This window comes from Microcoleus sp. Pol12B4 (assembly GCF_036701385.1).
Lineage (GTDB): Bacteria > Cyanobacteriota > Cyanobacteriia > Cyanobacteriales > Microcoleaceae > Microcoleus.
On the sequence record NZ_JAUBQR010000006.1, the window covers coordinates 1 to 49,201 of the forward strand.

General features: G+C 45.6%; 44 protein-coding genes. 21 read left to right on the forward strand and 23 right to left on the reverse strand.

The genetic code is table 11. The annotated features are described in order from the left end of the window. Window positions 1-208: 208 nt before the first annotated feature. The 4 genes from QUA38_RS01845 to QUA38_RS01860 form a co-directional block, all read right to left on the reverse strand. Window positions 209-1,480: a bifunctional sterol desaturase/short chain dehydrogenase gene (locus tag QUA38_RS01845; protein WP_333158701.1), complete on the reverse strand. Its 1,272-nt coding sequence runs from the start codon at window positions 1,478-1,480 to the stop codon at window positions 209-211. A 73-nt stretch (window positions 1,481-1,553) separates the two neighbouring features. Next, window positions 1,554-2,177, reverse strand: a complete 624-nt coding sequence (locus QUA38_RS01850) for a restriction endonuclease subunit R (RefSeq protein ID WP_333158704.1) — start codon at window positions 2,175-2,177, stop codon at window positions 1,554-1,556. Window positions 2,178-2,303: 126 nt separating this feature from the next. After that, a complete protein-coding gene (locus QUA38_RS01855) occupies window positions 2,304-2,564 on the reverse strand; it encodes a hypothetical protein (protein ID WP_333158705.1) in 261 nt (86 codons plus the stop codon). 163 nt (window positions 2,565-2,727) lie between these two features. Then, entirely contained in the window at window positions 2,728-2,862 is a 135-nt protein-coding gene (locus QUA38_RS01860; protein ID WP_333158707.1) for a polysaccharide deacetylase family protein, read from the reverse strand. 59 nt (window positions 2,863-2,921) lie between these two features. On the opposite strand from QUA38_RS01860, the gene QUA38_RS01865 reads away from it, so the two are divergent. Together QUA38_RS01865 and QUA38_RS01870 are read left to right on the forward strand one after the other, a co-directional pair. Then, complete coding sequence (locus QUA38_RS01865; protein ID WP_333158709.1) at window positions 2,922-3,128, forward strand: hypothetical protein; 207 nt, start codon at window positions 2,922-2,924, stop codon at window positions 3,126-3,128. A 174-nt stretch (window positions 3,129-3,302) separates the two neighbouring features. Next, entirely contained in the window at window positions 3,303-3,974 is a 672-nt protein-coding gene (locus tag QUA38_RS01870) for a Uma2 family endonuclease (RefSeq protein WP_333158711.1), read from the forward strand. Window positions 3,975-4,045: 71 nt separating this feature from the next. Here QUA38_RS01870 and QUA38_RS01875 read toward each other — a convergent pair whose 3' ends face one another. The 4 genes from QUA38_RS01875 to QUA38_RS01890 form a co-directional block, all read right to left on the reverse strand. Continuing rightward, on the reverse strand, window positions 4,046-5,689 hold the full coding sequence (locus QUA38_RS01875; protein WP_333158713.1) for a family 10 glycosylhydrolase: 1,644 nt from the start codon (window positions 5,687-5,689) through the stop codon (window positions 4,046-4,048). Window positions 5,690-6,162: 473 nt separating this feature from the next. After that, on the reverse strand, window positions 6,163-6,561 hold the full coding sequence (psb27, locus tag QUA38_RS01880; protein WP_190659832.1) for a photosystem II protein Psb27: 399 nt from the start codon (window positions 6,559-6,561) through the stop codon (window positions 6,163-6,165). Window positions 6,562-6,709: 148 nt separating this feature from the next. Next, entirely contained in the window at window positions 6,710-7,963 is a 1,254-nt protein-coding gene (locus QUA38_RS01885; RefSeq protein WP_333158716.1) for a DNA replication/repair protein RecF, read from the reverse strand. A 293-nt stretch (window positions 7,964-8,256) separates the two neighbouring features. Then, entirely contained in the window at window positions 8,257-11,079 is a 2,823-nt protein-coding gene (locus QUA38_RS01890; protein WP_333158718.1) for a cation-transporting P-type ATPase, read from the reverse strand. A 1,370-nt stretch (window positions 11,080-12,449) separates the two neighbouring features. Here QUA38_RS01890 and QUA38_RS01895 point away from each other — a divergent pair. From QUA38_RS01895 to QUA38_RS01925, 7 genes are all read left to right on the forward strand, one after another. Next, window positions 12,450-12,968, forward strand: a complete 519-nt coding sequence (locus QUA38_RS01895) for a phycocyanin subunit beta (RefSeq protein ID WP_332948147.1) — start codon at window positions 12,450-12,452, stop codon at window positions 12,966-12,968. A 102-nt stretch (window positions 12,969-13,070) separates the two neighbouring features. Continuing rightward, window positions 13,071-13,559: a phycocyanin subunit alpha gene (gene cpcA / locus QUA38_RS01900; protein WP_015175793.1), complete on the forward strand. Its 489-nt coding sequence runs from the start codon at window positions 13,071-13,073 to the stop codon at window positions 13,557-13,559. 148 nt (window positions 13,560-13,707) lie between these two features. Continuing rightward, window positions 13,708-14,523, forward strand: a complete 816-nt coding sequence (locus QUA38_RS01905; RefSeq protein ID WP_333066253.1) for a phycobilisome linker polypeptide — start codon at window positions 13,708-13,710, stop codon at window positions 14,521-14,523. 192 nt (window positions 14,524-14,715) lie between these two features. Further along, on the forward strand, window positions 14,716-15,585 hold the full coding sequence (locus tag QUA38_RS01910) for a phycobilisome linker polypeptide (protein WP_333158720.1): 870 nt from the start codon (window positions 14,716-14,718) through the stop codon (window positions 15,583-15,585). Between the two features lie 101 nt (window positions 15,586-15,686). Then, complete coding sequence (locus QUA38_RS01915; RefSeq protein WP_333066256.1) at window positions 15,687-15,959, forward strand: phycobilisome linker polypeptide; 273 nt, start codon at window positions 15,687-15,689, stop codon at window positions 15,957-15,959. A gap of 242 nt (window positions 15,960-16,201) precedes the next feature. Next, complete coding sequence (locus QUA38_RS01920) at window positions 16,202-17,035, forward strand: HEAT repeat domain-containing protein (RefSeq protein ID WP_333158722.1); 834 nt, start codon at window positions 16,202-16,204, stop codon at window positions 17,033-17,035. Window positions 17,036-17,280: 245 nt separating this feature from the next. Further along, the gene (locus QUA38_RS01925; protein ID WP_333158724.1) at window positions 17,281-17,907 is read left to right on the forward strand and encodes a HEAT repeat domain-containing protein; all 627 of its coding nucleotides are present in this window, start codon (window positions 17,281-17,283) and stop codon (window positions 17,905-17,907) included. Here the strand turns inward: QUA38_RS01925 and QUA38_RS01930 are convergent. Both QUA38_RS01930 and QUA38_RS01935 read right to left on the reverse strand, forming a co-directional pair. Beyond that, a complete protein-coding gene (locus tag QUA38_RS01930) occupies window positions 17,896-18,189 on the reverse strand; it encodes a DUF2103 domain-containing protein (protein WP_333158726.1) in 294 nt (97 codons plus the stop codon). The genes QUA38_RS01925 and QUA38_RS01930 overlap by 12 nt on opposite strands. Before the next feature lie 100 nt (window positions 18,190-18,289). Next, the gene (locus tag QUA38_RS01935) at window positions 18,290-18,757 is read right to left on the reverse strand and encodes a response regulator (RefSeq protein WP_333158728.1); all 468 of its coding nucleotides are present in this window, start codon (window positions 18,755-18,757) and stop codon (window positions 18,290-18,292) included. A gap of 427 nt (window positions 18,758-19,184) precedes the next feature. On the opposite strand from QUA38_RS01935, the gene QUA38_RS01940 reads away from it, so the two are divergent. Further along, window positions 19,185-19,511 carry an antibiotic biosynthesis monooxygenase gene (locus QUA38_RS01940; RefSeq protein WP_006631248.1) on the forward strand — a complete coding sequence of 109 codons (327 nt, stop codon included), beginning with the start codon at window positions 19,185-19,187 and terminating at the stop codon, window positions 19,509-19,511. On the opposite strand, the gene cas6 is transcribed toward QUA38_RS01940, so the two are convergent. Next, entirely contained in the window at window positions 19,512-20,393 is an 882-nt protein-coding gene (gene cas6, locus QUA38_RS01945) for a CRISPR-associated endoribonuclease Cas6 (RefSeq protein WP_333158730.1), read from the reverse strand. A 191-nt stretch (window positions 20,394-20,584) separates the two neighbouring features. Then, entirely contained in the window at window positions 20,585-21,667 is a 1,083-nt protein-coding gene (locus QUA38_RS01950) for a class I fructose-bisphosphate aldolase (RefSeq protein ID WP_333158732.1), read from the reverse strand. Between the two features lie 224 nt (window positions 21,668-21,891). Between QUA38_RS01950 and QUA38_RS01955 the strand changes: the two genes are divergently transcribed. The 4 genes from QUA38_RS01955 (at window position 21,892) to QUA38_RS01970 (ending at window position 26,282) form a co-directional block, all read left to right on the forward strand. Further along, the gene (locus QUA38_RS01955; RefSeq protein ID WP_333158734.1) at window positions 21,892-24,522 is read left to right on the forward strand and encodes a M1 family metallopeptidase; all 2,631 of its coding nucleotides are present in this window, start codon (window positions 21,892-21,894) and stop codon (window positions 24,520-24,522) included. A gap of 300 nt (window positions 24,523-24,822) precedes the next feature. Further along, the gene (locus tag QUA38_RS01960; protein ID WP_333158736.1) at window positions 24,823-25,239 is read left to right on the forward strand and encodes an NUDIX hydrolase; all 417 of its coding nucleotides are present in this window, start codon (window positions 24,823-24,825) and stop codon (window positions 25,237-25,239) included. A gap of 140 nt (window positions 25,240-25,379) precedes the next feature. Then, window positions 25,380-25,901 (forward strand): hypothetical protein, encoded by a 522-nt coding sequence (locus QUA38_RS01965; protein ID WP_333158737.1) that lies wholly within the window; start codon window positions 25,380-25,382, stop codon window positions 25,899-25,901. Between the two features lie 33 nt (window positions 25,902-25,934). Then, entirely contained in the window at window positions 25,935-26,282 is a 348-nt protein-coding gene (locus QUA38_RS01970; protein WP_333158739.1) for a hypothetical protein, read from the forward strand. Window positions 26,283-26,287: 5 nt separating this feature from the next. Here the strand turns inward: QUA38_RS01970 and QUA38_RS01975 are convergent, their stop codons facing one another. The 6 genes from QUA38_RS01975 to petC all read right to left on the reverse strand — a co-directional run bounded on the left by QUA38_RS01975 (window position 26,288) and on the right by petC (window position 31,419). Beyond that, window positions 26,288-26,770 (reverse strand): hypothetical protein, encoded by a 483-nt coding sequence (locus tag QUA38_RS01975; protein ID WP_333158741.1) that lies wholly within the window; start codon window positions 26,768-26,770, stop codon window positions 26,288-26,290. Window positions 26,771-26,821: 51 nt separating this feature from the next. Then, on the reverse strand, window positions 26,822-27,874 hold the full coding sequence (locus QUA38_RS01980) for an FAD-dependent oxidoreductase (RefSeq protein WP_333158743.1): 1,053 nt from the start codon (window positions 27,872-27,874) through the stop codon (window positions 26,822-26,824). 335 nt (window positions 27,875-28,209) lie between these two features. Continuing rightward, window positions 28,210-28,653, reverse strand: coding sequence for a photosystem II protein PsbQ (gene psbQ, locus QUA38_RS01985; protein ID WP_333158745.1), 444 nt, complete (start codon window positions 28,651-28,653; stop codon window positions 28,210-28,212). A gap of 111 nt (window positions 28,654-28,764) precedes the next feature. Further along, window positions 28,765-29,616, reverse strand: coding sequence for an alpha/beta fold hydrolase (locus QUA38_RS01990; RefSeq protein WP_333158747.1), 852 nt, complete (start codon window positions 29,614-29,616; stop codon window positions 28,765-28,767). Between the two features lie 105 nt (window positions 29,617-29,721). After that, a complete protein-coding gene (petA, locus tag QUA38_RS01995; protein ID WP_333158749.1) occupies window positions 29,722-30,711 on the reverse strand; it encodes a cytochrome f in 990 nt (329 codons plus the stop codon). 165 nt (window positions 30,712-30,876) lie between these two features. Beyond that, window positions 30,877-31,419, reverse strand: coding sequence for a cytochrome b6-f complex iron-sulfur subunit (gene petC / locus QUA38_RS02000; protein WP_333066278.1), 543 nt, complete (start codon window positions 31,417-31,419; stop codon window positions 30,877-30,879). Window positions 31,420-31,637: 218 nt separating this feature from the next. On the opposite strand from petC, the gene QUA38_RS02005 reads away from it, so the two are divergent. Both QUA38_RS02005 and QUA38_RS02010 read left to right on the forward strand, forming a co-directional pair. After that, on the forward strand, window positions 31,638-31,955 hold the full coding sequence (locus tag QUA38_RS02005) for a DUF3067 family protein (protein ID WP_190661639.1): 318 nt from the start codon (window positions 31,638-31,640) through the stop codon (window positions 31,953-31,955). Window positions 31,956-32,366: 411 nt separating this feature from the next. After that, window positions 32,367-32,675, forward strand: a complete 309-nt coding sequence (locus QUA38_RS02010) for a carbon dioxide-concentrating mechanism protein CcmK (RefSeq protein WP_006631236.1) — start codon at window positions 32,367-32,369, stop codon at window positions 32,673-32,675. 204 nt (window positions 32,676-32,879) lie between these two features. On the opposite strand, the gene QUA38_RS02015 is transcribed toward QUA38_RS02010, so the two are convergent. From QUA38_RS02015 to QUA38_RS02030, 4 genes are all read right to left on the reverse strand, one after another. Further along, window positions 32,880-34,199: a calcium-binding protein gene (locus QUA38_RS02015; RefSeq protein ID WP_333158751.1), complete on the reverse strand. Its 1,320-nt coding sequence runs from the start codon at window positions 34,197-34,199 to the stop codon at window positions 32,880-32,882. Window positions 34,200-34,870: 671 nt separating this feature from the next. Continuing rightward, complete coding sequence (gene tatC / locus QUA38_RS02020; RefSeq protein WP_333158753.1) at window positions 34,871-35,716, reverse strand: twin-arginine translocase subunit TatC; 846 nt, start codon at window positions 35,714-35,716, stop codon at window positions 34,871-34,873. Between the two features lie 200 nt (window positions 35,717-35,916). Further along, a complete protein-coding gene (locus tag QUA38_RS02025; RefSeq protein ID WP_333158755.1) occupies window positions 35,917-36,861 on the reverse strand; it encodes an NAD(P)-dependent alcohol dehydrogenase in 945 nt (314 codons plus the stop codon). Window positions 36,862-37,037: 176 nt separating this feature from the next. Continuing rightward, entirely contained in the window at window positions 37,038-39,212 is a 2,175-nt protein-coding gene (locus QUA38_RS02030; protein WP_333158757.1) for an EAL domain-containing protein, read from the reverse strand. A gap of 244 nt (window positions 39,213-39,456) precedes the next feature. On the opposite strand from QUA38_RS02030, the gene QUA38_RS02035 reads away from it, so the two are divergent. The 4 genes from QUA38_RS02035 to QUA38_RS02050 all read left to right on the forward strand — a co-directional run bounded on the left by QUA38_RS02035 (window position 39,457) and on the right by QUA38_RS02050 (window position 47,252). Then, window positions 39,457-43,704 (forward strand): PAS domain S-box protein, encoded by a 4,248-nt coding sequence (locus tag QUA38_RS02035; protein ID WP_333099185.1) that lies wholly within the window; start codon window positions 39,457-39,459, stop codon window positions 43,702-43,704. Between the two features lie 258 nt (window positions 43,705-43,962). Next, window positions 43,963-44,721, forward strand: coding sequence for an SDR family oxidoreductase (locus QUA38_RS02040; protein WP_333099186.1), 759 nt, complete (start codon window positions 43,963-43,965; stop codon window positions 44,719-44,721). A gap of 136 nt (window positions 44,722-44,857) precedes the next feature. Then, on the forward strand, window positions 44,858-45,955 hold the full coding sequence (locus tag QUA38_RS02045; RefSeq protein ID WP_333099187.1) for a DJ-1/PfpI/YhbO family deglycase/protease: 1,098 nt from the start codon (window positions 44,858-44,860) through the stop codon (window positions 45,953-45,955). Between the two features lie 592 nt (window positions 45,956-46,547). Further along, a complete protein-coding gene (locus QUA38_RS02050; RefSeq protein WP_333099188.1) occupies window positions 46,548-47,252 on the forward strand; it encodes a rhomboid family intramembrane serine protease in 705 nt (234 codons plus the stop codon). Window positions 47,253-47,507: 255 nt separating this feature from the next. Here the strand turns inward: QUA38_RS02050 and QUA38_RS02055 are convergent, their stop codons facing one another. Further along, window positions 47,508-48,671: an Ig-like domain-containing protein gene (locus QUA38_RS02055; protein WP_333099189.1), complete on the reverse strand. Its 1,164-nt coding sequence runs from the start codon at window positions 48,669-48,671 to the stop codon at window positions 47,508-47,510. Between QUA38_RS02055 and QUA38_RS02060 the strand changes: the two genes are divergently transcribed. Then, the coding region (locus tag QUA38_RS02060; RefSeq protein ID WP_333099190.1) for a hypothetical protein at window positions 48,643-49,201 on the forward strand (559 nt) is incomplete at its 3' end. The two genes, QUA38_RS02055 and QUA38_RS02060, sit on opposite strands and share 29 nt — an antisense overlap.

A 49,201-nucleotide genomic window follows, 5' to 3' on the forward strand; every position in this document is an offset into this window, starting at 1 on the left:
ATTTGAAATACCTTGGTTATCGCTGGGATCTCAATCAACTGTTGCCAAGCAGGCTGAAACTACTTCTAAAGAAAGCACAGTTGCTAGGAAAGAAGTAATACCAATTCTCAATGTACGTTCACTAGGTGAAGCCCGAATGTACTGCGTAAGTCATGCGTACTTCACCTAGAAGCCTAGAAGCATTAGGTTTATTTAACGGGATTTGATATTACTTAGTTCTTACTTCAAGGTCCGATCGCTCTAATTCTATATCTGCCAAAGAGACTGCTTTCCGGCTGAAGATTTGGAAGTAGAGAGAAACAAAAAACTCTTTGACTGGAAAAACGATAAAAGTCAAAGGATTAATTGTCACGATGATATTGCGGGCATCAGCTTTAGCTTTTTTGACAATTTGCTGTGCTACCCAGTCAGGAGACATGATGCCGATCGGGTTTAAGTTGCTTTTAAACGGTCCTAAAATCAGTTTGCGAACGATGCAGGGTGCGTCTAACCGGCGCAGGGTGACTAAATCTCCTAGGGCGCGCTTGCTGAGTTCGTACAGGGGACTGACAGCGGGAATTACTTCTGCTTCGGAAGTGTTGATCCAGACTTCTTTGCAAGCAATGTTTTCGTTAGTGCGGACAGTTAAGAAAAAGAGTTCCATCAGCCGCCATGCGGAAAAAGTGTTAATTTCGTAGGAGTTTGCGATCGCCTCTCCTGTTCTTTCTCCGTGTACATTAATCCCGTGATTGATGACGAGAATATCGATTTTTTCTAAAAATAAGGCTAAGTCTGCCTCTTGGCCAGCTTGCCAAGTTATGGTTTTTATAGGTAAACTTTCGCCGTCTAAATTCAAAGTAATTTCCTCATTTCCCGAGGTGAGGGCGATCGCTTTTGCACCAGCTTTGTGCAGGTGTTTGAGTAGGGAACGACCTAAAGTTCCCGATGCACCTGTGACGGCTACAGTTTTGCCTTTGAGAGAAAGTGCTGTACCCATAAGTTTATCTATTAAGGTGAAAGTACCGCAATAGTAAGCATTTTGATTGTCGAAGTGATGCCGCCAGTGATAAGGTTTATTAACTAACCACTTGCCAGGGGGAGTCAGAAAGTCTCCCGGTTGGTGGGTGATGTCGGTTAATTCGTCTGCGCCTTTGATGCCACACCCGCGGGCGATCGCGCTCAACAAAAAGCCTAAAGTATAAATACAACCCGCTGCTGCACCCCAATGATATTCCGGCAACCAAAAATAAGCTACAACCCAGAGCAACAAGCCTAAAACCATCATCGCCGCAGCTTCGGGTACGTCATGACGCCAGTGTGCTTGCTTGTAAATTGTCTCGTTGACGGGGGTCAAATTCGGGCGGAAAACGCGGTGATGCCAAGTGTGCAGCTTTTGCAGGGGTGCCCAATAATGGGACACAACGTGATAAAAGTCTCGTATTATTTCTGCCCAGCAGACAGAAGCTATTGCCACAGCGCCGACTATCCAGTAATTTACCATGCTCGCACCAGTTTGAAATTTGAGATATTAGATATTGTCTGCTTTGAAAGATAACTCAAAATGGCTTTTATTGCTAGTCTGACAGTTGACTCAGCCGTTTTAAAATCTGCAAAACCCGGTACAATTCATTGTCGGGATTGGAAATAACAAATTCAGCAGATCGCGCATACTGGGGAGTTTCGCCTCTAACTAACTTGACAAAATTGAAGTTAGCACCTGTAGAAATCATTCCAAAAGTAGGAGTTTCAGGATTGGGATCGGCCAGCATATATGTAAGGAGTTGGGCAAGTGCTTCGTCAGTTGAAAACGAAAGTTGTTTGGATTCTATTACTGTCACCCACAAGTTTGCTTTCATAATTAGGATATCTATTCTGCCTTCGATGATTCTGCCTTCGTCTTTCTCTTGAATGGCGATCGACTTTTCGGCTTTGACTGGAAAAGGAGACTCATACAGACCTGCAATAAACAAAATGGGGCTGATAATTGTTAGCTTGACTGCATTTTCCAATACAAGCGGGGTGTCTACCAAGTTGAAGTATATGTCTTGGACGCGATCGAGCAATTGTTTTTCTGAGTCTGTTACTTCGGGTAAGTTTTCTTGCCATTCTCGGAAAAATTCGCTGTTGCGAACTCGCTGCAAGCCGAAGTTATCAATTAGATAGCGGAGGTTGATGTCTCTTGATAGAAGTTTTTGCATTATTATGATTAATAAATGCTTTTATGGTTATTAATAAGTTTAGCATAATTGGGATTTTTAACCGTAGATGAACGCAAATGAACGCCGATGAAATTCCGAGTAAGTTAATTTGGACCAGATGTCTGTTCATTGGGATTTACGCTCTGCAATTCGCTGTTTTTGTCCAGCTTGCATTTGCAGCAATTGTGGTACGGTAACAAAACGATATCCCTGCTGTTTGAGTTTGGGAATAATTGCAGATAGCGCCTCGACTGTTTGCTGGCGATTTCCGCCGCCGTAGTGCAACAATACGATCGCCCCCGTTGAAGCTTGGGATAGCACGCTACGGGCGATCGCAGCGGCCGGAGGTTGCAGAAAGTCTTTAGGGTCGATCGACCACACCACCACTACATAATTTTTTTTTAGCGTAATTTGCCAAACCGTTATTTAAGCGGCCGCAGGGAGGGTGAAACAAGAAACTTTTTGCCCCAGTCGATCGATAAATATGAACACCAGTATTATCTATTTCATCCGATGCTGTTTTTTCGGTAACATTGTGAGAATAGTGATGTCAAGTATGATTGCCGATCGCATTTCCCGCTTGCACAACTCGCTTCGCAATTTCTGGATACTGCCGCAAATTGGCACCCAAGCAGAAAAATGTACCCACAACTTGATGTTTCTGCAAAACTTCTAATATTTTCAAAGTTTCAGGCGAAGGGCCATCGTCAAATGTCAGGGCGATAACTTTTGAGTTGTTAATACTTGCTTGATAAACAATTTGGCTGCGAAATTGCGTCGGCGGTGCGAATACTAAAGGTTGCTCGGGAGGCTTGGGAGAGGGAGTTGCGGGGGGAGAATGGGGTGTTTTTAGTTTTGGGGGTTTCAGGAGGTTTGGCGGGGGATTTTATCGGGGTGGGATGGGTTGGGCGATTGAATGTGAGTTTGCAGTTTGTCGCGTTTCAGAAATAAGGGAAATTAGGGCGATCGATCCGATTAAAAACAAGATTTTTAGCGCCCCTTGAGTTGCCAATTTGGTACTCATTTGCCACAGCATTTATTTCTGATAATATAACTCTGGCTTACAGCTATGCCGAAAATTAGATAAAATTCAAGATACCGACGCATAACAACAGGAGAAAAGCCATGATTGCTCCCGCAAATCTCAGCCGCATCAGCATCCCTCCTTTGGAAAATGGCGATTTGCTCACCCGTGCCGAATTCGAGCGACGCTATACAGCCATGCCGGGACTCAAAAAAGCAGAATTGATCGAAGGAATTGTTTATATGGCTTCACCCTTACGCTTTGAACCTCACACCGAGCCCCATGCGGATTTAATGGGCTGGCTGTGGAGTTACAAAATTGCTACTCCAGGCGTGCGTCTTGGCGATAACCCCACCGTCCGTCTCGACGTAGATAACGAACCCCAGCCCGATGCTGTACTGCTAATTGATTCCCGACGCGGCGGTGCAACTAGCCTCAGTGATGACGGCTACATCGTAGGCGCGCCGGAATTTGTTGCCGAAATTGCTGTTAGTACCGCTACGATCGATCTGCGGGACAAAAAGCGAGTTTACCGCCGCAGCATGGTGAGAGAATATCTCGTTTGGCAAGTAATCGATCGCCGGATTGATTGGTTTTCTTTGCAGGAAGAAGAATATATTTCTCTGCTACCCGATGCAGAAGGAATTATCCGCAGCCGAGTTTTTCCGGGGTTGTGGCTGGCTGTTTCAGCACTCTTAGACGGGGATATGCCAAGTACGATCGCAACTCTTCAAACGGGATTAAACAGTGCCACGCACCAAGAGTTTGTCTAACAGTTAGCTGCTTTCCCAAATGCAGTTTTGTAGAGACGCTACAAATCGCATCTCTACAACAACGAATCCCCCTACAACCGGCAAGTTTGCCGCGCCCTTTCATCCTCCGGTTCTTGCCACCCAAAAGCAAAATGACTCACCGCATTAATTTGCGGCGTCGCCGAGCGAATTGCCCGCATTTGAATCTCCAAAGACGGCCGATTTCTGAGAGGTTTTCCCCAATCTCCAGCAATGGCAGGAATAATTTTTGCTCCCGCAGGTGCTAAACTCACTGTTCGCTGCACCTGTGGCACAATGCAGCTTACATCGCCGCAATTTCCGTAAGACATGGCGTGGAATTCTACAGCAGCCGGAAATGTGTCCCAAGGCTGCAATCTCGAATCATATCCCCCTTGATTTATCGCTTGATTTGCAGTGGGGAAAAATACTGCTCCTACAGGAATTCCAATCCTTTGAGCTGGTTGAATTGCTATCCCCAAAAAATCTAAAATCCCTTGGACTGCGTGAGCAACGCTGAGTTTCCACAGGTCTTTTTGCAGAATGCCGATATCGGGAAGCGGCGATGTCGGTTTTGATGTTGGAGTTGCAGGGTTTGGCTTGTTAGCGGCGGGAGTTTTTGAGGCCGATCTCGATCCGGCATTCTGCTTTCTAGAAGGTGGAGTTGCTACTGACATCGCCTGTGGAATTCGCCCCTGCCAAAGAGGTTCTCGCTCAGTTGGATACTGTTTGACTACTGCTTGAACGTCATTAGTATTGATAAATCCCTTAGTCAAATACCGCTGAATTAAATCTCGCCCTTGCTGATTGTTAGCCCGCTGCAAAAGAACTTGCTGCGATGCAGGGCCGTAAATCCACAAGTCTTGAACTTTGGTAGCAACTGAAGCGGGTCCGACGCCCCGTAGATAGCGAATGTAGTCGAATAACATTCCTTGCGGCTTGCGCTTGACTATTTGATTTACTAACAAAGTATAGTCTTGCCTGGCTTGCGGGTTGTACGGATCTATAAAGGCTTGATTGCCCGGAACTTCTCCGAAGTCCTCGTTAATTCCTGCGTCTTGAACTACTGTTAAAGTAGTCTGATTTTTACCGTTGATAGCGAGGGTTTGCTGTCTGTCGGAACGCTGAGAATAAGTATAGCCAAAGTTCATGGTAAACAACCAAGCGTATACTTTTAAACCTCGCTGTTTGCCTTTGGCGATCGCCTTTTCTAACAAGTCGTATTTCTCGTAGCCGCGATTTCTCAAAACAGAAGGCCAAGCCGTAGGATTGTCTGCGACTGGTAGCAGCACTTGACCGTCATAAAATGTTTCTATATAGACTTGGTTGTAGCCTTTATTCACAACTTTGTCTAATACTCGATCGATTTCTCCGGGTCTGACATCGCAGGGATACAAACGCAGCCAAACTGCTTGGGTTTCGGGCCAAGTTTTTTGGCGGCATTCTGCTATTTCCCGCGCGTGTTTGTTCAAAACCGCAAAATATGCTTGCTGAGATTCCCGTTTTCCCGAGAGCGCGGCGCGGCGCAAGTCTTCTTTTTGATTGACCTGTTCTTGGGATAATTGGCAGTAGGCTGATGTTTGGGCAAAAGCTGGTTGATTTCCGATAAACGACCAAACAAGCTGGCTGATGAAGCTACTGGTTAAAACAGCAGTTACCGCACTTAAAAAGCGTCGCTGGTGTTGAAAATTCGCGATGCGAGTTGGTGCAATTTTCATGGGAGAATGGAATGGGGTTTTCTGGTTTAAATTGGGTGGCGATCGCATTTTTGCGATCGCGCTCAACAAGCAGCTACAAATTTTCTACTTTTTTCGGTTGACTTAGTTATGGCACAAGTCGATCGCACAATGCAAATTCTATCTGGCGGCTATTTAAATTCAATAAGGGCGATCGGGTAAGATAAGACTCCGCGATTAAACCGCTGCTATGTTATACAAACTTTCCTCTGCCTAAGTTTTGGTGCGTAGGCACGCACCTTCGCTAACTCAAAAATAAAGAGGGTAAAAAGCCCGGATTTGATATCATATCCAGTTCGATTTTTATGTATTTTTTCACTAAATGCTGCATAAAAAAGCGCCTGGATACAGTGGGCGCTAAAAGCAGTTGATATTTCTACTAAAAATTGTTAACACTCAAATATCAAGGATGAAGATGAATTGTTAAAATTTATCCTTGCTCCTAAATTTTGAGATTAAGCTCCTCTGTTAAGAGCAGCTTCAATTTGCTGAAATTCTGACTCAAGACGCTTTTTCAATTTTTCAGGAACCGGACGGTTGGGATAGGAACTGTAATGTCCTGCCAAAGAGTTTAATGCCGTCCGCATTGTCGTGAAAGAGGCCAGCTTGGTAAGAGCGGGATCGCGGCGGTATTCAGCAAAAAAATCGTTGATACTTGTGCGAGCCTTGGCTTGAGCGGCTGCTTTTTCCGGCGTGCCCTCTGGCAAAGTGAGCGCTGTTCTCAAGCTGTTCACTAATGCTAATGTGTCTTGACCATAATCTCCACTCAGAGTGGCCGGAACATTGGTACAGCCCGCTATGCCGATGACAACAACTAATACCAAGGCTAACAGACGGGAAATGTAATGCTTCATAAGGTTTAGAAAAATGGAAGCGAAAGCGGCAATCAAAATTAACCTTTATCCTATCTCGAATTGAGCTAATAATGCCAATTTTTCAAAAATTTTTGCAGTAATACCATGAAACAGAAAATTTGTCAATCTAAAATCTAAAATCTAAAATCTAAAATTGATTGATTTGTCCAGCAACGACGGAGAGAATTTGGGTTTGTCGCAGCCACTGAGCATCAAAAGCGCCTAAGTGAGTTGTAGTAATCAGAGTTTGAAATCGTTCTTGAATTGTTTCTAAAAGTTGATTTTGGCGGCTCAGATCGAGTTCTGCAAGTACGTCGTCGAGCAACAGTAAAGGCGCTTCGCCGACGACTTCTTCAATAAGCTGCAGTTCGGCTAATTTTAATGCTAATACCAGAGTTCGCTGCTGACCTTGGGATGCGTATTGACGAGCTGGGGTATTGTTAATGGTAAATATAATGTCGTCGCGGTGGGGGCCGACTAAAGTGGTTCCTTGAAACTGTTCTGCGATCGCCCTTTTTTGAATTTTCTCTAAAAATGCTTGCCGCACTCCTTCGAGATTATCTTTAGCGATTAATTCCGAACTTACTTCAATATTAGCATCGTATTTTACATCTAAAACTTCTGCTGAACCGCTAATTGAACGGTGCCAATTTCGAGCTAAAGGCATCAAACGCTCCAAAATTCGATCGCGCCTGCGGATGACACGAGCGCCCGCTGTCGCCAACTGTGCGTCCCACAAAGCTAATTCTGAACTGGGAATTGGGAATTGGGAATTGGGAATTGGGAATTGGGCATTGGGAATGGGGCATTCTGCGATATTTCGGTCTTCGGGAGTTTCATATCCGATAAATCGCATCTTGTCAAAACTGTCTGAAAATTCCGCTTTCCTGATTTCTTTAGAACGTTTCAACAGAGCGTTTCGCTGGCGCAAAATTTGGTTGTACTGCTGCAAAATGTGAGCGTAAATCGGTTCTAACTGGATAACTAGGCGATCGATCCAATTGCGCCTTCCTTCGGGCCCGCCGCGCACTAAGTCCAAATCCAAACAAGAAAATTGAACTACATTTAAGACGCTCAAAAAGTCTAAATGGCGGCGCAGCGGTTCACCGTTGAGCTTCAGTGTCCGACGCGCCTGAGAGCGAAGAGTTAAAGCTAAGTCGATGGCTCCGGTTTGACGTTCTAGTGTAGCATCAATTTGCCCGATCGGCTTTGAGTCGAGTATTAAATCGCGATCGCGCCCTACCCGGTGGCTTTTTAATGTAGAAAGCAACTCTACTGCTTCTAACAAGTTAGATTTTCCTTGAGCGTTATTTCCTACTAAAATGGTTTTGGGAGCGTCAAACGCTACCTTTTGATCGAAGTAGTTCCGAAACTGCCGTAGGTGCAGCGTTTTCAAATACATAATATTAGTAAGTGGTAATTGGTAATTGGTAATACACTCATCGTAGAACGCACCTTACGGGTTGGTAACCGCGAGCCTTGGCTCTGGCGGTTTTCGCCCAGCGTTACGCTCGCAATGACATTATAACGAAGTAATAAATGTTTAATCGTGAGACAATCTATTTAATCTTCATAGGGATAAATTTCGCTGTGAGCCAGGGGCTGAAACCCCTGGCGGACATTCTTGAAAATAGTACCCAATCGAGCGTTATAGCTAATAATGAAACATCGCTCAGCCTTCGTCAGCCGTTAACACTATTTTCTAGATTTGTAAAAGCGCAAGAACAGTTTTTCCATTTCGATCCAGACAAACATTAGAGCGCTGAAACCGAAGCAAACTAGCAACTCAAACCCCGTTAAATAATGAGTGCCAAAAAATGCTCTCAGTGGCGGAACATAAATCAGCATCAATTGCAGAATAGTAGTCACAATTACAGCCCCCCACACAAAAACATTAGTGAAGGGATTTAACTCGATAGTTAGCTGAGTGTTAGACCGAATTGCGATCGCGTGACCCATTTGTGCCAAACAAAGAGTTGTAAACACCATTGTTTTCCAAGCCTCGGGATCCCCAACATGGTTAGGGTTGGTGGTATATCCGTAAGCCCAGGACATCATCGCGATCGTCAAAATTGCAAAAATAATCCCGATCCGAATCATGTAAGAACCCAAACCCCGCGCAAAAATACTTTCTCGCGGACTGAAAGGAGGTCTTTTCATCACGTTCGGTTCCCCCGGTTCTACAGCCAAGGCCAAAGCGGGAACCCCGTCTGTTACTAAGTTCATCCACAAAATTTGCAGCGGCGTCAGCGGCACTCCTCCCAAACCCATTAAAGGTGCGGCCGCAATTGTCAAAACTTCGCCGATGTTGCTGCCCAAAATGTATTTAATAAAGCGGCGAATATTGCTATAAACCACTCGCCCTTCTTCAGCGGCGGCGACAATAGTTGCGAAGTTGTCGTCGAGGAGCACCATATCGCTAGCTTCTTTGCTGACATCGGTGCCGGTAATCCCCATGGCGATGCCGATATCGGCTTGTTTCAAGGCGGGGGCGTCGTTAACGCCGTCGCCGGTCATCGCGACAAATTTGCCCCAACTTTGCAAAGCTTGGACAATGCGCAATTTGTGTTCGGGGGAGACGCGGGCGTAAACGCTAACCTGTTCGACTTGCTGTTTGAGTTCTTCTTGGCTGAGCTTTTCTAATTCTTGACCGGTGAGAACTCGATCGCCTTCTGTTGCAATACCTAAATCGTAGGCGATGGCTTTGGCTGTCAACTGGTGGTCTCCTGTAATCATCACCACCCGAATGCCTGCATCGCGGCACTTCACCACAGCTTCCCGCACTTCCGGGCGCGGGGCGTCCAGCATACTGACGAGTCCCAGCCAAATCATGTCTTGTTCGCTGGTTTCCTCAGAACCTTCGGGCGGTATGTTTTCCCAGAGTTTGTACGCAAACCCGAGCACTCGCAAACCGCCGCTTGCCATGTTGTTGTTTTCCACGAGGATGCGATCGCGCATTTCCTGGGTTAAAGGTTGTACTCGATCGCCGACTATAATCCCTTTGCAGCGCTCCAAAGTCAACTCTGGAGAACCTTTGGTCAGCATCAAATAATTCGACTGCTGTCCTGCTTCTGCGGGAAATCCCGAATTTCCCGATCGACCCGGCACTTCGCAAATCACACTCATCCGTTTGCGTTCGGAAGAAAAAGGAAATTCCGCCGTCCGCGGCAGCAATTGAGACTGTTTTTCCTTATAAATGCCTGCTTTTCCCGCTACGCACAGCAGAGCTCCTTCTGTGGGGTCGCCTAAAATCTGCCATTCTTGCTGTTCTTGTTGCAATACTGCGTCGTTGCAAACTGCACAGGCAATTAATAAAGATTCGAGTTCTGGATATTCCTCTAAATTATTAATTTTGGTCGCTGTCAGGCGATCGGTAAAATCTCCGATCGGGGCATAGCCGTCGCCTGCCACGGCGACTGTGCAGTCGCCGGTAGACACTAGCTGAACTACCATTTTATTTTGAGTCAGAGTACCTGTTTTGTCAGAACAAATGGTAGTTACCGAGCCCAAAGTTTCTACTGCAGGCAGTTTGCGAATCAGGGCGTTTCGCTTCACCATCCGCCTAGTTCCGAGTGCCAGAGTAACTGTCACGACTGCTGCGAGTCCTTCGGGGACCACAGCCACAGCCATGCTCAGAGAAACTTCTAACAAATCTTCCCACCTGCTGGTATCGAACCCGAGGCTGCCGTTTTGGAAGGTAATCATGCCACCGATGACGACAATTGCGACTAAGGTTAGGGCACCGGAGACTAGAACCTTTCCCAACTGATCCATCCGCTGTTGCAGGGGAGTCGGTTCGTTTTCTACTGACTGAAGCATGGTGGCAATTTTGCCCAGTTCAGTTTGCATTGCGGTGTTGGTGACGATCGCCTTTGCTCGTCCCTGAACAACTTCTGTGCCCTGAAAAATCAGGTTTAGTCGATCGCCCAAGGAAGCATCTTCTGGAAGTTCTAGCTCTGCTTGCTTGGTGACTGCTAGAGCTTCTCCTGTCAAAGCAGATTCTCTGACTTGCAGATTTGATGTTTCGATCAAGCGTGCGTCTGCTGCTATTTTTACCCCAGCCTCCAACAGCATCACGTCTCCGGGTACAAGTTCCTTGGCTGCTATTTCCGAAGTTTTGCCGTCCCGCACGACTCGGACTAGGGGGGAAGCGAGGTTTTTGAGTGCTGCGAGGGCTTTTTCGGCACTTTGCTCTTGGAAATAGCCGAGAATGCCGTTGAGTATGACGATCGCAAAAATGGCGATCGCATCTTTGGGAAAAGTATTCGACCTGATGTCCAAAAAAGCCGAAATCACGGCCACACCCATCAGCATCAACAACATGATGTTGGTGAACTGATCGACAAAAATCGACCACGGACTGCGGCCTCCTGTTTCTTCGAGTTCGTTGGGGCCGTATTGCTGCAAGCGTTCTGACACCTGTTGGCTGCTCAAGCCAGCGTCTTTGTTGCTGCTTAGCTGCTGGAGAGTTTGGTCAATTGCTACGGTGTGCCAAGAAGAGGGAGAATTTGAAGACATAAATTACGATCGATCGTGGGGCATAAAGGTGGTTGCGGCCGGACAGCTACAGCCGATCCATCTGGCTGATTACAGTAAGAGAGTTTTAAGTTTTGAGTACTGAATAAAAAACTGTTTAACTTGGGACTGGTTTTGGGCGGTTCGATGCCGGGGAAGCAAAAAGCTTTTAACTTCAATGCGTCTGGCTGCTCGATCGCGCCGTTTGTATGCCTACGGCTGATAGCACCTATCCACCTTACTACTAAAAATTAGCAATTCCTTCGGCTTTTACACAGAAAAGAAGCTGAAAGCAAGAGTGACTTTAGTCCGGGGATGCAAGCGTGCGCTGCAGGTCAAAACCTACCTTAAAACAAACCTAATAAAAGGCGAATATCCTAACTCATCTATTTCGCTGAGTTTTAATGTTAAAAGAAAAATGGCCCTGCCTCGACAGGTCTCGATCGCCTATGTTGGTTTTCTCACCATCAACAATGCTCAGCTTGCCACACCCTTCCGTGCGACTAGCCTGTGGGAAGCAGAACATAGAACAGATAGATGAAGACAGTTTTTTTGCAACCACTGCGGGGACAAACAGTATATAGCTGGCTCTGGGGTCAAGTTCAATGACTCCCCAGAGCCAGCATCCCCGCGTTATGAAAGACCGGGGCCGGTCTTTCAACTTCCAAAAGCTGAGTTTTGTCGCTAAATGCTGATATTTCCGGCAAAAGCTGAGGCTGTGGCGATCGGGATCACAATCTTTTAGATTTTGCCCACACTCAATTCTGCTGCCATCCTGACATGGGGCAGAATTTTTGCTTTTTTCCCTATTCCCCCAGCCTTTTTTTACCAAAACTTTAATTTACTTAATACTTCTTAACAATTTGGCTTTTCCAGAGAAAGCCAACAAAAGCGATCGGCCCCTGAGATGGTTCGGGGCGGTTGAACCGCAACTGCAGGGGCGAAAAAAGCAAACTCTTCTTTTCTTTGTACGACCCCGCATCTACCGCAGGAAGGAGATTAGCCCGAACTTGCCCACCCAGACATTTACCTTCTTAGAGAGATAACTTTCTGTAATAATTTGTAATAAACAAAGACGGGCGAGCGTTGTATAAAGATTATCAGAGGGTTGAAACGACAGGCCAAAGTTAACAAAAACACTGATTGACAAGGTTTGTCGCATCTCATAAAAGATGTAAAAAATTCTAAGGTTTCTTAAACGTCCGTTACGATGTAACAATAGTGCAGGTAGCGGAAAGGGAAAACTCGATCGGACCAGCAGATTAGCTGGCATCAAATTTCAACCCTTGCAGGCACTCGTAGCCTGAACAAATTTAACTTAACGGTTTTATACCGCAACCAAACTCAATTAACTCAAGTAGGAGAGTTCTTTCATGTTTGACGCATTTACAAAAGTGGTTTCCCAATCTGACGCTCGGGGCGAATTTCTAGCTCAGGGTCAACTCGATGCTCTCAGCAGCATGGTTTCCGACGCCAACAAGCGGATTGACGCAGTAAACCGCATCACCGGCAACGCATCCAGCATCGTAGCCAATGCAGCTCGCACCTTGTTCGCTGAACAGCCACAACTGATCGCTCCTGGTGGCAATGCATACACCAACCGCCGCATGGCAGCTTGCTTGCGCGATATGGAAATCATCTTGCGCTACGTCACCTATGCAACATTTGCAGGCGACGCCAGCGTTTTGGACGACCGCTGCTTGAACGGTCTGCGTGAAACATACCAAGCTTTGGGAGTTCCCGGTGGCTCAGTTGCAGCCGGCGTGCAAAAAATGAAGGAAGCAGCAATTGCGATCGCTAACGACCCCAACGGTGTTACCCGTGGTGATTGCAGCTCGCTAATGTCTGAAATCGGCAGCTACTTCGACCGCGCAGCTAGTGCAGTCGGCTAAAAATAGCCAAGCGAACCTTTCTTGTAAAGAAGCGAGCATCGCATTTTTGCAAACAATCATTTTTGTACAAAAACAACACAACATTAGGGAGAAACCAGAACAATGAAAACCCCTTTGACTGAAGCAGTAACAGCAGCCGATTCTCAAGGTCGTTTCCTGAGCAGCACTGAACTACAAGTTGCCTTCGGCCGTTTCCGCCAAGCAGCAGCAGGTTTGGAAGCAGCCAAGGCTTTGACCGCCAACTCTCAGCGCTTGATCGACGGTGCAGCTCAAGCTGTGTACAACAAATTTCCGTACACCCAACAAATGCAAGGCCCGAACTACGCTTCTACCCCAACAGGTAAAGCTAAGTGCGCTCGCGACATCGGCTACTACCTCCGCATGGTAACCTACTGCTTAGTTGCAGGCGGCACCGGTCCCATGGACGAGTACCTGATTGCAGGTGTTGACGAAATCAACCGGACATTTGAATTGTCTCCTAGCTGGTACGTTGAAGCCCTCAAGTACATCAAAGGCAACCACGGTCTCAGTGGCGACGCTGCAACTGAAGCGAATTCCTACATCGACTACGCAATCAACGCTCTGAGCTAGATTTGCGTGATGCCCGGGATTGTAAGCTGCTGTTAGCTTAAGTGTTAGCGGTTGTTTACAATTCCGGGCATCTGCGATCCAAGCCTAGTTTTGCAAATACTTTTTTAAGCAGTTTTCAATTTTTACAGCAAAAAAGGAAGAAGCGAAGATGGCGGGACTAGCTGCAGCAGAACGGTTGGGAATAAAAGCATTTGAAGAAGCGGGACGGGTAGAACTGCGCCCCCACTGGACGCAAGAGGATGCGAAAGCAGTAATTCGCGCTGCTTACAGTCAAGTTTTCGGCAACGAGTATTTAATGTCGAGCGAACGACTTACCAGTGCTGAATCTCTGCTGCTGCAAGGGCAGATTTCAGTGAAAGATTTTGTGCGGTCAATTGCACATTCCGAAACCTATCGGAAAAAGTTTTTTTATCCGAACTCGCAAACGCGGTTAATTGAGCTTAATTATAAGCATTTGTTGGGCCGCGCTCCTTACGACGAGTCGGAAATTGCTTTCCACGTTGATTTGTACAATGCAGAAGGCTACGAAGCTGAAATCAATTCTTACATTGACTCAGTTGAGTATCAAGAAAATTTTGGCGAAAGTGTAGTGCCTTACTATCGCGGTTTCGCGACTCAAAGAGGTCAAAAAACCGTCGGTTTTAACCGGATGTTTCAACTGTACCGGGGTTTTGCTTCTAGCGATCGATCGCAAAACCAAACCCAAGCCCGGCTGACTTGGGAAGTAGCGAGAAATATGGCCTCGCCGATATACACGGCCTCCACCGGAAAAGCCCTTGGCGGCACCTCCGGCGGTTCTCGCGACCAACTCTACCGAGTCACCGCAATGCAAGGTTCCGCTAATTTTTTGCCTCAAGTGCGGCGGACTACTACCGAATATCTCGTGCCTTACGAGCAACTTTCGAGCCGCTTGCAGCAAATCAACAAACGTGGCGGCAAAGTGGTAAGTATTACCACAGCTTAAAGTTTGTAAAGACGGTTTTTTGGAAACGTCTTTAGCAAATTAGGACTAAGGCTAAAAAATTCTTCAATTTTATGTGTATAGGTAAGGTGTGCAGTGCACACCCTACTTTGAGGCATATTATCCTTAGTCCTAAAAATTTCAAGTGCAACCAAGCATTAAACTTTTGTCATTAATAATTTAGGAGAAAATCTGGTGGCGATTACAACAGCAGCGTCCAGACTAGGAACATCCGCATTGAGCGATGCGCCGAAGGTAGAATTGCGCCCGAACTACACCAAAGACGACGTTGAAACTGTGATTCGTGCGGTTTACCGTCAGGTGTTGGGCAACGACTATTTAATGAAATCCGAGCGACTCATAAGTTCCGAGTCTTTGCTGCGAGACGGCAGTTTGAGTGTACGAGAATTTGTACGCGCTGTAGCTAAGTCAGAACTGTACAAAACCAAGTTTTTCTACAACAGTTTCCAAACTCGGACGATCGAACTAAATTACAAACACTTGCTCGGTCGCGCTACCTACGACGAATCTGAAGTAGTTTATCACTTAGATTTGTACCAAACACAAGGCTACGACGCTGATATTGATTCTTACATCGATTCAGTAGAGTATCAAGAAAACTTCGGCGACAGTATCGTGCCTTACTACCGCGGCTTTAACACCCAGCGTGGTCAAAAAACCGTCGGTTTTACCCGGATGTTCCGGTTGTATCGTGGCTATGCAAACAGCGATACATCTCAACTAGAAGGCAATAGCTCTCGCTTAGCTGTCGAACTCGGCACTAACACCGCTACTGCTGTAGTTGGGCCTTCTGGCGGTAACGAAGGTTGGGCATATCGGCCTTCTGCCAGAAACGTAACTCCCGCCAGCACTTTCGGCGGTGCGGCAGCTTACGGTAAAGAAGGGCGGCTGGTGCGCGTGGAAGTTTCCGGCATTCGCACGGGTGGCTATCCCAGCGTGCGCCGCAGCAGCAAGGCTTTCATCGTACCTGTTGAGGAGTTGTCCTCGCAAATGCAGAAATTTCAACGCATGGGCGCGAAAATCGCCAGCATTACTCCAATTTAGTCAGTTGGCAGTTGGCAGTTGGCAGTTACTAGCTTTTAGTCAACCGTCAACTGTCAAAAGTCAATAGTCAACATTCAGAATCACCAATTACCAAGAAGCTTATGCTGGGTCAAATTGTAGCTGGAAAAAGTGGCAATACAGCTTCGGCTGGTCGCTGCTTTCGGTATGAAGTTGTGGGCTTGCGCCAAAGCGATGAAACAAATAATGTGGATTATTCGATTCGATCAAGCGCAAGTACATTTATCAACGTGCCTTACAATCGGATGAATCAAGAAATGCAGCGGATTACTCGCATGGGCGGGAAAATTGTCAGCATTCATCCTTTAAGCGCGAGTGCAGAATCATCCCATGAATCATCGGGTGATCACCAATAGTTTGGTTGCGGGGGCGATTAAAATCGCTCCTACAAAAGCTAGAAGGGGCGATGAAAATCGCTGCTAGACAAATAAAGTCCACTCCCAGCGGACTAAAAGTTAATTTAACCCGCCCAGGCGGGTTTTGTCTGTTTAGTAGCGATTTGAATCGGCGAGTTTCCCTAACCCTTGCAGGTTGTGTCTGGGTAGCAGCGATTTCAATAGCCGAATAACTAATAACTAATAACTAATAACTAATAACTATGGATTATTACGAATCTGACTCACCGCCGGCGGGTGTAGCTGAGGGCGAATCTTTAACTGTTGAACAGGCGATCGCAAATTTGCACTCCCAAGATTACAGTCTCCGGTATTATGCTGCTTGGTGGGTGGGCAGATTTCGCGTCAAGGAACCGGCAGCTATTGCAGCTTTAATTGCCGCATTGGAAGAAGAGTCAGAACAAACAAAAATCGGCGACTATTCCCTATTACGAAATGCGGCGCGGGCTCTGGGTAAATTGGGCGACAAACAAGCCTTGCCAGCTCTGATTCGCTGTTTGGAATGCGCCGATTATTACGTGCGGGAAGCGGCGGCTCAAGCTCTAGAAATGCTGGGCGATCGCGATTCTATTGAGCCGCTAATGAAGCTATTGGATGGGGGCGTAGTTGTTGCTGTGCGAGTACCAGGAAAATCGCACCTCGTGCAACCTTACGACTCGGTAATTGAAGCTTTGGGAACGCTGCAAGCGACAGAAGCAATACCCCTCATTTCACCCTTTTTAGAACACTCTGTGGAGCGGGTGCAGTACGCTGCGGCGCGGGCGATGTATCAGTTAACTGGAGAGCGGGTTTACGGAGAGCGGTTGGTAAGTGCTTTGAATGGGGATAATTTGCAGTTGAGGCGATCGGCTTTGATGGACTTGGGAGCGATCGGCTATTTGCCGGGAGCGCAAGCTATTTCTGAAACTTTAGCAGAAAATAGCCTGAAATTGATTGCCCTCAAAGGAGTTTTGGAGCATCACCTCAATCAACAAGAATCTCTATCTTTGTCAGATGAAGCTATCCAAGTTATGAACTTAATGGATAGTTTACTTTAAAAAATTAGTTCACAACTAAAATAGGATGGCTGTAGAGACTATTAATTGTCTCCTGTATATTTAGGACACAGTATCTGATGACACAGCAGTGCTGTTTCCCTACAGCATATCTGTATTTTAGGCAGGACACAGCAGTGCTGTTTTCCTACCTATTTTGATGAGAATGTTGGTGGGTGAGGTGGCAAAAAGTTCGATCGCGCGACCCAATCTACAATTACAATAGTCACAGTAAAGCTTATAAATAAATGGCATTAGAACTAATTCAGGCTGTCGAACAAGCAGATTCTTCCGAAGGCTTGTTAAACGCAGTCAAAGCACTGGCGGCGACTCCCTCAAAACAAGCAATTCCTACCTTAATTACAGTGCTCGGTTACAACAACCCAGGCGCCGCTGTTGCCGCCGTTGATGGGCTGATTCAACTCGGAGAAGCTGCCGTGCTGCCGCTTCTAGAACAGCTTGACGGCTACAATTACGGGGCGAGAGCTTGGGCTGTTCGGGCTTTGGCGGGAATTGGCGACCCCAGGGGTTTGGAGATTTTGCTCGATGCAGCGGCGAATGACTTTGCTTTGAGTGTGCGGCGGGCAGCCGCTAGGGGTTTGGGGACGATTTGTTGGCAACTAATGCCGGCAGAACAAATTGGAGATGCTCAACTTCGCGCTGTGAAAACGCTACTGCAAGCGTCCCGAGATCCAGAATGGGTGGTTCGCTACGCAGCAGCGGGGGGTTTGCAAGCTTTGGCGGGTGCTGCGACTGGTAAACCGGATTGGTTAGCGGAAGTTTCGGCCAGACTTGAGGAAATCACCCAAAGCGATCAAACTACTTCAGTTAGGGCTCGGGCTTTGCTTGCTAAGAAAATATTGTCACTTGGCTAGGGTTTGGGCGATGGTCTCTTCCAAGTCCCCTTGACTGAGAGTGGTTAATATAAAGACTTCTTGTACAGTTTTGCCCTGTCTGGCGATGACTTTAAATCCCCCGCGGATGGGTACTGACACTCTTAATGTCATGCGGGGGATGTGTCCTTTAACTTTGTTGATGACGCCCGGAGTGACTGTTTGAATGCCGATTTTTAGGGTGAGGCGCTCTAAAATTGGTATCAAACCGGGAAGGTGGGTAGAGTGATTCCAAACTAGGCGGCCTTTGGGTTGTGCGTTCATAAATATTTAACCAAATTCAACATACCCAGTCTAAGCCACCCCTGGCGGGAACCATTTTGAAATTCCCTCAACTTGTGTATCAATAACGTTACTGTGAGTGTCATTGCCAGCAAACCGAGGCAATCTCAAACCGAGACTTTTGATTCCTGGCGCGCAAGCTAAGATTTGATGCCGCAGAATTGTCCTGTACTTTTTGATGTTGTGGGTTGGTAACTGTCGGTTTTTCTAGTTGAGTGGCGATCGCCCCGAGCATTTCTGCTACGCTGCAAGGTTTTTTGAGATAGCCGTCCGCTTTGAGTTCCAGGGCTTTTTCTAGTTCGGAGGCTGTCATAAAAATAAACGGAATGCTGGCGGTTGCAGGGTGCGATCGCACGGCAGCAAATACTTCAAAACCATCGAGTTCCGGCATCATGACATCAGACAAAATTAAATCGGGAATTTGGGCAGCTAACTGGATACCAACTTTTCCATTCTCGGCGCCTATAGCTTCAAAACCGCGCGATTCCAGAAGTTCTAATACCGTTTCTCGAATTAAGTGATCGTCTTCAATTACTAATATTTTTTTCATTGGTTTGAGCTGGCTCTTTACTTTGTTTTTAGGGCTGTGTTATAATTGTTACAGGTCAGTTTTAAAGAATTCAATAGGGTTATTGCAAAAAACCGCTTTTGACTCGCACTTTTTACATTTTTGTGTATGCTCGCAGTTACACACAAGACTTGAGTTATCAGCAGCTTTACCTGGTGTACTAGCGGTAGAAGTCGCTCCGGCGTACCTAGGATTGTGAACGTATAAAATCAGCGATTCAATAGTTTATTTAATAAAGATTCCAGCCGCCTGACTCAAAAAGTTTCTATTTAAGTGGCGATCGCAGTTACGTGTAATTAATAAATCCGCCGATGAGCTAAGCGCGAAACTCCAACCTCTGCAGTTCACAAATTTCTGGCGATCGGGTAAAATATAACTTGCTGTATCGCTATTAAGTGAGGAAAAAGATATGTCAGAATTTCTAGACTTTCTCAGACATCAGTTTGCCTACGTTGCCATTGGCGAATTTAAACCCGGAAAATTTGAAGCGGCAGAACAACTTTTTGAAAAAGCCGTTGCAACTTATGCCACAGGTTTTAAGGGAGCATACCTGCTGCAATTGCCCAATACAGACAAAGGTATTGCCATCATTTTTTGGGAAAGCGTAGAAGATATGGCAGCCAATCAAAGCGAAGCTTATCAGGAAATATTGAAGCAGATGACGCCTTTGTTTGCCAAAATACCAGATACAAATGTTTATGAAATCGTCAGTGAAATTCAGCCCAAAAGTGAATGATTAAAAATTCTGCAACCTGCGCGTCATTCCCATACCCATCGGCGTTTTTCGCCCGACTCCACTGTAAAGTGCAAAATCTGCTAAAGTGTTAATTTGCTTGATAGTAGCAGGAGCTATATCCCCCATAATTCGGTAACTAATATCGCCGACGCAGCCAATAAATTTACTGCGAGAATCAGTACAAACTTCGGTTCGGATATCGAAGAAACTGGGAAAAATAGCTTCTGTGAAAGTAGGTTCGATCGCAATCCTGCTGTACTTGTTCCAGCGATTCGCTAAACTGCCGAAAATACTTTCTCTAGTCGGCATAGCACTATCGTATACACCTTGCCGAAAATTAGTAGGAGTGCAAAAAGTAAAAGCAATTTGGCGCTCAGTTTCCGAAGCTCTATCGAACAATTCGGCGTAAGTACAAAAGTTTACCCAAGGCTGGCTTGATTGCGGTTCGCTCAAAATATTAGTAATGTATATATTTGTAGGACCGAGATGACAAGGGATCTCGAAATTCAGTTGCTGCCAAAGTTGAGCTAGGCGATCGAACAAACCGTCATCCAGCAGAGAAATTCGCCACCAAATCGGCGTATTTTCCTGAATTGCTTGCTTGTGTTCCCACTGTACAGTCTGCGGAATAGTGCTGGAAGCCGGAGGCAAAACTCTCTTTTGTGGCTGTGGCGTACTGCTTTTATAAGATTCTTTTCTGCTTACTTGAAAAGGGCTTAAAGTAAAAGCTTTTTCATGAGATGGGTCGTGCAAGTACGCGCTCAAATCGCTGTCTACAGCACTCACAAGGTTCAAAAACAAAGCGTGGAGATGCCGCCCCGTTAAAAACTGGGATGGAATTGGTGCAACTGGCCGCAGGTTTAAAACAAGGCTGTAGGGCATTTTTAAATTTATATACTGTGTCTGTATATATGTTCAGCTAGTATTAATACTACAGCTAAGTTGCAACTTAGATTAAGGAATTTTAATCACGTAAGGTGCACAGTGTGCACCTTACGTTTACGACGATTTGTAGGTCGGGAACACCTACATTTAGGTTGTGATGTTGAGGCCAATCTCTGTGCGGTAAATTTTTAGGCGATCGAGATTTCTGGCGACAAATAAACGTCTTGGATTGCGTGGAACAATTTTACACCTTCTTCAAAGGGACGCTGAAAAGTTTTGCGACCGGAAATTAAGCCACAGCCGCCAGCGCGCTTGTTGATTACTGCCGTGCGAATTGCTTCTGCAAAATCGCTTTTCCCTGAAGCACCGCCGGAGTTAATTAAACCCATCCTTCCCGCATAACAGTTGAGAACTTGATAGCGAGTTAGATCGATCGGGTGATCCGTTGTCAAATCCGAATAAACGCGCTTGTCGGTTTTGCCGTAACTCTTGCCGCTTGCTTTAGCAACTGCTCCATAGCCGTTGTTGCATTCGGGCAATTTCTGCTTGATAATGTCAGCTTGAATTGTCACTCCCAAGTGATTTGCTTGCCCGGTTAAATCGGCTGCAACATGATAATCTTTGTCTTGTTTAAAGATATCGTTGCGGAGATAACACCACAAAATTGTCGCCATTCCGTATTCGTGAGCGTGAGCAAAAGCTTGACTGACTTCTTGGATTTGTCGCGTCGATTCCGGAGAACCAAAATAAATTGTTGCTCCCACTGCAACTGCTCCCAAATTCCAAGCTTGCTCGACGGTAGCAAACATTATTTGGTCGAATTGATTGGGATAAGTCAGCAGCTCGTTGTGATTGAGCTTGACAATAAAAGGGATTTTATGCGCGTATTTGCGAGATACGCTTCCCAAAACTCCCAGCGTTGTCGCGACAGCATTGCAGCCAGCAGAAATTGCTAATTTAATGATATTTTCGCTGTCAAAATAGATGGGATTCGGTGCAAAAGAAGCGGCTGCCGAGTGTTCTATTCCTTGGTCTACGGGCAGGATGGATAAATAGCCGGTATTTGCCAAGCGTCCGCTAGAATAGAGTTGCTGAAGCGATCGCAAAACTTGAGGATATCGATCGGTTTGAGCAAAAATGCGATCGACCCAATCCGGGCCCGGCAGGTGCAACAAATCTTTAGAAATTTTTGCTTGATGGGTGAGCAAGTCTTCGGCTTCGTCGCCAAGCCAAGATTCGATCGAACTGGGAACTGATAGTGTAGCTGTCATACAGATTTCCCTCTCAATTTCAATTGCAGGCTGATGATTGCAGACATTAACCTTGCTGATATTGTAGCGAAAAAATCATATTTTCCATCCCGTCAACGCTCGACCCAGTTTTTAACAAGTTAGCGACAACAGCAACTAGGACGCGCTACTCTATAATAAGCTGGCAGTTCAGCCGGATCTGCGCTGCCAGCGATCGCCGATCGACTCACAACTTTGCCATCACAATGTCATACACTTACTTTGATTCTGAAAACGGTCACAAATCCTTCGAGATGCCCGGTGCCAGGCCCCACTACAACCCCGATCGCCCCGGTCAAGTAGAGCATATTTTCCTCGACATAGTGCTGAATATTCCCAAACAAAGCTTTCGTGGCACTTGCAGCATCCGCATCAATCCAGTCCGCAGCGGTATTGACAAATTAACCTTAGATGCGGTCAACCTGAATATTAAATCAGTAAAAGTCGGCGAAATTGAGCAAAATTTCGACAGCGATGGCGAAGTGCTGCAAATTCAACTACACGAACCAACCGAAGCTTACCAAGCAATTACAATTGCGATCGAATACTCGGTCGAAAAACCCCAGCGAGGACTCTATTTCGTCGGCCCGGACAAACACTATCCAGACAAACCAACACAAGTTTGGACTCAAGGCGAAGATGAAGATTCCCGCTTCTGGTTTCCCTGTTTCGACTATCCTGGACAACTCGCTACTTCGGAAATTCGGGTGCAAGTTCCGAGACAACTATTTGCTATTTCCAACGGGGAATTAATTAGTACAAAAAACGAAGGCGACGATAAAATTTATCACTGGTCCCAAACCCAGGTACACCCGACTTACTTAATGACCTTAGCAGTCGGAGATTTTGCCGAAATTAAAGACGAATGGAACGGCAAACCAGTTAATTATTACGTGGAAAGAAGCCGCGAAGCAGACGCTAAGCGCAGCATGGGCAAAACGCCTCAAATGATTGAATTTTTTTCTCAAGCATTTGGCTATCCTTACCCTTTTCCCAAATACGCTCAAGTCTGCGTCGATGATTTCATCTTCGGCGGTATGGAAAATACTTCCACAACTTTGCTGACAGATAGGTGCTTGTTAGACGAACGTGCCACCCTCGACAATCGTGGCACTGAAAGCTTAGTCGCCCACGAATTGGCTCACCAGTGGTTCGGTGATTTAGTAGTAATTAAACATTGGTCTCATGCTTGGCTGAAAGAAGGTATGGCTTCTTATTCCGAGGTGCTGTGGACTGACAAAGAATATGGCAAAGAAGACGCGGCTTACTATATGTTAAATGAAGCCCGCAATTATTTAGCTGAAGACAGTTCCCGCTACCGGCGCCCGATCGTTACTCACGTTTACCGCGAAGCCATTGAATTGTACGATCGCCATTTGTACGAAAAAGGCGCTTGCGTCTATCACATGATTCGCGCCGAGTTGGGCGACGAATTATTTTACAAAGCAATTCACACTTTTGTGGGGGATAACGCTCACAAAACTGTAGAAACGATCGATTTGCTCAGGGCGATAGAAAAGGCTACCGGTCGCAATCTCATGTTTTTGTTTGACCAGTACGTTTATCGCGGCGGTCATCCAGATTATAAAGTTGCTTATTCCTGGGATGGCGACAGCAAATTAGCAAAAGTTACTGTCACCCAAACTCAGGTAAAAGATAGCAAAAATGGCAACGGCAACAGCAAAGAGGTTTTTGACCTAAAAATTCCCATAGGCTTCGGTTACAAGCCGGAAAAAGATGCAGAAGATAACATTTATGTACGTTCTACTGCTAACCTAAAAACTTTCACAGTCAGAATATACGAACGCGAGCAAAGCTTCTATTTCCCCCTAGAAGAGAAGCCTGCGTTTATCAGTTTCGATGTCGGCAATAGTTACTTAAAAACAGTCGTTTTAGAGTATGGAGTTGCCGAACTCAAAGCTCAGTTGCAGTTCGATCCAGACCCAGTTTCCCGGATTTACGCTGCCCACGCTTTGGCGAAAAAGGGAGGGCTGGAAGCGGTGAAAACGCTGTCAGAAGTTCTCAAGAAAGAGCCGTTCTGGGGAGTACGGGCCGAAATTGCCGGTCAGTTAGCTGAAATTAAACTCGACCAAGTTTTTGAAGGTTTAGTAAGTGGTTTAAAAGATAAAGATGCTCGTGTTCGTCGCGCTGTGGTGAATGCGCTGGGTAAAATCCAAACTCACGAAACTTATAAAGCGCTGAGGTCGATCGTCGAAAAAGGCGACGACAGCTATTACGTAGAAGCAGCAGCAGCGAGTGCTATGGGTTCTATTGCAGGGGCTAACCCCGACGAAAAACCGACCGACGAACAGGTACTGAAAGAGTTAAAATTGGTGCTCAAAGAGCGTCAGGGCTGGAATGAGGTAGTGCGATCGGGTGCGATCGCAGGTTTGGCGCAGATGAAAACTTCTGAAGATGCGCTGAATCTAATTTTGAAATACACAGCCGCGGGTACTCCGCAAGCTTTGCGCTTGGCTGCAATTCGATCTTTGGGCACAATTTCGACTGGTCAAACGAAGGTCAATTTAGAACGGATTTTGCAGCGATTGGCAGAATTATCTAAAGAGACGTTTTTCTTGACTCAAGTCTCTGTAGTAGTGGGATTAGGACAAATGCAAACTCGCAAAGCAATTCGCATTTTGCGTTCTTTAGCTGACCAAACTCCCGATGGTCGCGTCCGCCGCATGGCTGATGAAGCTGTGCAAAGAGTGCAGAAAAATGCTGGTTCTGATGCAGCGGTAAAGCAGTTGCGGGAGGAATTAGACCAGGTGAAAAAGGAGAATCAAGATTTGAGGAGTCGGATGGAGAATTTGGAGGCTAAGGCGAAGAAAGATTAGGTGTAAAACCCCATACCGGCGTAGATAAAGGCAGATATTGGCGATCGGCTTTTATCGGCTTGTCGGTAGAGGATAGCGCGCGGTTATTATAATAATATAATTGTTCAGTGGGAGTGCATTTAAATTTGCTACTTTCCACAAAGTCTAAAAGCCAAATATCTCTATTCCTCACTTTGTTCTTGTCTCTAATGGGGACTCATGTAGCATCAGGATACAATGTTTATTTTTTAGTGGTAAACAGTTCATGAGGTTGCAGCAGCTTTTGCACCCAGACATATTGCATAAATCATGACATAAATCATGAGTATAAAAACCGCTTTACTGATTGAGCAATCGGGGGTAATTCCCTATCGCATTCAAGACGGAAAAATTGAAGTAATGCTGATTACTTCTTCGGCTAGCAAGCGCTGGGTGATTCCTAAAGGATTAATTGAACCTGACATGACTCCCCAAGATTCCGCCGCCAAGGAAGCTTGGGAAGAAGCAGGTTTGTTGGGTAAAGTGTTTCCGGATTTGCTGGGAACTTACGAGTATCAAAAGTCCGGCTATATTTGTCAGGTAGGAGTATTTTTAATGCAAGTGCAAGCCGTTCTGGAAATTTGGCCGGAAGCTAGCAAGAGAAAGCGGCAGTGGGTAAGTATTCCTAAAGCAATTAAGCGGGTTAACGAACCGGAACTCAAACTCATTCTTGCGGATTTGCCGAATAGGTTCTGGTGAAAAGTTATCGGTAAGGGCGGCTTTACCAAGACTTTGGTTTTTAACCATAAATTCTGGTGAACTCGCTAAAAGAACAAAATGACTGAAGACTATATGCTGTAAGATTCTGGAGATGCGATCGCCCGGAGCCATCTCCTCAGATGACCAACCTTAACCCGATTAAAATTCTCTTCCTGAATGACCTGCGCGAGAACAAGCCCGAACGTCCAGGCTGGTCACTCACCTTCGGAGCCATCTGTGCAGATGCAGCCGCCGTTTGCCTCGACGATGGAGGACACTCTATCCCTGTGACGCTGACAATCGAGGGGATTCAACCCTGTGAAATCCAAATTCAATGGGATGCGATCGATGATACTATCCGTCGGTTCAACGCCGATCGGGAAGTTGCCACTGAATATGGAGCCTACGGTATCGCGGCGCTCATCATGCCTCACCTCACTGGACTCATCATCATCGAACGCTCAGTCAAAGGTAAAGGCTTAGGTTTTGACTTTTGGCTTGGTTCGCTCGAAGATCCAGGCACGCTATTTCAACGCAAAGCCCGCTTAGAAGTCTCCGGGATTCGTAAAGGTTCTGACAGCATTATTCAAGCCAGAGTTAACATCAAATTAGAACAAATCCGCCCTTCAGATGACGTAGCTCCTGGCTATGTATCTGTTTGAGTTCGGTACTCCCAAAGCACGGATCGTCAAAAAATGCAGACCGTAGAAGCCCTTCACCACGAAGCAATGGAACTGGTCGATCGAGCCGTTCTCGCCCGTCAGTGCGGTGATATCGACCAAGTGACTGCACTCACCAGAGCCGCCTTTGCGAAAGAACGGGCGGCAGCGGATTTAGTAGCAAACGAATGGAATTTTGAGCCTACTCGTTCTATACTGCATCGGAGCGCCGCCGTACTTGCCATTGAGTGTGCCCAACTCTGGGAAGCAGAACGGCTGATTGGACGTGCCCTCGCAGGCACTTCTCCCACGGACATTGCGGATGAACTGCGTGACCTGCTTATAGAAGAAATTTACTCGCAGCGCCAAGCGATTGGAGCTTAATTTATTTAGGCGTTAGCTGAGAGGAAAGGAATGCTTTCGGCTAAGTTATCCTTAACTTGAATTCCCTGTTTTCTCGCCCAAAACTGGCTCAAAAAGTGAATTTGCCGCAAGCCGACAACTAAATTTAAACCGGGTACAAAAATCCACCATACGGTTAGCGGTTCTTTAATTCCTTCTTGGCGGTACAATTCGTTAACTGTCTTGTAAAGTTTGAACTGCACGATGTAAATCCAAGCAATACCTAGCAAGGAAAACCAACCAAACCATCCGGGAACGTCAGGGTCGAGTATCCGCCAAGCTTGGGGGACGGCTACTCCTAAAACAAAAGGAAGCAAGCAAAAAGTTCCCGACCAACCGCTGCCGTTATAGCGACGCAATTCTTCTTGAATAATCCATTTGTACCATCCGTAATATAGCAGCAAGCTGACTCCAGACAGCAAAATTACTCGCCACAAAGAGCGCGGTTTACCTAAAGGTTTGTCGGACATATTTAAATGTAAGATATGAATGGCTATCTTGATTGTATTAACATTTGTTAATTATTGCAAAATCATTTCTCGAATCGATCGCGCTGTTGCAGGGGCCAGCAGAACACCGTTGCGATAGTGGCCGCTGGCGATGAGAACGCGATCGTTACCCGGAAGCGTCTCGATAATTGGGGCCGGCCGCCCTTCCGGACGCGGGCGCAATCCCGACCATTTCCTGATGATTTCAGCTTCTGCTAAGGCGGGACAAAGCAAACTCGCCCTCGCCATCACTTGCGCCAACATATCAGCATTCGCCTGAATTTCCCCGCCATTTTCTGAAAACTCCACCGTCGCCCCCACCCAATATTCCTGATTTTCCAAAGGCACAATGTGAACGTCATCGCACGTAATTACCGGCTTAAAATCTGGGTTTCCTACAGGATTGGCCGATCGCAAATGCAGCGCTTGTCCCAACACCGGGCGAATGTCAACCAACTGATTTAAGGATGCAGTCACAGCACCAGAACCCAAACCAGCCGCCACAATTACTCGATCGAACTCCAAACTAGCAGCAATCGCCGCTGCTTCAACTTCCACGCCAAACTCAAAAATTACCCCATTTCGTTCAGCAGCATCAACCAAAGCCAAAGTTAGCGCCGTCGGATCGACTTGCCGGTCTTGAGGCGAATAAATCGCAGCAATAATCTGAGCATTTAAATAGAGATGAGGGCAGCGATCTCGCACTCGTTCCACATCCCAAAGTTCCAATTGCCAACCTTGAGAACGGCGAGTTGCTATCAAATTTTCCCACTTAATTAAATCCTCTCCCTCGGAAAAAAGCATTAAAATTCCTTGTTTGTTAAAAGGAATTTTTCGCCCCGTAACTGCTTCCAATTCGGGAATCAAAGTTTCGTAGCGCTGAAGGCTGGTTTCCCTCAACTGCCAATTTCTACCCTTAGTTTTGTGGCTGATAACTCCCATCAAAACACCGAGTGCAGCGCCAGTCGAACCTTGTGCCGGCGGCTGTTTGTCGAACACAGTAACTTTCAGTTCGGGAAATTGACTTAGTTCAAAGGCGATCGAAGCCCCAACAATACCGCAACCAATAATTGCAACGCGAATCATTCAATTTTAAATTTTAAATTTTAGATTTTAGATTTTAGATTTTAGATTTTATAGAAGTTTTTCGTATGGTTCTGAGCGCAAAGCGTGTCAAATTAACAGTAAAATCCTCTGTTTTTATCGTTTGTCTCGAAGTCTCGATCCCCCTAAATCCCCCTTAAAAAGGGGGACTTTGAATGCTCTGCCCCCCTTTTTAAGGTGGAGTTTGAATACTCTTGTCCCCGCCTTACTCAGGGGGGTTAGGGAGGATCTAGACTCGACGACAAGCGATATTTATTATGGGTTTCAGTCTTAATTTGACACCCATCCATTGCCAAGCCTACAAACCCCTAAAGCTATTAAGCTTTAGGAATTAGCTGCAAAAAGGTATCGAAATCATTGACAGCTTTTTGATAGCTGGCCGTGACTTTTGCATAGTCAAGCTCTTTAGCAGCAAGATCGATGTTAACCAACTCGCTAAACAAACTCTTAGTTAAATCAACAGCTTGTTGTTGAGAACTAGGCAACAAACTCGCAGAGACGGTTTTCATGGTGTTCCGCAAGTCGCCTAGAGGCCCGTGAATGTAAGTTCTGGTATCAACCCAATTTTGTTTTTGAATTAAGGTTCCCAGTTTATCCATGCGCGATCGGAACTCGGTCAGAGTAGGAACATAGCGCTGAATTTGCTGGGTTTGGGCTGCTGTGTAAGTCGTTGGAACTTTTGCTTCGACACTGCTGCAACTAACCAGAAATGCCATCAAAAACGCCATCATCAAGGCAAAAATTGAACGGGGACGAGTCATATCGATTTTAGATTTTAGATTTTAGATTTCTCGTTCTCAGGCTCTGCCTGGGAATGCAGCTCGGCGAGGAGCTGGTTCACTGACCTAGCACCGAGAGTTATGTACAAAATATTATTTTACCTCCTGGCGGCGCAGAAAAGTGATCACAGAATTGCCAACTTTTTCTGACCAATGTTCTTGAGGATAATGCCCCGCTTGTTCCAGTGTGACTAACTCTGCATTTTGCAGGGAACCGACTAGCTTTTGAACTGGTTCAACACTCAGCCAAGGATCTGTCAAACCCCAAACAAATAAAGTTGGTCGAGTCCATCCTTTCAAGCCGGATTCAATTTCGGCCATTGACTGCGGCAATTGAATATTGCGGACAGTATTCATCAGCGATCGACCTGCATCCGAACTCTTCAAAAACGGGCTGCGGTAAACATCTAAATCCTTGTCTGATATTGTCTGGCGGCTGCCACCTTCGAGAGTTCTGTCAACCAAAAGCGGGTCTTGCGTCATCATGTCACCAATAAAAGGTAGCCCCAACTGCTGCATTTTCCAAGGCAATTTGATATCTGGTGAAACAGGTGTATTTATGATGGCTAAACGCTCAATTTTATCGGGATTGCGTAAAGCGTATTGAATTCCGGCTGAAGCTAAAAATCCTTGGACAACGAGGGAAAAGCGGTCTAATTCTATAGCTTGAATAAAGCCAGCGAGGGCGTCAACAAAAGCATCGGGAGTGTAGGCAAAGTCGCGCTTGTCTGGTTTTGTCGATCGCCCGTAGCCCACCCAATCAGGGGCGATCGATCTAAATCCCTGTGCAGCCAAATCCGGCATCATTACAGTCCAGGTAAAACTCTGGGATGGCAAACCGTGCAGCAGCAGTACGGGCAGTTTACCCGTTTCGTTAACCGGATTTGTTTCCCGATAAAACCATTGCAGCGGGCCTACTTCAACTATCTTCTCATCAATTAACATTATTTTACTGGTTATTTATCAAAGAATAAGGCGGGGAATACCCGCCCTACTTACCTAATAGTTGGGTGTGCATAGAACACCTTACCCAACTAATTACAGCCGCGTTTAGAAATTCATTTCAGCAGCTTGAACTTTTTCGACCTGTTTCTTCTTGAGAACCAGCATGATTTGAGCCAGCATGGTTATAGCCACGAAAGCCATCAATCCTTTAACTCGACCTGCACTTTGCAGCACAATCTCCACGTCTTTTTGACCGAAGCCGCCCACATTAGGATTGTTCGTCAAAAGTTCGCCTGCTGCAACTGTTTGTCCTTCGGAAACAATCAGTTCTGGGCCTGCTGGAATCGTATCAACAACGGCTGCACCTTGGGCAGGTTGAATTGTCACTTGATAACCGCCATCTTCAGGTTGAGCAATCTTAGAAATGGTGCCAGCTACCGAAGCATTGTAAACAGTATTATTGCTCTTTTCGCCAGTAGGATAAACCTGACCGCGACCGCGGTTGCCACCAACATAAATTTGGTATTTGCCATAGTGAACGGACTTGTCAGTTTCCGGATTAGGCGACAAAACTGGGAATACCAATTCTTTGTACTGTTCTCCCGGTACTGGGCCCACTAAAACAATATTTTCTTGGGTTTCGCTGTAAGGTTGGAAGTAAAGATCGCCGACTTTTTCCTTCATTTCTTCGGGAATTCTGTCAGCGGGAGCAATTTTGAAACCCTCGGGCAACATCACTACAGCGCCTACATTCAAGCCGCTTTTGCTGCCGTCGCCCCCAACTTGTTGAACGTTAGTATCGTAGGGAACTTTGACAATAGCTTCAAACACCGTATCTGGCAAAACAGATTGCGGTACTTCAACTTCAGTCGGTTTTGCACCGAGGTGACAGTTAGCGCAAACAATCCGGCCTGTTGCTTCGCGGGGAGTAGCGGGTGCAGTTTGCTGAGCCCAGAAAGGGTAAGCAAATGCTGCTTGGGGAAGTGCGATATCGCTGGTGAGGAAAAATCCTGCAGCGGCGATCGCAATTAAGGCTGTTTTCGCGATCGTCCTGGCACTGCGGCGAAATATCGCAGATAAATTAGTTTGTGGCATTAGAGTATTCAATCTCAAAGGTCAGACAATTTTGGATTTTGGATTTTGGATTTTGGATTTTGGATTTTGGATTTTGGATTTTGAGAGTGCTTTAGGGATGCAATTATCTATGGTTTTCACCATTCACCCCCTATCTAAAATCTCCTATCTAAAATCCAAAATAGTTTAAGACCACCAAGGTGCTTCGCCGGTGCGGAAATCAGTTTCTGTCCAAGTTGTAAAAGCGATCTTGTCATCTGCGACAGTGGCGTGGGCCAGGGCCAGAGACAAAGGCGCGGGGCCGCGCACCACTTTGCCCTCATTGTTGTATTGAGAACCGTGGCAAGGACAGATAAACTTGTTTTCGCTAACATTCCAAGGCACGACGCAACCCAAGTGAGTGCAAACTGCATTGATGCCGTAGTCGGCGATAGATTGGTCTTCTTTCACCACAACATAGGTGGGGTCGCCTTTGAGACCTTGGGCTAAGGTGCGATCGCCCGCAGGGTGCGAAGTCAAATATTCGCTAACGATGATGTCGTTACCTAAAGCATCTTTAGCTGTCACTCCGCCGCCAACTGCCCCACTCGACGGAGGAACAAAATATTGGACAACGGGATAGAGTGCGCCGAGTGCAACACCTGTGACTGTACCGAACGTCAGCAAATTCATAAATTGGCGACGCCCCATATCGGGAACATCGGGATTTCCAGCAGAAGATTGAGCCATGACCTGCCTTTACGGTTTTAAGTTACGTTTGTTTGTTTGTTAGCTGTTAGCGAACCTGTACGTGCAGAGGAAGGAGGATAATTGCCGTTAATCTGCTCGCACAAATTTTAGGCCGCGAAAATTCCTTTTAAGAATGCGCCTTCCAGCCTTTATTAGAGTATTATTACATTTTTTGAACTTTGTCTTTTATTGTTTAATGGATTAACTCAGGAGCAACCATGACGGGCAAGGATTTACACCAACTACTGCTAGAAAAATGGGGAAAGTCTTACGATATCAGATTGCGGCGAACACGGGGCAAGATTTTTGTGCAAGTTATGTGGAAATATCTAGAACAGGCATCTTTTCCCATGACGGAGGCTGATTATTTCGAGCATTTGGATGCGGTGGCCAATTACCTCAACGGCTGGGGGAGCACAGAACAGGTGAGAGAATACATCGTAACTACTCGCGATCGCCCGCGCTTGGGTAAAGCTGTCAGCGTTCCCCTAGATTTGGGTGAAAGAGCCTCGGAGTGGTTGTTAGACGAGTTTTGAATCACTCAGTGGATTTTAGATTTTAGATTTTAGATTTTAGATAGACTCCACAGCCGGGATCTGGGGGAGTTCCCTCAAGTTTTGTGTCGCGCCGCGGCTGGATGAGTTGAGCCCAAAGTCCCGAAAATCGCTCGGCGAGCTTGTCATACGACTTGCCGCTGGTGAGAAACTAAGCTGTGGCGCATCTAATTTGCACGGGTGTTTTGATTCAAAGTCTTGTGTGGCGGGCTTTGCTGCGCGCGCCCTGCTGTGGGATTTAAATGCTGCAACAGCTTGTGGGGCTTTTTAGGGGCTTTTTAAATTTTGGGTGATCGGACTTCTAGCTTACCAAAATCATCGGAACCAATTTCTGTCAACAATTTCACATACAATGAGTGTCAGATATCTTGTGAAATTTAGGAGAATGTTGTAATGGGTGTTGCACTGGGAATGGTTGAAGTCTTAGGATTTCCCGCTGCAGTAGAAGTTGCGGACTCAATGGTGAAAGCAGCCCGTGTTACTTTAGTTCGCTATGAGAAAATAACCCGCGCCTACTGGACAATAATAGTGCGAGGAGATGTTTCTGAAGTGCAAGCAGCCGTTGCTGCTGGAATTGAATCAGTTAAAAAGGTCGATGGCGGAAAGTTGCTATCGTATCACATAATTGCTCGTCCCCACGAGAATCTGGATTACGTTTTGCCGATCGGCTATACTCCCGAAGTCGAACAGTTCCGAATGTAGTCAAAGTTTTGACAAAACTTTGGTGTGGAATTTTAACTTTTAGTAATTATAGAGGCGCGGGCGATCGCGTCTCTATATTTTTTTGGCTGTGAGTCGATATATTTTTGTGCTGTGTTTATCTGCGGTATATTTTGCCGAAACAAAAGCCAGAATAATTTGTAATTCTTAACCGCAGATAAACGCAGATAAACGCAGATAATACAATCACCCGGTAATCAAATCACTGGCGGTGATTGTGATCTGAACTCCCTTCAAAATTCCGATGATTTGGCCATTTTGACGAATCTCGGTATCTGAACCATTAATCACGGATTCAGAAATTATGTCTGCAAACGGAATTTGTTCCAGCGGAGGGGGATATGGAAGGCGAGAACGTACCAAAAGTTTATCTTCACCTTGTTTGAAGTCAGCAATAGTATCTATTCCATAATTCATCCAAAGCCTAAACTTGTCAGCTCCGCTGCTACCAACGAGATAGTCATCACCGTTCTTACCAAAAAATAAGTCGTCGCCCCTCCCGCCAATCAACGTTTCCCTGCCGTCTCCACCAAGGAGAGTATCGCTATACCTAGAACCTATCGCTACTTCGATGCTGGAAAGCGAGTCTATGCCCTGCCCGTAGGAAGCCCGACCTAACCCAGATTGGTCGCCGACTGACCCCAACTCGATATAGACGCCAATTCCTTTATCACTGTAAAATATGTCTCCAAATAATCTTCCATTACTATAAAATACTGTGTCGATACCATCCCCACCATTGAGCAAGTCATTGCCCTCTTCTCCTCCATAGAGCAAGTCATTGCCCTTTTCTCCATTGAGATTGTCATTGCCACCTCCTCCATAAAGTAAGTCATTTTCAGTCCCACCCCAGAGAGTGTCATTGCCAAACGAGCCATTGAGAGTGTCTTCGTTACTTCCGCCATAGAGCAAGTCATTCCCCTCTTCTCCATTGAGATTGTCATTGCCAAACGAGTCATAGAGGCTGTCGTTGCCCTTTCCTCCATAGAGCAAGTCATTGCCCTCTTCTCCATTGAGTAAGTCCTTGCCACCTCCTCCATAAAGTAAGTCATCTTCAGTCCCCCCAAAGAGAGTGTCATTGGCAAACAAGTCGCTATAGCGAATGTCGTCATTATACGAGGTGCCATAGAGAGTGTCATTACCAGCTCCGCCATCGAGCACATCATTGTCATACGAGGTGTTAGAGAAATCGCGACCGCCATAGAGCAAGTCATTGCCAAGTCCGCCATTGAGAGTGTCATTACCATTCCAGCCATAGAGCAAGTCATTGCCAGGATTGCCGTGCAAACTATCATTGTTATTGCCACCATTGAGAGTGTCATCAGCAGCCCCGCCCAAGAGAGTGTCATTTCCTCCTATGCCATAGATGATGTGGCTTTCAAAAATAATTGGTAGTGGGGGCGGTTGGCGCCGGAAGAAGTCGAAGAAGCCAGAAAAAAGACCGGGTTTTGGTTCTTGGGGGTATAAGAAGTCAGCAAGATAAGTGCCTTCTATTGTTACTACCATATATTTAATTCCCGATTGAGATTAAGAAACTGAAACAGTCAAAAAGCTAAAAATTTACAGTGTGGATTTTTCAAATGAACTTACTAAAAAAATTCACTCAAAAAACTAACAACTTTCCTCTCCTAGACAGCCAAAAAACTCAAAAATTATAGCTAGACTTTAGTGAACCAGGTTGACCCTCTTGCTAAAGTTTTACGCTCTTATTCAGTAATTTCACTGTGTTGGTATGTTATCTCTAAATTGAATACTAATGATCAGCTCGTGTCAAATCTTCATGTAAACCTTAAAAACTAAATCATTAAAATAACTTATGATTGCCAGCGAGAGCACCTAAAAAATAGTGTGAATTTAGGCTAAAAACCTTGGTCCCAGACATGGCACACTAAACTTTGCTAATGCGAATTGGATGCCTTATTGGTAAAAATTATTGAAGAGTTGCTAAATCAGCAATGATGCTGATATAAAACAATCAACTTACTCAAATATCTCAAAAGCTTAGCTTTACACAATATTTATAAGCTGTCAGAGGTAAATACTCTATTCGCGCTCGCAATAACTGAAACGATGTTTTTAAGATAAGTTGACAACAATCCCAATCTCGGCTAAAAATAGCAGACAAATTTAAAATTCAGATGTTCGGTAACTTTTACATTGTCTGCTATTCTTAATTCTCATCGTCCTAAAAGCTTTACCAAACCAACCCCGCCAAAATACAAGCTCAGCACCGCACCTCCTAAAAGACTTTGCGTTAAAGGGTCAGTAGAAGGCGTTAACACCGCTCCCAAAACTGCCGCTCCCAAAACTACATACCGCCAGCCGGAGAGCATTTGGTTAGAAGAAACTATGCCCAAAACGCCGAGCAATACTTGGACGATCGGGATTTGAAAAGCTAAGCCGGTGCTGAACATTAACAGCAGCACAAATTTAAAGTATTTGTCGATCGACCACAACTGCTCTACAACATCCGCTCCATAGGTAACAAAGAAGTTGAGCGCCGCCGGAATCAGAGCGATGTAAGCAAAGACTAACCCGCCCAAAAATAGGAAACTCGACCCGAAAAACACAGGCCCAAGCAACCTGCGTTCTTTGCGAGTCAAGCCGGGGAGAACAAACAGCGCTATCTGGTAAAAAATAAACGGACTGGCGAGGAGCAAACCGCTGTATCCGGCTACTTCGATAGAAACAAAAAAATACTCGCCGGGAGCTAGTTGCAGAAACTTGACCGGTCCGGCCGGTACTTCTAGCAGTTGGACGATAGGTTTAACTGTGAAAAAGCAACCGATTACAGCGATTACTACTGCAATTAGCGAGTAAAAAAGTCGCTGACGCAATTCTTCTAAATGGTCGAATAAAGACATTTCAACTTCGTCAGGAAGTTCGTCGAGAAATTCGTTTTCTAAGTTGCGAGAACCCATCGCACCGCCTGCGATTGGTGCAATGCTGTTTTCCTGGCTAATTGCTTCGAGATTGTTGTCGGAACCTTGTTCGGGTGTCTCCAAGTTTGAGGGAGCAGTCATAGGAAATGGGTAATTAGTAATGGGTAATGGGCAAGAGGGAATGGGTAATTGAAAATTGGTAATTGAAAATTGATAATTGAGAATAGTTATTTCATAATTGCTCCGACTTCATTCTTCATTCTTCATTCTGACTTCAGCAGCAGAATGAACGATCGATAATTAATCCGTGTAGGGGTATCAAAATCCGTGTAGTGCCTTCATTATTCAATCACGATCGCAATTTTGCCGATCGCGCGGCCGGTTTCGCTGTAAGCGTGGGCTGCTGCTACTTCTTGTAAGCTGTAAGTGCGATCGACAATCGGCTCAACTTTATCGGATTCTATTAACTCCCGCAAAGCCCCTAAATCGCTGGTGTTGGCATTGGCTAGAATGAATTTAGCTTTTTTACCCGATAAGAACCAGCTCGTTAACATCGGTGCGAGGTTGTCTAAACTCGGCAAAGTTGAGACATAAACTCCCTCTGGTTGCAGCACTTTTTCGCATTCAGCAAATGTTCTTGTCCCGACAGCATCTAAAATTATATCATATTTCTCGCTTTGTTGAGTAAAGTCAACTTCGGCGTAATCGAGAACAAAATCGGCTCCCAAACTCTTGACCAATTCTCTATTTTTGGCACTGCAAACTCCCGTTACTTCCGCATTCATTGCTTTCGCAACTTGCACGGCAAAAGTGCCGACTCCGCCGGAAGCGCCGTTAATCAATACTTTGTTTCCTGCTTGAATTTGACCCAAATCCCGGAGCGATTGCAAAGCAGTTAAACCTGCGATCGGTACTGCTGCGGCTTCTGCATGAGTGATGTTTTTCGGTTTAATTGCTGCATCCGATTCTGGCACGGCCGCGTATTCGGCGCAACCACCCCCATTGATGGGATTTAAGAAAGTATAAACTTCATCTCCGGGTTGAAATTTGGTGACTTCCCGGCCGACTTCCACGACAACTCCCGATATGTCAGAACCGACTATTCGAGGAAAGTTATATCCTGTTAATAGTTGCAGGTGTCCTTTCCGGATTTTCCAGTCTACGGGATTGACGCTGCTAGCGCGAACTCGCACTAACAATTCGTTGGATTTGGCGATCGGCTTTTCCAACTCTCGGTATTGCAATTCCTCGGCTGAACCGTAGCGATCGAACGCAACTGCTTTCATGGCAAATTTTCCGGTTTATTTCCAATAGAACACTCAATCCTTTACAATTACAGCACATTCGATCTAAATGTGACACAGTAAATTTAGCCAGCATTGTAGCAGCGGGCGATCGACTCTTGGAGGCCTCCAGACAGGACGCAGGCGTGAGGCAATAGGTTCGCTGGCCAGTGCGATGGCTAGCGATTAAAATTAATAGGGACGGGGCGGGCGATCCCATAACCCTGAGCATAATCTACTCCAATCTCTCGCAATTTTTCTAAGATAGTCTCGTCTTCAACAAACTCAGCTATAGTTTCAAGATTCATCGCATGGGCAATACGATTAAACCCTTCAACCAGCGCTTGAGAAATCAAATTATGACTAATATTCTTGACAAAAGCGCCATCTATTTTTAGATAATCAACTGGTAAATTTATCAGATATGCAAAGGAACTCAACCCACTGCCAAAATCATCTAAAGCAAAGCAACAGCCAATCTTTTTGAGTTCGCTCATGAAATATCTGGCTTGCTCAAAGTTTGCGATCGCTGCGGTTTCCGTGATTTCAAAACCAATGGTCTGTGGGGGGACTTGGTAGCGAGAAAATTGTTCGATTAAAAACATCAGAAACTGATTGTTACTAATGCTAGCCCCAGAAAGATTGATCGTATACAATCCTTGACTGAGAGCATCTTTTTCCGGCAATTTGTGATACTTCGAGAAAAAATTTTCGATAACCCAACAATCGATTTCTGTTATCAACCCGTAACGCTCGGCGGCGGGAATAAACTGAGCTGGAGATACTATTTTGCCATTTTCGTCCAGCATTCTAATCAAAATCTCATAATGCTCTACTAATGGTTTAGAGGTAATAGAGACAATCTTTTGGTAGTAGAGACAAAAACGATTGGTTTCCAGGGCTCGGCTGATTTGGGAAATCAACTGCCTCTCACCACGTTGTTTAATTAGTTCGCTATCATCTAGACTATAAATATGAACACAGTTGCGGCCTCTGGCTTTGGCGGCATAACAAGCTGCATCAGCCGCTCCCAAAAGCTCCCTCAAATCTTGGCTTTTTTGGTCAATAGCAACAACTCCAATGCTGACTCCGATGATAAAGGTTTTGCCATTCCAAATAAACCGAAACTGATGTACTAGGTCTTTGAGGTTTTCCGCAATCTGAGTTGCTTGAGAGAGCGAACATTGAGTGAGCAAAATACCAAATTCATCACCTCCCAAGCGAGCCAGCATATCATGAGCACGGACTCCCTGTTGAATAAGTGCGGTGATTTGGCGCAGTAGTTCATCGCCAGCAATATGACCTACGGTATCGTTAACGACTTTAAACTGATCTAAATCTAAATAACAGAGAGCGTGCTGGTGATTGCTATCTTTAACAGAGGCGAGCGCCTCAACTAAATGTTGCTCAAATCTTCGACGGTTGATTAACCCAGTTAGGGCATCGTGACTGGCTTCCCAAGAGAGTTGACGGGTGAGATAGCGCGATTCAGTAACATCATGAAAGACGATGACTGCCCCGATAATTTGACCTTGGCGGTCTCGAATCGGTGCTGCCGAGTCAGCAATGGGATACTCTGTTCCATCATGGGCAATCAAAATAGTATTGTTAGCTAAGCCCACAATTTGCTCCTCTAATAGAGCCTTGTCTATAGGATTCTCTACTGGCTCTCGCGTTACTTGATCGACAATTAGGAAGACTGTAGAGAAAGGAACTCCTTGAACCTCATGACTCTTCAAGCCTGTCAGTCGCTCAGCTATAGGATTGAAATATCTCACATTACCTTGGGCATCTGTAGTAATGACCCCATCGCCAATTGATTGCAGTGTCACTTGAGCCAATTCTTTTTCGGCAAATAGAGACTCTTCGAGACGTTGCCGTTCTTCAATTTCTTTCAACAGACGTATATTCTGCTTTTGGAGTCTTTGTTGCAGCCTTCCGATAGTTAGGTGGGTTTCGACACGAGCTAATACTTCTTCTACTTGAAATGGCTTAGCAATATAATCTACCCCCCCTGCAGCCAGCCCTTGCACCTTATTAAAGGTTTCATTTAGCGCACTCAAAAAAATTATTGGAATGTCTGCGGTGCGCTCGTCAGATTTTAATTTTCGGCAAACTTCATAACCATCAATATCAGGCAATTTAATGTCTAGTAAGATTAACTCCGTCGATGGCGATTGGGCAGCTCTGATCGCCATTGCCCCTGTGATAGCACTGCGAACTTTATAACCCTCTGCCCTCAAAGTATCCCTGAGCAGACGCAGGTTATCAGGCAGATCGTCAACAATTAAAATATTGGCTCGGTAGTTTGTAGCTCGATCGCTAACCCTATCGCTAGTTCTATCGACAATCATACTCATTTCCCTAGTTTCCTGCTAGAGGAATATAAACATATGCACAAATAGTATAGTTTAATTATTCGGTTAAAAAAGTCACTTTACCCACAAAGAAGTCCTGCGATCCCCGAGATATGGGGCTGGCAAGGGGGCGCAACCATACAAAATCTGAATAGTTCGGTTAGAGGCAGCCCCCCGTGGTTACTCTTCTTCGCTTCGCCTAACATCAGAAGAAGAGTGTTTCAACCCAAGCAGCCGATTTATGAACAAGCGCATTTCTCACATGGCAAGTCTACTCGTCTTTGCGAGCGGATGTCTAGTGCTGCTGGGTTGGCAATTTGACATCTCCCTACTCAAAAGTGGTTTTCCCGGTATGACTTCGACCATGAAAGCAAACACGGCAATTTGCTTTTTGCTGGCTGGAGTGTCTTTGAGATTGTTGCAGTACCGAAGAACCCGACTGCACGATCGCATCGCTCAAGGGATGGCAGGATTGATAATCATCATGGGTCTGCTGACCCTGAGCCAGTATATTTTTGGTTGGAAGCTGGGTATTGATGAGTGGCTTTTCCCAGATTTCGTGTCTTCAGCGACTGCTTATCCGGGAAGAATGGGAGTAAATACCGCCCTAAATTTTGTGCTGATGGGAGTAGGATTGTTACTGTTAGGGCAAAATTCCCAACGACACACTTGGTTGGCTCAGATTTTTAGTAGTGTTGCAGCTTTAATTTCTTTACTAGCTTTATTTGGACACCTATTCAATGTCGATATTCTTGAACGGTTGGTCACAATTACGACGGCTCAACCCGTAAACACGATCGTCACCTTTTTCATCCTCTATGGAGGAATTTTATGGCTCCGCCCCAAAGAAGGATTAATGCAAGTAGTAACCAGTCCCCTAGTTGGCGGAGTCATGGTTCGGTGGTTGCTGCCTTGGGCGACAATCTTTCCAGTCACACTGAACTGGTTGACTCTTCAGGGACAAAATTTAGGCTGGTATAACGTTAATTTTGCCTATACATTGCGTTCAACTGTTATGGTTGTCACGTTCTCAATTCTCATCTTGGGGACGGCTCGCTTTTTGAACCAGATAGATTATAAGCGCCAACAAGCCAAAAAAGAAATTAAAAAACTTAACGAAACTTTAGAGTTTCTTGTAGCTGAACGAACAGATGCTTTACAAAAATCGCAGGCTCGTTTTGCGGGAATTCTAGAAATCGCCAATGATGCAATTATTTCAGTCGATCGCACTCAACGCATTACCCTGTTTAATCAAGGGGCAGAAAAGATGTTTGGCTATAAAATTGAGGATATTTTAGGGGAACCACTGAATTTACTGCTGCCAGAACAGTTTAGAGATGCACATCAGCAGCATATCAAACAATTTGCACACTCTTCTACCAGAGCGCGAAGGATGGGAGAACGAGGCGAGATTTTGGGTCGTCGTCGAGATGGAACGCATTTTTCGGCTGAAGCCTCTATTTCTAGGCTGGAAATGGGAGACGAAACGGTATTTACTGTTATTCTGCGGGATATTAGCGATCGCAAGCAAGTAGAAGCATCGCTGGCTCACATGGCAGCGATTGTGGAATACTCTGGTGACGCAGTTATTAGCAAGTCATTAGACGGCATCATTTTAAGCTGGAACAATGCAGCAGAAAAAATCTTTGGCTACAAGGCTGAAGAAATCATAGGACAATCTATCCTCATTCTAATTCCATCCAATCTTAGCCACGAAGAACAAAAAATCCTAGAAACGATTCGACAAGGAGAAACGATTGAAAACTATGAAACCGTGCGTGTCCGCAAAGATGGACAGCTTATCCACATATCTTGTACCATATCACCTCTGAAGGACGCAAAAGGCATAATTATTGGGTGTTCTGTAATTAAACGCGACATCACAGAGCGCAAACGAGCTGAAATAAATCGCAAACAAATAGAGATGGCTTTACGAAACAGTGAAGAGCAGTTTCGCCATGCGTTTGAAGATGCCTCTATCGGGATGGCGATCGTTTCACTTGATGGGCACTGGATTAAAGTCAATCCTGCCTTATGTCAGATTCTTGGCTACTCCTCAGAAGAGTTATTAGCGTTAACTTTCCAAGACATTACCCATCCTGACGATTTAGACGGGGATCTTAGTTATGCACATCAACTATTAGCAGGAACCATTTCCACCTACAAAATGGAAAAACGGTATTTCCATAAACAAGGACATATTATTTGGATTATTCTTAATGGATCGTTAGTACAAGATGAACAGGGTAACCCACTACATTTTATTTCTCAAATCCAAGAAATTACTGCTCGAAAAGCAGCTCAAGAAACACTAGAACTTCAAAGCGTTATCATGAATAACATGGCAGGAGGAGTGTGTTTAATTAAAGCCTCTGACCTCATTATCGTCTACACTAATCCTACCTTTGACGCTATGTTTCGCTACACAGAGGGCGAACTCGCAGGTCAACCCCTTGGTGTCTTGAATTATGTCAATACAAATTTTACACCAGACGTAACCGTTCTAGATATCGTCACTCAAATTGAACTGACCGGGGAAGCGAAATATGAAGTCCACAATAAAAAGAAAGATGGAAGTCTCTTTTGGTGCAGAGTTCATACATCCAGGTTTGAGCATCCTGAATACGGAACTGTATATGTTGCGGTTCAGGAGGACGCAACAGAGCTAAAACTGGCTGAGCAAGCCTTGCAAGCTACCACAAATCGCCTCAACTTTCTTCTCAACTACAGCCCCGCGGTCATTTTTAGCAGTAAACCTGCTGGCGATTATGGAGCAACGTTCATCAGCGAAAATATCAAAGATATATTGGGCTACGAAAGCAGAGAGTTTTTAGAAGATTCTAAATTTTGGGTGAATCACTTACACCCCGATGATGTAGAACCAGTGCTTAATGGCTTAGCAAATGTATTCGTTAATGATTTTTATTTCCACGAATACCGCTTTCGTCGCTCCGATGGGGTTTATCGCTGGATCCTGGGTCAGCTTAGGCTAATTCGAGATCCTTCAGGTACACCAGTAGAAATCTTGGGATATTTAATTGACATTAGCGATCGCAAACAAGCTGAGTTGGAATTTCAGCAGGCAAATGAAGCAAACCAAGCGAAGACTGTCTTCCTCGCCAATATGAGCCACGAACTCCGCACCCCCCTCAACTCAATTTTGGGATTCACACAATTGATGAGCTATGAGAGCAATCTGACCCCTTCTCTTCAAGAACGTTTACAGATTGTCAATCGTAGCGGTAGACATTTATTGGATTTGATTAACGATATTTTAGATTTATCCAAAATAGAGAGCGGACGGATGACACTCAATCTTTCCGACTTGGATTTGACAAATTTGCTGGCTTCTATTGAAGAAATTTTCCAAGTTAAATTTCAATCTAAAGAATTGCAACTAATTTTCGATATAGCTCCCAACATTCCTAGATTCGTGCATAGCGACGAGAAAAAAATCTATCAAGTCTTGGTCAACCTGCTCGGTAATGCGATTAAGTTTACCAACCAAGGAAGCGTCACCCTACGAGTAAGAACAACACAAAGTGACAAAACATCCTGCCACCTATGTTTTGAAGTTGAGGATACAGGCGTGGGAATTGCGCCCACAGAAATTGATACCCTCTTTAAGGTATTTGTGCAAGCCCAAGCTGGGAATAATTTGAATCAAGGCAGTGGGCTGGGTTTAGCCATCAGTCAAAAACTCGTCAAACTCATGGGCGGTCAAATTCGGGTTAAAAGCACTTTGCACCGAGGTAGCACTTTTTCTTTTGAGATGCCTGTACAGTTACCTCAAGCAGAGTCCTTACCCCCAGAATTAATTAATCAAAGAGTAATTGGTTTAGCTGCCGGACAACGGACTTACCGCATTCTTATTGTTGAAGATTTAGAAGAAAATCGTCGCTTGTTAGTCGAGATCTTGACCTCGGTTGGTTTTGAGGTGAGAGAAGCAAAACAGGGAGTGGAGGCACTCTCACTGTGGGAAAGCTGGCGGCCGCACCTGATTCTGATGGATCTACGAATGCCGATCGTCGATGGCTACACTGCTATTAAATATATTAGACAATGCCCTAAGAACCAAGAAACTGTCATTATCGCTTTAACTGCCAGTGTTTTTGAAGAAGAGCGAGAGAAAGTTCTTAGGGCTGGCTGTAACGATTTTATAAGCAAGCCATTTCAGCAGAGAGACATCTTTGACAAAATCGCTAAATATTTGGGAGTGCAATATATCTACGCAGTCGTAGAACAAACTCAAAAAAAACTATTGGTTGAAACGCTGTCTGTAGAAGATATATCTGTGATGTCCCCTCAGTGGTTAGAACAAATGTATCACGCCGCTTACTATCTCGATACCGAAGTTATGAACGAATTAATTGTACAAATTCCCGAATATCAAGCAGGTTTGTCTAACGCACTAACGGATTATATCAATAATTTCAATTCTGACAAAATTATGGAGTTGATTCGACCTTTGCTGCCGAATCCACTGTAGTTATAGAGTTTAAGGGCAAAGAAACTATAGTGCCTTCTGCAGTGGCTCTATTTCCAATAGAAACCCACATGGAAAAGGATTTGAAAGTTTTTGGAGATGTGTGTTGCAGATATCTATCAGCTTGAGCCAATAGCATACAGATTAGATGGAATGTGCTGTATCATATAGCAATTATATTTTTGGCATGAAGGGGATTGATTTTTTTTATTAACCGCAGAGGGCGCAAAAGCCACAGAGAAAGAGAAAAGAGAGACAGAAATGATTGATTTAACAGGAAAGGTAATATTAGTAACTGGTGGCTCGAAAGGGATTGGTGCAGTGACGGTGCGGACTCTGGTTAATGCTGGGGCCGAGGTGATTTTGCATTACTTTCGCAGTCAGAAAGAAGCTGATGCGATCGCAGCAAGTGTTGGGCGCGATCGCTGTTATTTATTGGCAGCCGATTTGATGGTAGAAAATGCGGCCTCGATGTTGTGGCGAGATGCTTTAAAATGGCGGGGTCATATTGATATTTTAGTTAATAATGCGGGGATTATGCAGTCAGCAGGTATCGAGGACAAATTGGATATTTGGTCGTCAGCTTGGCAGCAAACTCTACAAGTAAATTTAGTGGCAGTTGCCGACTTGTGCCGGGAATCTATTCTGCATTTTCAAACTCGCAGGGTCGGTACAATTATTAATATAGCAAGTCGCGCTGCTTTTCGCGGCGATGACCCTAATTATCTGCACTACGCCGCTTCTAAAGGTGCTATTGTTGCTTTAACTCGCAGTATTGCTAGAGGGTTTGCGGCTGATAATATTTTGGCGTTTACAGTTGCACCGGGATTTGTCAGTACAGAAATGTCTAATCAGTTTATTCAGGAGTTCGGTGAAGCTGATATTATTCGCGATATCCCGATCGGCAAAATCGCTCCTCCTCAAGAGGTTGCCAATGTTATCGCGTTTTTAGCGTCGGGTTTAGCTGCACACGCTACCGGGACTACGATCGATATTAATGGAGCCTCTTACGTGCATTGAGACAGTTCTGTAAAATACCTCTCAAGGCTCACGCTGATATCTTTTAAAACCAACTAATTTATCACTTTAGCAAGACGCTAAAAGCCTCATAAATGACTTAATCTTATATGAAAAGACAATCTGAGGAAAGTTGATTATGACAACAGATAACGGCACCAACACCAAACGAGTTGCCATACTCATCGAAAATGGAGTGGAAGATTCGGAATTTCTAGTTCCTTACAACGCCTTAAAACAAGCAAACTTTGACGTAGTTGTCCTCGGTTCGCGGACAAACGAAAAGTATGCAGGGAAACAAGGAAAAGTTGCTCAGCAGGCTGACGGAACTACCACTGAAGCAGTACCCGCAGAATTCGATGCAGTGATAATTCCCGGCGGTATGGCTCCCGATATGATGCGGACTAATCCCAATACAGTACGTTTTGTACGAGAAGCATTTGAGCAAGGAAAAATCGTCGCTGCTGTTTGCCACGGCCCGCAAGTTTTAATTGAAGCCGACTTGCTCAAAGGCAAAAATGCGACTGGTTTCTTGGCAATAAAAACAGACATGATTAATGCCGGAGCTAACTACATTAACGAAGCTTTAGTAGTTGACGGCAACTTGATTACTTCCCGCCAACCGGGAGATTTAGCAATATTTACTACCGCAATTATGGCTCGCCTCGGTTACGGCGGAAAAGCAGTCGGTTTGCCAGAAGAAACTGACACAAATGCAGAATGGTGGAAATTAGCTAATGGTTGGGGAGGCTCGACACAAGGGGACATTGTTAAAGGTTTGAATACCGCCCTCGCAGGGGAACGCTATGCTTGCGAAGCGTTTGAACATTATGCGGAAAAAACCCAAGATACCGATTTGCGATCGCTCTTGAGAGAAATGATTAAAAACAAACAGAACCACATCCTCGCTCTCGAAAAACGCCTCAACGATTTCGGTGAAAAACCCTCAATTCCTGCCCAAATTGCTGACAAATACGCTAAATTAAAAGCTTCGATGCAAGGAACCGATGAAACGTTCTTACTGCGGAGCACTCTAGGTGACTTGCAAACCGGTGTTGTCGATATCAACAACCTGCGGGTGAAGTTCACAGATCCCGTATCAACTGCAATTTTGACCGAGATAGAATCGGATTTGTCCAAGTGTGAGCAAGTCGTTGCTAAACTCTACCGCGCCCGTGCAGTTTCCCAGGAAATTAAGTCGCCTAAACCTTCCACTAGCCCTGCTGTAAAAATGTAATAAGCAAGGGGATAAATAAGTTTGGAGTTTTTTTGAGGGGGGAAAACCTGTACCAACCAATATCACAACTACAAACTCGATCGGCAACCCTACAATATACCCCTTTGCGGTAAAATAAAACCCAACACTAAAAAGCAGATATTCAACTAACTGCAAGGTGGAGGGTTTTATTTTTGTTTCAGCGGGACACGGGGGTTTGAAGGAAGCTTGTGGCACCCGTATTCATCCGTGCATCAATAAAAAATATAGTATCCGATAACCAGCCCCCGGATATAGCTGTTCTCCAGCGTGGGGTGAAGTCTGCCCAATGCCCAATAGTACCTCATGTTACTGATAAAGGCTATATATCCGTCAAGTCGCTTTCTTCAATTCTTCAATTCTTCAATTCTTCAATTCTTCAATTCTAAAATCTAAAATCGATTAACCAGTCCCCGGATACATCCGTCAAGTCACTTCCTTCAAATCTTTAATCTAAAATCTTTAATCTAAAATCTAAAATCGATTGACTTGTTCCCTCTTCCTTTAGACAGGAGACACCTGGGCAATAAATGCGCTACTGTGTTGCCAATATTTTGATGAGGAAAAAAAGGCTGTGGTTCCCTTACGCGATGAAAATCCCATTACTATCACTCCCTACGTCACCTACGGGCTGGTTGCCGCAAACATATTAGTATTTTTGTACGAACTCAGTTTGGGCGATCGAGAATTAACCCAATTCTTCTACTCTTGGGCCGTAATTCCTTGCCAGTTAAGCAATATGTGTGGTGTTGCTCTGCCAGTTTCGCCATTTCCCGAATGGACGACACTGATTAGCTCCCAATTCCTGCACGCAGGCTTTCTCCACATTGCCGGAAATATGTTATTTCTGTGGATTTTTGGCAACAACGTAGAAGATCGTTTAGGACACGTCAAATTTATAATATTTTACCTTACTTGCGGCGTTTTAGCATCACTAACTCAGTGGTTTTTTTCCTCAGCATCTGCCATTCCGTCCCTGGGTGCTAGCGGCGCGATCGCAGGCGTGATGGGAGCTTACATTCTCAGATATCCCCAAGCCAAAGTTCTGACACTGCTACCCTTGGGAATTTTTATTACCACCGTCAGAGTCCCCGCTTTCTTCTTTCTAGGATTTTGGTTTGCACAGCAAGCATTGAGCGGCCTGGCTTCCTTGAATGCCCCGGCAAGTGTCGGCATGGAATCCGGGGGAGTCGCCTACTGGGCCCACGCCGGTGGCTTTGTTTTCGGCGCTATTCTTGGGCCTTTGTTGGGACTTTTTTCTGAGGAAAATCAGATTTAATTTTTTACGGCAGATGAACGCAAATTAAAGCAGATAAACGCCGATTTTGTTGGCAGTTTATCTGCTTTAATTTGCAGTTTCAAACCTCGGATTTTTCTCAAAGTTCGGTGCTATTGTCTGGCACTTGTGGGGATTGTTTTATAAATATAATCAGGTTTACTTTTTCCCCCAGATAAACACAAATTAACGCAGATAAACTGCCACTAAAATCGGCGTTAATCTGCGTTAATCTGCGGTTTCAAACCTCTTATCTTCCTAGATAAACGTCAAGTCAAATTCCGAAAGAGCAGAAACCCCAGTTACACCATTTAACTTCGCCAAAATGCGAGAATCGCTGCCGGTGAGGTTATTGCCATTGCCGTCATAAATGATGTAAGTATTGCCGCCGGAATCGTAGGCAAACAAGAAAGCACTTCCTCCCAAAATATTTGCAGAAACAGTTGTCTGCACATTCAGCAGAACTTGACTGCCATTGCTGAGATTGGGGAATCCGGGGGCAAAATTAAACTGATCGGCGATCGGCACACCGAGACCGTTAAAATCAGTAATCACATCGTATCCGCCCGCTGCGATCGCAGCATCAATCGCAGCCGAAGAAGCCGCATCAAAGGCAGGCCCACCTTGTGCAGGGCTAGTATAGCGGAATTGATTGCTGCCGCCACCCCCCGTCATGGTATCTGCGCCGAGACCCCCTACGAGCACGTCGTTATCCAAATCGCCGTTAATCGTATCGTTGCCACCTTGACCGTCAATAGTATCGCTGCCCGCCAAACCGTTCAAATTGTCCGGCAAGGAACCCCCAACCAAATTGTTAGGCCCGCTATCAGCCGGCAAGATTTGGACGGTGATAGTACCTGTTCCCGGAATTGTCCCGAATCCGTCGCTGACGCTGTAGGTGAAAGCAGTTGTACCCGCTACGTTGCCGGGGATGAATTGCACTTGAGAGACAAGATTTACAGCTATCCCCAGTTGCGGTGTGCTGACATTAATAATGCTGAGCGTCCCTTTTTGCGGGCTGGAATCGTTCGCCAGTACGTCGATAAAAGTGGGCAGCAAATTATTCGTATTGGTAAATACGATGCCGTCATCAACAACTATTGGCGGCAGGAGAGTTGGAACAGTTACGGAGGTATCGAAAGAATTGATGTTAATTGCGACTGACGCTGCTGCCGTGCCGCCTTGGTCGTCAGCTACGCTGTAGCTGAAAGAACCGGCTTGCCCAATCACATTTGTTCCAGGTTGAAATTTCAGCCCGAGTAAATCCTGAACAGTTAACTTTTGGTTCACCGTGAGGGGGCTCGTACCCGTAATTACCTGACCAAAAGTAGGATTGGGAAGTCCGACTACGGCGATCGACAGTGGCTGCCCCTCCGGGTCGCTGGGCGCCGAAATGCTCAGAGACAGAGGCAAATTCTGCAAACCAGTCACCGTCTTCCCCGCTTCCACGATCGGTGGCTGGTTAGGAGTCGGAGATGTAAAACTCGGCGGAGTCGGCCCCCCGCCCAAAGGCGGAGGAGTTGGGGGCGCAGCAGTTGGAGTCGGGACGATCGAAGGACTCGGACTCGGAGTTGTCCCGCCGGCAGTCGGAGTCGGACTCGGACTCGGAACCTGTGTCGGCAATGTCCCCGTTGTGGGACTCGTGGTTGTCCCCGTGGTGGGACTCGTGGTTGTCCCCGCTGGTGTGGGAGTTGTGGTCGCTGGTGTGGGAGTTGTGGTCGCTGGTGTGGGAGTTGTGGTCGCTGGTGTGGGAGTTGTGGTCGCTGGCGTTGGAGTTGTGGTCGCTGGCGTTGGAGTTGTGGTCGCTGGTGTGGGAGTTGTGGTCGCTGGTGTGGGAGTTGTGGTCGCTGGTGTGGGACTGGTGGTGGTTCCAGTTGTGGGACTGGTGGTGGTTCCAGTTGTGGGACTGGTGGTGGTTCCAGTTGTGGGACTGGTGGTGGTTCCAGTTGTGG

What these genes read in the sequence shown, in the direction of transcription:
- QUA38_RS01845 (WP_333158701.1), bottom strand. Translation starts at nt 1,480, where the DNA reads ATGGTAAATTACTGGATAGTCGGCGCTGTGGCAATAGCTTCTGTCTGC.
- QUA38_RS01850 (WP_333158704.1), bottom strand. Translation starts at nt 2,177, where the DNA reads ATGCAAAAACTTCTATCAAGAGACATCAACCTCCGCTATCTAATTGAT.
- QUA38_RS01870 (WP_333158711.1), top strand. Translation starts at nt 3,303, where the DNA reads ATGATTGCTCCCGCAAATCTCAGCCGCATCAGCATCCCTCCTTTGGAA.
- QUA38_RS01875 (WP_333158713.1), bottom strand. Translation starts at nt 5,689, where the DNA reads ATGAAAATTGCACCAACTCGCATCGCGAATTTTCAACACCAGCGACGC.
- psb27 (WP_190659832.1), bottom strand. Translation starts at nt 6,561, where the DNA reads ATGAAGCATTACATTTCCCGTCTGTTAGCCTTGGTATTAGTTGTTGTC.
- QUA38_RS01885 (WP_333158716.1), bottom strand. Translation starts at nt 7,963, where the DNA reads ATGTATTTGAAAACGCTGCACCTACGGCAGTTTCGGAACTACTTCGAT.
- QUA38_RS01890 (WP_333158718.1), bottom strand. Translation starts at nt 11,079, where the DNA reads ATGTCTTCAAATTCTCCCTCTTCTTGGCACACCGTAGCAATTGACCAA.
- QUA38_RS01895 (WP_332948147.1), top strand. Translation starts at nt 12,450, where the DNA reads ATGTTTGACGCATTTACAAAAGTGGTTTCCCAATCTGACGCTCGGGGC.
- cpcA (WP_015175793.1), top strand. Translation starts at nt 13,071, where the DNA reads ATGAAAACCCCTTTGACTGAAGCAGTAACAGCAGCCGATTCTCAAGGT.
- QUA38_RS01905 (WP_333066253.1), top strand. Translation starts at nt 13,708, where the DNA reads ATGGCGGGACTAGCTGCAGCAGAACGGTTGGGAATAAAAGCATTTGAA.
- QUA38_RS01915 (WP_333066256.1), top strand. Translation starts at nt 15,687, where the DNA reads ATGCTGGGTCAAATTGTAGCTGGAAAAAGTGGCAATACAGCTTCGGCT.
- QUA38_RS01920 (WP_333158722.1), top strand. Translation starts at nt 16,202, where the DNA reads ATGGATTATTACGAATCTGACTCACCGCCGGCGGGTGTAGCTGAGGGC.
- QUA38_RS01925 (WP_333158724.1), top strand. Translation starts at nt 17,281, where the DNA reads ATGGCATTAGAACTAATTCAGGCTGTCGAACAAGCAGATTCTTCCGAA.
- QUA38_RS01930 (WP_333158726.1), bottom strand. Translation starts at nt 18,189, where the DNA reads ATGAACGCACAACCCAAAGGCCGCCTAGTTTGGAATCACTCTACCCAC.
- QUA38_RS01935 (WP_333158728.1), bottom strand. Translation starts at nt 18,757, where the DNA reads ATGAAAAAAATATTAGTAATTGAAGACGATCACTTAATTCGAGAAACG.
- QUA38_RS01940 (WP_006631248.1), top strand. Translation starts at nt 19,185, where the DNA reads ATGTCAGAATTTCTAGACTTTCTCAGACATCAGTTTGCCTACGTTGCC.
- cas6 (WP_333158730.1), bottom strand. Translation starts at nt 20,393, where the DNA reads ATGCCCTACAGCCTTGTTTTAAACCTGCGGCCAGTTGCACCAATTCCA.
- QUA38_RS01950 (WP_333158732.1), bottom strand. Translation starts at nt 21,667, where the DNA reads ATGACAGCTACACTATCAGTTCCCAGTTCGATCGAATCTTGGCTTGGC.
- QUA38_RS01955 (WP_333158734.1), top strand. Translation starts at nt 21,892, where the DNA reads ATGTCATACACTTACTTTGATTCTGAAAACGGTCACAAATCCTTCGAG.
- QUA38_RS01960 (WP_333158736.1), top strand. Translation starts at nt 24,823, where the DNA reads ATGAGTATAAAAACCGCTTTACTGATTGAGCAATCGGGGGTAATTCCC.
- QUA38_RS01965 (WP_333158737.1), top strand. Translation starts at nt 25,380, where the DNA reads ATGACCAACCTTAACCCGATTAAAATTCTCTTCCTGAATGACCTGCGC.
- QUA38_RS01970 (WP_333158739.1), top strand. Translation starts at nt 25,935, where the DNA reads ATGCAGACCGTAGAAGCCCTTCACCACGAAGCAATGGAACTGGTCGAT.
- QUA38_RS01975 (WP_333158741.1), bottom strand. Translation starts at nt 26,770, where the DNA reads ATGTCCGACAAACCTTTAGGTAAACCGCGCTCTTTGTGGCGAGTAATT.
- QUA38_RS01980 (WP_333158743.1), bottom strand. Translation starts at nt 27,874, where the DNA reads ATGATTCGCGTTGCAATTATTGGTTGCGGTATTGTTGGGGCTTCGATC.
- psbQ (WP_333158745.1), bottom strand. Translation starts at nt 28,653, where the DNA reads ATGACTCGTCCCCGTTCAATTTTTGCCTTGATGATGGCGTTTTTGATG.
- QUA38_RS01990 (WP_333158747.1), bottom strand. Translation starts at nt 29,616, where the DNA reads ATGTTAATTGATGAGAAGATAGTTGAAGTAGGCCCGCTGCAATGGTTT.
- petA (WP_333158749.1), bottom strand. Translation starts at nt 30,711, where the DNA reads ATGCCACAAACTAATTTATCTGCGATATTTCGCCGCAGTGCCAGGACG.
- petC (WP_333066278.1), bottom strand. Translation starts at nt 31,419, where the DNA reads ATGGCTCAATCTTCTGCTGGAAATCCCGATGTTCCCGATATGGGGCGT.
- QUA38_RS02005 (WP_190661639.1), top strand. Translation starts at nt 31,638, where the DNA reads ATGACGGGCAAGGATTTACACCAACTACTGCTAGAAAAATGGGGAAAG.
- QUA38_RS02010 (WP_006631236.1), top strand. Translation starts at nt 32,367, where the DNA reads ATGGGTGTTGCACTGGGAATGGTTGAAGTCTTAGGATTTCCCGCTGCA.
- QUA38_RS02015 (WP_333158751.1), bottom strand. Translation starts at nt 34,199, where the DNA reads ATGGTAGTAACAATAGAAGGCACTTATCTTGCTGACTTCTTATACCCC.
- tatC (WP_333158753.1), bottom strand. Translation starts at nt 35,716, where the DNA reads ATGACTGCTCCCTCAAACTTGGAGACACCCGAACAAGGTTCCGACAAC.
- QUA38_RS02025 (WP_333158755.1), bottom strand. Translation starts at nt 36,861, where the DNA reads ATGAAAGCAGTTGCGTTCGATCGCTACGGTTCAGCCGAGGAATTGCAA.
- QUA38_RS02030 (WP_333158757.1), bottom strand. Translation starts at nt 39,212, where the DNA reads ATGATTGTCGATAGAACTAGCGATAGGGTTAGCGATCGAGCTACAAAC.
- QUA38_RS02035 (WP_333099185.1), top strand. Translation starts at nt 39,457, where the DNA reads ATGAACAAGCGCATTTCTCACATGGCAAGTCTACTCGTCTTTGCGAGC.
- QUA38_RS02040 (WP_333099186.1), top strand. Translation starts at nt 43,963, where the DNA reads ATGATTGATTTAACAGGAAAGGTAATATTAGTAACTGGTGGCTCGAAA.
- QUA38_RS02045 (WP_333099187.1), top strand. Translation starts at nt 44,858, where the DNA reads ATGACAACAGATAACGGCACCAACACCAAACGAGTTGCCATACTCATC.